The organism is Labrys sp. WJW (assembly GCF_001676615.1).
Taxonomy (GTDB): Bacteria; Pseudomonadota; Alphaproteobacteria; order Rhizobiales; family Labraceae; genus Labrys; species Labrys sedimenti.
In genome coordinates this window covers 164,740-218,216 of record NZ_LYXZ01000014.1, presented here as the reverse complement: position 1 = coordinate 218,216, position 53,477 = coordinate 164,740, and the positions used below count along the sequence as shown (strand labels likewise).

Here is a 53,477-nt window from a genome sequence, read left to right as displayed (position 1 = left end):
CGACCTCGACCGCGCCAATGGCGCCGCCACCATGGTGCTGTTGGGTAAGCTCCTCGAGCGTCGGCAGCTTGGCCGACTGCAGCGAACGATGCTTCGAATTGTCGGGGCTGTCGTCGCCGAGGAAGATGTTGGCGGCTTCCTGAATGATCAGGCTGGACATGGGCGTCTCCAAAGAAAAAGCCCCGCGGCTGGCGGGGCTTGGAATGGGAAGGACGAACGATGCTCGCCGGGCGCGCCGGCGCGCGTGATCAGGCGGCGATGAGCGTGGTTGACTGGGTCAGCAGCGTGTCGAGCATGCCGTCGAGGGCCGAAGCATCGCGGCGGGAATCGACCACGACCAGGATGAGGTCGGGCTGCTCCTCGGCGCTGAACCAGAAGCGGAAGGCGCCCTTACGAAGGTTCGCCGGCTCATTCTTGTCCCGCTCGAAGCCGACCTTACCGCCGAGGATGTAGCCGCGGTGCTTGGCCCATTGCAGCACGGCCATCATGTCGTTTTCGACGGCCTGGATGCCGGCCACCGAGATCTTGGAGGCCAGGCGCTTGCGGATCGACTTCAGCAAGGTGAGGTGCAGCCAGTCGCGGGTGCGCTTGGCCGAAATGAAGCGCCACAGCTCATCCGTGCCGCAGCCGGCAAAGGACACAATCGAGAAACCGGAATCGGCGATCGCCGTCTCGACGCCCTGCTGGCCGCGCACCACTACGCCCACCTGCTTGGCGAGCATCTGCTGGGCATCAGTGGCCCCATCCGTCAGTGAGAAGCCGTCATAGCGCTTGAGGCCGAGAATACCCTGCACCGGATTGTTGGCGACCGAGCGAACCGGCACGCCCTCGGTCAGGTGGTCGAGTTGCACCTGAATGCCGAGCGCTGCGCCCGAGCTCGAAACCTCGATCGTGTCAGTGCCCTTGGCGACGAGCAGCGTCTGGTCGATGAACTCGATGCGATCCGAGTTGATGGTCTCGCGCAGGTCGAGCGCGTCCTGGCGGGTCGTGCCAGGACCCATGACCTTGGCGGTGGCGAAAAGCGCCTCGAGCACAGCCGGCAGAGCAGCCAGGATCGGGTTGGCGAGAGCCTCGCCGCCGGCGTCGCGGCTGAAAATGCCGGTATAGCGGCCAAAGCCCAGCGAGCGCGGGATAAGACCAAGCAGCTGTCCGGCGCGAAGCAGAGCATACATGCCGGTGCCGGCAGCCTCGGTGCCGACGATATTGGCGACGGTCTCGGTGTCGGTGGCGCCCTTGGCGACCCGCACGGCGATGATGCGGGCGCTGATGCCCTTGAGCTGGTTGTTGATCAGCGCCACCTCGTCGGCGAGCTCGCCCGTGCCCAGGCCCGCGAGATAGGTCGCATCCTTCGAATTGAAGTTGACAGGCTTGTCGAGCGGAAACAGGGTCGCACTCGCGCCATCAGAGGGCAGCACGAGGCCGATCACCGACATTTCGGCCGGGCTCGGCGGCTGCGTTTCGTTGTTGTCGGGAATGAAGACGACGCCGAAGGTAGGATTCATGGCAGGCTCCAATGAAAAACCCCGCACCAGGCGGGGCGGGGTTGAAGAGAGTTGGCTTGAGCTCGGATGGTTGCGGCGACTAGACGATGAGGAACGCAGTGATCGTCGGGACTATGACCACGGCCGACGGATTGACCTCGGCAAATCCGGCAGGGACGTTTTCCAAGGCAGCCGCAGCGAATAGACCGGTTGCGACTTCACCCGGGCGCGTGACAGCCACTGCTGGATAGATGGCGCCTGAAAAGGCGATGTCGAACCCGCCGCTGCCGGTTGCAGGATCAGGCGATGTCCCGCCGAACCAGGCATCGTCGTTGGCGCGAAGCCAGAATTTGCGCAGCGCGGGGTCGACCGCGACCCAGGCCTTCATCCCGTTGGAACGGGCGGCCGGGGCCGTCGAAATCTTGCTGCCATTGAAATACAGCCCTTCATCGCCAGGCCAGAAGCCATAGCCATTGACGTCACCGCCGAGATAGCTGCTGGTGTAGACGTCGGCGTTGGCGATCCCCAGCGCGACCTGCCCGTTGCCGTCGGTGTCATCGAGGCGCAGGCCGAAGATGCTTTTCGTCGTGATCGGATCCACGGCGATGCCGCAGACCGAGTATCCCGTCGTCGCCGTGATCGTCAGGTTGTCGTTACTCAGCGCCATCTGGACATGCCAGTGGGCGGGATCCCAGGACGTCGCCATCAGGCAGCGGCCTTCAACAGGCTGAAGCTGACGGACAGTTTCTCGAAGTTGCTGACGCTGGTCAGGGCGATCGTGACGCGATCATTTTCGCCGAAGGTCGCCCCCGTCCAGTCGGACAAGTCGGTGCCGGTGTTCTGCGTCGCGGCCGAGATCGAGGGCCCGGCCCCGGACATCTTGTCAGCCGCAGTCGGCTCGCCGTCGGCGAAGGCCTTTCGCCAGACGGCGAACGTCGCGCTGCCTGATGTCTCGCCCGCCACTGGCTTGCCCCAGGCGCTCCACCCCGTGATACGCCCGGGGAAGTTCAGCTTGATCGTCTTCAGCAGGTTCGCCGGCAGCGCAGCGCCGTTACCATCGAAGTCGACCTGCAAAGCGCCCTTGGTGGCAGGTGCGACCTTGCCGTTGATCCACACCGCCGGCACCAGCTGGTTGCCGTCGGCATCCGAAGGGACGGGGGCAGTCACAACCATGTCCTTGGCCGAGATCGTGCCAGTATGGTCCAGGCCGTTCGCATGGAGTTGGAAGGGCACTGTCGTGGCAGCAGGCGGGTTCATGGCCAGCAGCGGCGCTGCGCCCTTGTCGACGAAGATCCAGGCCGTGCCGGCCTGCGGGCCGCTGACATTCTGGTCGACCGCACCGGCGCCAGGACCGAGGTAGTTGCCTGGGGTTTCGCTCCGGAACGTGATAATCCCCTGGATCTTGGATGCATCGTAGATCTGTGTCTGCCATTCGACGGTGTTGTTGCCGCCCATGGCCACCGCAACTTCCGGCTCGGTCCAATATTGCCCTTCGGCGGTCAGAACCAGGACCGTGAAGTAAAAGGTCTTCGCCCCGTCGAGTGCCCCGTCCGGCGTGGTCGACCGGATGAAAATCGGCTGCTGTACGTAAGCCGGCCGGGTGGCAGGCGAATAGATCAGTTGGGCTTGAAGCGCCGCGACCTGGGCTGATCCCGCCGGGTCGCGGCGGACCAGGGCGCCGCCGGTCGGCAAGACTGAACCAAGCCCCTTTATTTCCTGGGCAATGCGGGTCGCAAGTGCACCGATCTGGTCGATCAGGCTCATGCCAAGCCGGCCTCGAAGGTGGTGACGAAGTTGGTAGTCGGGTCACCGACACCGATGTTGGCGCAGGCCTGGGCCTGCTGCGGTGCGGTAAGCGTCTGGGCCGCGTCAAAGCGGACGCGGTTGCCCAGTGCAGCGGTCACGGTACCGGAGAAGTTGGCGTCGTTGCCAAGTGCAGTCGCCAGTTCCTGCAGGGTATCGAGCGCCGACGGGACACCGTTCAGGATCCCATCGATCGCTGCCGTGAGCGACTGCTGGATCTTCGACGACGACCAGGTCGACCCCGTGCTTGTTGCCCCGTCATCAATGCCGCTGGCGGCGGAGACCGCGGCCTTCACTTCGTTGATCGCGGCGACGAGGTTGGACTTAGCCGTCGTGGTCAAGGCGGACAGATCGGCGGCATTGCCGTTGGTCAGCGTGCGCAGCGCCTTGCACTCGGTCGCGATGCGGGTCGCGAGGTTCTGGATGTTGGTGGCGAATGACATCAGACGATCCCGTTGTTGAAAATCAGGGTCAGGTCGGGAAGGTCGTCGAGAGCGCCTTCGCCGTCCTGTCCTTTCGGACCAGGTTGGCCAGGGACCTGCACTTCGATCACAGCAGGCCCTGATGGGGTGGTGACCTCGATCACTTCCGGCTCGGCCGGAATGGGGATCTCGATCACCTCAATCGTCATTGGCCCATTCCTTCACCGTGACCGAGCCGTACAAGAGAGTGCCCTGCCAATCGCCGACGCGACGCTCGAGCTCATATTTGACGGCGTAGGAGCCCGTCGGCAGCAAACGCGTCTCGGCAGGTTTGACCACCAGGGCAAGGCGACCAGTCGCCGGATCGAGTGACAGGCCGTCACCAACGGTCTTGCGGAGTTCGCCACCCTGCCAAACAAGCCGGAAGACAAATTCGGAGCCGGCCATTTGGGCAGGGGTACGATCACCGTTCAGAAGGACGAAGACACGCTCGAAGGTGTTTCCCTTCCAGATTTCGATATTGCGCTGCGCCGGCATCGTTGGTCACTCAGGAAGCAATGAAGAGGGCCGCACCCCAAAGAGCGCCGGTGATCAATTCGCCGATCGGGATGCCGGGGTTTCTGAGCCGCCAGCCAATCTCGTAAGCGGCCACCTGCAGGGGCCCCAGCAGGAGCCATGGCCAGCCAAAACAGATGCCGGTCGGGATCAGGAACAAGGTCGTCCGATAGCCATAGGCGAGGTGCGGACTGCCGAATGACCAGCGAATGAAGAGAGCTTCGTACCAGCTAGGTTCACGGACATCGATCGGCCCGTGCCCGCGGCCGAGGCCTTGGAGAAATCCCCACGCAGGCGTCGACCATGCGAGCCAGCACAGCGCGAATAGGAGACAAGCGACCCAGGGCGGGAGGCCGAAAGCGGAAACGCCAGCCGCCCATGCCAACAGGGCGACGATCGGTGCGGCGGTGATATCACCGTTGCCCGGGATGCGCTGAAGGAGTGCGACCACTTGGGGGCCGAACAACCCGCCTCCGCCACGAATATGATTGGCGATCGCAAACGCCACAATCATGAACAGGCCTACCATTTTCCGATTTCCTTCGCCGTGCGCGCCCAGATCGGCGCATCGGGTTGGCGCGTGGCGCATGACGCGAGGGCGAGCGCCAGCAACCCGCAAAGCAGGATGCGCATCACGTTTCCCCTGTGATTGAGATCAGGCGCCGAGGGCTGCGCCGGCGCGCCAGATCGCGTCGGCCTGCTCGTCGGTCATTTGGTTCGCGGTGAGGAAGGCCTCGACGAACGGGTGATGTCGGTGAAAGATCTGGTTTCCTTTGAGCAGCATCCGCGCCCCGAACCGTTCGGCTTCCGGCAAGGTATCGATGAAAGCCACGAAGGGACCGGGTAGCGGCCCCGTAATGGCGTCCTCGGCCTCTTGCTGGGAGATGACCCCAGCCAGCGCCGCAGCGGCAAAGAACTGCCAGCGAGACAGATCCTCCGGCACGGGTGGCGGCGGAGCATCCTCGGTATCGTAGACGGTCTGAACCTGCCCATCGTCGGTTTCGAGATAACGCGGGCCTCCGACGGTCACCTGACCAGGCGGCACCTCGAAAGGCAACGGGATCGCCAGGTCTACGGCCGCCAATTCCTCGGCCGACCACAATTGCTCGATGATGGAGGGATGCAGGACATCATCGATCGGCTCGCCGCGCCAAGGCAGCAAGGTCGATATGCGGACAAGCATATGCGCGTTCCAATGTTGTGAGGCTAAGAGATGGTGATGCGAAGGCCGCCCGTTGCACCGGCGCCACCGGGATTGCCCGCAGTTCCGCCGGCACCGCCAATGCCCACCACGCTCGTAAGGGTGGTGCCGGGGATCGGCGCCCCCGCCTGACCGTAATAGTAGGTCTTCTTGAAGTACCCGCCGCCGCCGCCAGCCCCGCAATAGGCGCCGGAGGCATTCAAGCCGGATCCGCCGCCTCCGCCGTAGGGACTTCCCGCCTCGCCGCCGCCACTGTATCGGGCAGCACCACCGGTGCCGCCGCCAAATCCAATGCCGCCGCTATCGCCGCCCTTGCCGCCGGGATTCGATGACGCGTAGGCACCGCCGCCCCGTTGGCCGGTAATATTCACATCGCCGCCTGTGGCGATCCCGCCGAGGCCGCCGAGCGAACTGTTGCTGAGGGTACCTTGCGGCGGCTGGCCACCCTGGGCGTAAAGTGACAGCGAAGGCACAGTCGTGTCGCCGCCCGCCGTACCGCGGCCATAGCTACTCGCGGTGGTGCTGCATCCGCCGGCGGCCGCAGCAAAGCCCTCAATGACCATCACGTTGTATTGCGGAACAACGTCATTATAGGTTCCGGCCGTTTCGTGCTCGATTATCTGAGGCACAACGGCCCGAAGAAACCCGATCATACTTGCGGTATCGCCGGGCAGCATCAGGCAATCCCCTTGACGAGGTTCGCGTGAATCCGAACGGAACCCGGTGTCGGGTCTTCCACCTGATAGTAAAGCTTGTCCCACGCGTTGTTGCCGGTGGAAAGCGCCGGCACGACGCCGTTAGCGAACTTCCAACAGGAAGCGAACGACATAGTTTGTCCGCCGGTGCTCCCCTGGTAGATCGAGATATATCCGGTTTGCCCAGTTTTAACGTTGGTAGGAATGCCAAGCGTTGTGTTCCCCCCCATCACAAACCAATGGTTGATCTTGGAGAAATCCAGAACAAGGGAAGTTGCCCAGGTGGCAGGCTTGGGCGCCGCCGCCGACCAAACCGCCGAGGCTTCAAGGATCTTGTCGGCCGTACCGGAGGCGAAATCCGTCGCCGAGGCGATGTTCAGTCGCTTGTTTTCGAGAATATACCAATCCCAGCTCGCCGCCTTGATCAGGACAGCTTCATAGGGGGCCAGAGTATAAGTGCCCCCCGATGCCGAAATGCCGTTCCTAGTGTAGAGATAATTGCCCGCTGCGGCCGTGATGGTGATTGTGGAATTGGTCGCATTGAAAATCGCGTATTCGATCGATTTTGGAGACGAATTATTGTCCGGCAAGCTATAGGCACTGCCCCCCTCAAGCCGAATGATCGAGTGCGTATCGGCTGGCGAGAACGTGGCATTTGCCGAATAGGTCTTCAGCTTCGGCCGGCCATTGATCTCCCCTTGCACAAAGGCCGTGGTAGCGATGCTCGTATCGTTGTCACCGGTAGGGGGTGTCGGAGCGGTTGGATTGCCCGTTAGATTGGGGCTGTTCTGCGGAACGATCGCGCCATTGGCATTCAACCAGACAAAAAAATCATAGAGATACTTCGTACTTGCCGCCTGGTCGTCGCCCTGAATGTTCGCGCCCGCCGTGAGCGACTTGACCTTTGTGGTGGCACCCGTGAAATCCTGCGTTGCCGTCCACGCTTGTGAAGCATTGATCTTGGCAACTTTCGATGCCGTCAACCTCACATCCCAATCGGCGAGGTTGTTGGCGCTGACCACCCATGGCTGCCAACGCCCATTGATCGACGCGAGAACCATGAAGTTCGCCGCACCCGAAGCATCGACGTCCGTCAGGTCATCCAGTGCAAAGGTGCTACCGGCGTTGAGCTTAGCGTCGAGAGCCGCTTGCAGTCCGGGGACATCAGCAAAGGCATGCTGATGGCCCAACGGCGATTTGCCGGCAACCGCAGTGAAGAGATCCGAGATATCCCGCGCGATCATCTTGATGGCGTCGCGACTCCTGGGGAATTCCCCAGAGACCTTATTGCCTTCGTCCGGGATCGGATAATTGCGCAGCGGCTCGTAAGTATCAGCCATCAGTCAGGCCTCAATGCGTGAAGGCGCGGAGATCCGCGATAGCAAGACGAGCCGCTGGGCCGCCCTGCAGCCTGAGCCGCAGGCGGCCATTGAGGCCGGTGAAGGACGGGCGCTGGAAGGAAGGCTCTGTCCAACCTTCCCCGAGCTGCTGAGTGCCCCCAGGGACTTGCGGAATTGCCACCCAATTTCCGTCCGAATTGTCCATCTCGATCGAGACGCTGGCGTTGGCCGGGATGAGGCTGGCGAAAACGGCATCCAGGGCAACCGGGTTGCCGGCGGCCCAAGCCTTGGTGATGTAGTCGCCCGATTGCCTGATGCGGCCGCAGACGATCTGCACGCCGGGGTAAAGGATGGGCGAGATCTTCTCGTTTCCTTGCAACACGGCCCTCACCTTGACCGTTTCGCTGACATATTCGGCAAAGGACCAGGTCTGACCAGGCAGAAGCTTGATCACCTCCCCCGTTGCCCGCTCCAACTCGAAGTGGAAGCGGGCCACCTCGGTCGGAATATCGACGGTCGCACGGATGGCGATATCGCTGACCTGGTCGAGCTCGCCGGACCATATCTCGACCGAGAGGGTGAACGCCGTGTATTTCGCCGCTACCTCTTCAAAGAACTGATCCGTATCGGGCATCACCAACCAGCTCGCCCGATTGGACGAACTGAACAGGTCACCGACCGTATAGGGTTGCGCGGCGACGCGCTGCTGCGTCTCGGGGTCGAGGTCTCCAAGTTTCGCCACCGCGACGGCATGGTCGGCATCGTCGGTCAGCGTGACGTTGCAGAACAGGTCGCTGTCGTTGAGATAGACCGGCGCGCCGAAGCGCGGCCGCACCATCTCGCCGACCTGGGGCAAGTTCATGTTGATGAAGGCCTCGGCCATCACTTCCTGTGTCGGCAAGCCGTTGTCCATGGTCGCCAACTGGACACGCACGCCCTTGGCCCGGTTGCCGATCTCGGTGAACTTGAAGTTCACGCCGATGATCTGGCGCGGCTCCGGGACCGCGAAAGACTGTGCGAGCGGATCCTTGCTTCCCCCGCGTGTCGGCTCGCTGCCGGTGTTGATCGAGGTGCTCGGGGTGCGCACCACCGTCGTGGTCTGCACGACATTGGTCACGTTTGTAATGTTGTTGATCACGGTGACCGGCGGCGGCGCATCACGGCTGATCAGCGTGACCATGCGGGCCGTCACCACGTCGATATCGTGGTTGCCGACATAGAGTGCCTCGGCGAAGCTCTCGGCCGCTCCGGTCGCACGAACGCGAGAGGTGCCGACGGGGACGTTCGCCGGCACATTGAAGTTGACGACGATGATGCCGCTACCATCCGCGGTCTGCGTTCCAGCCGGCTTCACATCGACGCCCGCAAAGGTCAGGGTCGCGAGGTTCTCGCCGGCAGCAAAGCCGCTGACCGTGCATTTGACCGGGATCTGCCGGATGAAAGATCCGGTCTCCTGGCTGGTCCCCTCGACCACGGTCAAGGTCTGCTGGCCTGGGGGCTGGCCCGGCGCGGCAACGAATTCCTGCGTCACGGGCGACAGGTAGTTGGTCACCGTCTCTTTCCAATAGTCGACGTTCGGCTCGAGCTTCATCTCGGCGGGCATCGAGTTGAAATTGGCATGAGGATTGATCTTCATGCTGCTCGAGGCGATCGGCTGGCGGACCACGACCTCTTCTGTGTAGGGAAGGGTCAGGAGCGCGTTGCCGGCCGGGATGATCTCGATCAGGTCGACGGCAAGCTGCAAGACGCCGCGGTTGATGGCGGCCGTCTGCGGGGCGCCGGGATCCCGATAGAAATCGGTCGTGAAATTGTCCGTGAAGATGCCGCGCTTGGCGACCGGCGACGAGGCAGCGATCTTGTTCAGCGACGCCTGGCGATCGAGAACCGAGACCGCAGAGCGCAGCAGCTCGATCCAGCGCACCAACTCATCCTGCGGGACGCGCCTGGTGCCATTGTTGTTGACGACCGGCATGCCCATCCAAGTGTTGGTGACCTCGGCGAGCTTGAGCAGGCCATAGGGCGGCTGGGGTGCCATGAGACTTTGCCGGGTCGAAATGCCCTTGACGTAGACGGGCAGGCCGAAGCGATCGAGGCAGACGAGATCGATGCGGGGCAGCTTCGACGTATAGAAAACAAGGATGGGCTGCCCCTGCACGCCGCCAGACACCTTGATCGTCGTCTGCGTGACCTCGTCGGGCTGCACGCTGATATTGTAGAGATAGGTGACGTTGTACGTGCTCGAAGCCGAGGGTTCCGCTCCACCAGGAGCCCAGGAGATATTGCCACCGGTCAGAACATAATCGGTGCCTGCGGCATAGGTGGTACCGCCCTGCTTCACCTCTTCGATTGCCACGACGGAGGCGAACTGCAATGCATCCGTACCGCCAGGCACCGGTCCGCGCGTGACGACCTGGGTGGCACGCTTGACGATGACAACCGATGACACCGAGGCGATCGGAGCACGCTGAACCGTCACGGTGGTTTGCCCACCGGTCACGCCAGCCCAGGTCGACGGCTCGGCGGCGACTGCCTCGACATCGAATTCCTCGGGCACGATCAGGGGAAGCGCGCCATACCGGATTTTCTTGTAGCCGAGAATGTTGGCTTCGCCGGCGGCGATGGAGAAAACCTGCCCCTGGCCGCGATTGCCGACGGCCTGCACCTCGCAACCCGACACGATATAATGTCCGGCGAGGCCGAAATCGTAGCCAGCAATGAGGTTCTGGACGCCCGACAGGGTCGACGGCGGCGTCTGGTCGATAACCGTGCCGTTCTGCAGGAAATAGACCTGATAGAACGCGCCCATCTGGCTATCGTCAGCCAGCGCCCAAACAAGCGTGAGGATCTCGCGGGCGCCGATATCTTCTCCTTCCGCCTCCGTTCCCGGGCCGAGGCCCCTGAGCGCCTCGTCATCCTCGTGCGTGATGATGGTGGATTGCAGCCGCACACCGATGCGCACGTCGCCGGTCATCGGCACGCCATGAAAGATCGCAGCACCGACCGGCCGGACATCGCCCCGCACATAGATGGAGCCTGCGGCAAGAGTGACGGTTCCGGTGATCGAGTCGACGATGATGTCGCAGCCCGCCTGGCGATCACCATCATGCGCCGTCATGTTTCCGACGCGCTGATTGCGGCGCGTCTCCATGGTCACGGCTTCGTTGATGGTCGCGCCGTCGACAAAGGAACGTTCTACGACCCAGGGCCGTGACCAGTCCGGGCGGGACGGGGCACGATCATAGGTCATCGGCGGGGCGCCCGCGACTTCGAAAGCCATGGAGACGAACCTCAGAATGTCAGGAGAAAGGTGCAGCGCTCCCGCACGGTGAGACCGAACGGGATGGAAACGGGGGTGCCGGACAAGGCAAGGCCGCCGCTGAATTGGTCAGGCGAGAGCCAAAGCAGCCCCGGTTTGAGGCCGGCCACGGGCCCGCCACCAAAGACGATGGAAACGGATGCTGCCGTCTGGCCGGCCCCATCTCCGAATCCCGTGCGACCGCGCAAGATCATTGCGGTTGGCGCGCTTGTGAGCGTCGTCCACCTGACGCCGGCGACTTCGTATTCGCCGGTCGCGGAAACCGCGACAGGGTGGATGAAAGCACGGCGATAGCCGATCGGGTCCCCCTGGGCATTGTCGAACCGCAGCCAGGGCTTGTGGGCGACGACGGCAGCCGTAATTGCATCCCGGCGCGCTTGGACGCCCGGCACCGCCCAGAGGAAATCCTCCTCGACCCACAGATTGTCGTCGTCGACCCAGAGGCCGCCTTCCGGGACCGGTGGCACCCAGGCGTCCAAGGCGGTCAATTCCGTCTCGGTCAACTGGCGTTCGAAATCATAGGCTCGGCCAAAGGACCACTTGGCGCCGATGCCCGGCAGGGTAACGCCGGAATGGTCGGAGTAGATCGCGCCAGATGCCCGTGACTTCGAGGTGATGAAGGCCCGGATATCGTAGCCGGCATAACCACGGCTGAAGATCGACCGCACCGGTGGCGACAGACTGACAATGCCGTCGATGCGCTGGAGATCCGGCAGATCGCGATCGCGTACCCGGTCAAGCTCTACCTGGAACCTGTTCCAGCGCCGGCGCCAGGTCGGTTCCTCTTCGATCCGGCCGCTGTAGCCGAGCCAACCCAGGCCCATAAAGATGGAGGCGTGAGTGCCGCGGATGCGCTGCCAACGAACACCCTCGGCGATCAGATCATAGAGGTTCGGCAGATAGGGCGACAGTTCGCCGAGGCCATACTGCCAGACCAGCCAGGGGAGCATGCGCGGCGGTGGCGTGAAATCATAGATAGGGACCTGCTCGAAGACCGGGCCCAACCGATCGTTTTCATTGGTGGTCGCGGAGAACGCCAACTCCAGAGGCGTGGCGTTATCGGGCAGCAGCGTCTCAGACATCAGTATGCCCGCCCGGCCACGCTGAGAGCGACGTTTCCGATTCGCACGGCTTCGTACTGCTGCATGACGCGATCGGCGGCAGGCGCTGACATCGCCACGCTATAGACACCAGACACCATCAGCCTCGATCGGATCCAATCGCGCGTGAGATCACGGCCGCTGCCCCCTTCTGCCGCCCACTGACCAGGAAGACCCGCGGACAGGCTGGCCAGAATGCTCTCAGGGGTGTCGGGAAGCAGGGTCAATGCAGCCGTCACGTCGACGATCACCACGACCGCTGCCCGGACCTTGATGGTATCGTTCACCATCTTGACTTCCGGGGCATTCAAGGCCGCGGAGACAGCATCGAGCAGGGCTTGGGGTGCCACTCCATTATTGCTGACGGAGAAGACAGCCACCCATACCGTGGGATCAATGCCGTTGGTGTACACATTGACATCAGCGACATCGAGCGAGACGCCCATGGCCACAGACTTGTAGCGAGGGGCGGTTCCGCCGGGCGAGCGGCCCTGAATGGCGAGGATGATGCGCTGTTTGTACCGATCGTCTTTTTCGTCGACCAGGCGAAAGCAGTCATAGAAGGCGCCCATATGGTCGAGGCCAGGCCCCCGGGCAAAATAGAGATAGCGGTCTCTGGCAATGTCATTGCCCCGGGCACGAAGGACCAGCTCGCGATAGGACGATTCCTCAAGCAAAACGGCGCCGGGATCGGTCTCCAGGTCGATCACGTCATTCGCGAGGCCGTGCTCCGTCAGCTTCTCCAGGAACTTCGCCTTGCGAGCGCGCAGGATGGCCTCATAGTCCAGTGTCTCGATGATGTCCGGCTTGCCGAGGGCCGCCAGCGCGTCGATCGTGAGGTCAGCCATTGGCGGCTCCCATGGCAATCGTGGAGCCGAGCGTCACTGTCCGCGCTTCCTCTGCCGTGAAGTCGCCGAGATGGCCGCGCGGCCGATAGAACCCCTCGATCACGATCGAGACCTGGCCCTTGCGCGCGTCGTCGACGTTGTTCTGCGGCCGCGGAAAGGAAATGCGCGAGACGCGATAGCGCGGCTCCCAGAGGTCGACGGCCATGATCATGGCCGCGCAGAATTTGAGGACCGTCGAGGGCGTAAACTTCCGACCGAGCAGGCCAAGGCCGAGATAGCCGAAGCCACGGCGCATGACGCGCGCGCCTATCACCGTGGTGAAGATCACCTCGAGCGATTGGCGCACATGATCGAAGTCGCGCAACACCTTGCCGGTGCGGCGATCAATGCCTGTTGAAGCCATTGAACCCTCAGGGGATCTTGAAAAAAGACTGGCCGGTCGTGGCATGACCGCATGAGGCGTGATCGCCCTCGCGGCAGATGCGCAGACCGCCAAATCGGAACTTGGAGGAGGCCTCGACCATCACAGGATCGGGCGCGTGGGGCGGCTCGCCATGGGCCATGACATGATCACCGAGGGCAACGGGTGCCGCGCCGCGGATCTTCACCTTCGAGACCTGTTGACCGAGTTGCAGGCCGCCGGCGCTATCGCGACCGACAAGGGCGATACCTGGCATTGGCTCACCCGAAGTCGTAATCGCTCGCGACCATCTTCAGACCCCCGCCACTGAGTTCGAAGGTCGAGCCGCCGCATTTGATGCGAAAGCTGGAAGCCTCGATCGACATCACCCCGCCCTGCTCGCTGAAGCGGACGCCGTTGCGCTGATAGAAGACGGTCTCGTCGCCAGACTTGGCGGGATTGCCACGGGCGTCGGTATGATCCCAGGGGATCGCCATGGCCTGCTCAAGGTCGCCGTTCGGGGCCAAAACCATCATCTGGGCGCCTTTGCCGACCGGAATGCTGGTCACACCCGACAGGTTGCCGGACTTGATCCATGGGCTGAGGAAGGGCTCGTCGTCGGACCCGCCGAGATTGATGCGAACGCCCTTGCCGGCCTCTTCCTCGGCCACGGCGCCAGGCGTGAACATATTGGCGAGACGGCGCTCCGCCGTGTTCAGGCGGCGCTCCATCTCCTCCATGCGGCGCAGGAATTCGATGATCATGGCTGTGCCAGAGGGCTGGTCTGCACGGGAGCCAAGCCGATCGCGTCGGCCGCCTCGTTGGTGAGGCCGAGCAAGGCCTGCTCGCGCTTCCAATCGGGAAGGTCGGGGGAGGCGGTCAGCCGCTGTTCGATCGAGGCGGCAATCGGCATCAAACCGGGCACGGCACCGATCAGGTCGATGATGGCACGCCAATCGTCGCTGATCTCGGCCGCAGGCATGGGCTCGTCGCAAGCATCCATCGACAGGCAGATCTCGCGAGCCGCGAAGCGCACGCCCTTGTCGGCCCCGGCGCCGCGGCGAACATGCACATTGATCACCGTGCCGGCCAGAAGCCGGAATGCCTCGGCGTAGGGCGACGTATCCGCCTGCAACACGCGCATGATGTCGCTTTTCAGGATATCGATCGCCGCCTCGCGCGTACCGTCGGTCTCGCCTAGGGTGTAGACGCTGCCGCCATCCTCGACATCGACCTTTTCGGCGATGCCCATGTCGATGGTGAGGTCGAGCTTGCGCTTGCCGGAGGAGAGCGCATTGCCGAAACCCTCGAGGGTCGATTCGTCCTCGTCAGTATAGACAACCGCGAAGGCGCCCGATTTTCGCTCGCCGGCGAGTTCGTCGATCGCGGCGATCGAGGAATCTGCGATGTTGGGGCCGGCCAGGGTCCTGCCTTTGAGAGCCTGGACAGCGCAGAGCCGCAGGCAGAGGGCGACGATGCTCATGCCGAACGGACCTCATTGCAGAAAAGCACGATGCGCCCTGCCCTGATGTCGCCGACACGGCCGACCTCGATAAGAGAAGGCTGGCCGTCAGGGGGTGCTTTCCGCAGAATGCGGTCCCCCTCAGCCGGGCGCCCTGCGCCAAGTTCATCGGCAGGGAGCCAGGCGGTGATGGGGAAGACCGCGACGTTGGGGCCCCATTTATCGCCGGGTCGCTCTCCCATCAGACGCTCGACATCGGCCTTGCGGAGCACAATGCCAGTGCAATCGACGGATGAGCGCGTGGGGTCGAGACCGGCGACATAGTCGCCGATGGCCATGGGCTGGAAGGTGACCTCCTCACCATACCATCGCTGCAGGGCCGCGAAGGCGGCCCTACCGGCGGTCTCGAAGGGCGAGGCCATCGCCGATCAGGCCAGCTTGAGCCGGCGCAGCGTCTTGGGCTGCGTGATGACGTGCAGCGGGTTGGTCTGCACCTCGAAGCGCGCCGACTTGGCGGTGCGATCCTCGGTCATTTCGCGGGCATAGCGCGGCAGGCCAATGGTATTGACCGTGTCCCAATAGTCCGCCGGGGCGAAATAGGACTTGTAGAGATCGGGAACACCCTTGAAGCAGACGCGAGCCTCATCCTCGGGAATGAAAGAGCCGCCGACAGCAGCACGGGCCCGGCGACCTGCCTTGAGGCGGATCCAGTGGATGCCGCCATAGGAGAAGTCGTCAGGAAGGCTGTTGCGCAACTCCACCGCCGCGGCGGTGTTGAGATAGGTCTCGCGCACCTCCTTGTGCTCGATCAGCTTCCGCCATAGCTCGTTGCCGCAGAAGGCGATCACTTCGCCATAAGCGGTGGCGTCGAGATCCTGCTCCATGCCGTAGCGCAGTTCGTCGGCGGCAAGGCGCACCTTGGCGGCCTGGTCGTTAAGCACGAAATCGACCGGGTCCGGCTGGACGAGGCCGAACTCCTTGTAGATATCGATCACGACCACGCCCTTACCCGACACGACCTTGCCATTGAGCACCCCCATCTTGAGGTACTCATTGGTGAGGTCGAAGTCGCGGGCATGCCTGGCGAGCTTGATGTCGGTCATTTGCTGCACGGTCAGCAAGCCATTCTGGCCGCCGAAGCCGTCATTGCGCACGCCCTGGACTTCATCGGCATACATGTGCTCGTCGCGCTGGAAATGCGCGGTGTCGAGGCGGCGATAGGTGCGCTTGTCGTGATCGATGGTCTCGCCCGGGCCGCCGCGGGCGGAGGGCTCGACCAGCTGCAGGGTCCCGTTGATCTCGATCATGGCGATCGAGGTGGTGGGGACGCCGCGCTCCTCGAAATCGAGGGTGTCGCCGATCTGGCCCGGCACGGGCGGCTGGCGGTTGATGCGGTCGGTGAGTTCGACGAACGAAAAGGCGTCGTTGTCGAAAATGTCCATTTCGGGCATGACGCCCTCCTTGTTGGGATAAAGAAAAAGGGCCGCACAAGGCGACCCCGGCGGGTCTCAGCGAGAGAAAGAGTGGGCGTCAGCGCCCGATGATGCCGTGCGCCGCCAGCTGGGCGATGACCGCGTCCTTTTCGGGCTGGGTGTCGGTCGCGGCGGCGAACGTGAGCGCGGCGACCTTGACCTCGGCCTGGCGCGTGATGCCCGCAACCGTCAGGTCGGCGTCAGCCGGCACGTTGGCGTTATCGAGCAGGATGGCGCTGGCATCCTGGCTGCCGTCGCTGGCGGCCGGATCGTGCGGCTTGAACTTGCCGGTAGCGGTGACCTTGCCGAGAATGCGGCCGGAGGGAAGGCTGCCAGAGCCGGCCAGCAGCTTGATGTTGTCGCGCGAATAGGCGCCATCGGCCTCCGACAGGAGGAATTCGCCGGCATGCCGGCCTTCGGTCTTTACAGGCATTGGGTGGTGTCCTGGTTGTGGGAGGGGATGTACGCCGTACCTGGCAGGATCAGCCCTTGCGGCGGGCGGCGTAGACGGCCTGGGGGTCGATGACCTTGGTGGCCTTCTCGACCGAGTTTCCGCCGGAGACCTTGGGATCGGGCACGTTGCCGTCGAGGCGCGAGCCAGCCTTCTCCTCGGCCGAGGCGGCCAGCGTGGCGATGGCGTCGTCGGCGCTCATGCTGGTTTTGAAGGCCAGATGATTGGCGAGGGCTGGCCGGGACTTGGCGGCAGGGGCGTTGAGGATAGTGGCGATACGGGCGGTCGCGGCATCGGCGCCGGCCTGCTCACCTTCCCGACGGCTCGACGCCTGGGCGGTGGCGAGCTGCTCCTGGGTGATGCCGGCATTGTCGCCGCCGGACTGCGTGGTCTGGGTGCTCATTTGCGATCCCTTGGGTTGAGCCCGGCTACGGGCGGGTGGATTGGCGAAAAGCTGGGCGCGCGTGGCGAGCCGATCGGCGAGGCCAGCGGCGATGGCGGTGATCCGCCCCTGGGTGGCGACACGGCCGCGATACATCTTGGCCTCGGTGGCAAGGGCCTGGTCGGCCGTGAGGCGCTCCCCCCTCCCCGTCGCCACCTCGTTGGCGAACATCAGGCGCAGATCCTCGACATGCTCCTGAATGGCCGCCCGTGCCTCTGGCGGCAGGGCCTCGAAAGGGTTGCCTTCGACCTTGTGCCGGCCGGCAGCGATCAGGCTGACCTTGATGCCGATCGTGTCGAGCAGCTTCGAGAAGTCGATGTGCGTGGTGTAAACGCCGATCGAGCCGACCTGGCTCATGGGCGTCATCACGATCTCCCCGGCCTGGGCCGCCAGCCAGTAGGCGGCGGATGCGGCCATGCCGTCGACATGGGCAATCACGGGCTTGGCGGAGGCCAGGGCCCGCAGGGCATCGGTGGCCGCCTCGATTCCGGAGACAGTGCCGCCCGGACTGTCGAGGGCAAGCACCGCCTCACGGACCGATGAATCAGCCGCGGCAGCTTCGAAGGCCGCGGCGAGCCAGCCATAGGACGTGAAGCCGTATTTTGAGCCGTCGACATCGCCCTTGTTAAGCAGCGAACCGACGACCGGAATGACAGCCCGGCCGGCGTCGACCTGATAGCGGGGCGCCGATCCCGAACCGAGCGCGCCTGCACGCTGCGCGGCCTCGGCCGCATACCAGGCGGCGCGGACATCATCGGCGCGGGTATCGAGCACCATGAGGGCCTCGGCCGTGAGCGCCGTCGGCCAGGTCGCGGCATTTGCCGGCGCTATAATCGCAGCGAGGGCCTCGGGCAGAGCCGAGGCGAGGGTAGCGAGAGGGTTGTTCACTTGGCCGTCTCCGGCGTAGTCGTGTTGGTTTCGTCGGCCGTTGGCTTGGGAGCAGCAGGCGCGCGCACGACACCCGCCCGTTTCATCACCTCCTGCTCATAGGCCGCCTGCTCGATGGTCTCTTCCCAGTCGAGCCCCTGCTCGGCGTTTTCCGATTCGAGCGTCGATGTGAGGCCCGAGACGCGCATGTCGGCGGCCTCGGCCTCCTTCGTCGGATCGACATAGCCGCGGGGCGAGCCGATCCAGCGGGCTGCGGCCCAAGCCGCCGGCATATCCCAGAAGGTGGGAGCGCCGGCGGGCAGCGTGATGTAGCGATCGAAGGCCTCCTCGAGGAACGCGAGATAGATCGGCGTCACCACCTGCTCGCAGAAGGCCGCGAAATCGCGCCGGATGCCGCGCCAGACCTCATTGAGCGCCGCACGGGCCGATGAATAGTTGGTCTGCGACCAATCCATCGACAATTGCTCGTAGGAAATGCCGAGAGCGGCGGCGATCGAGCGCAGGAAGGCGGTCTGGAAGGCCGGAAAGGCCGTGGTTGCCCGGGGTTGGGCATTGATCTTCAGTTCATCGCCGATCGGCAGCACCGGAATGCGAACGCCGCCCAGGGTCGGCGGATGCGCCTCCCAATAGGAGTCGCGCGCGTCGACATAGGCCTCGTTGGCAACGTTCAGCTTCGCCGTCGCGTCCTGCAGCGACATGTTCGACGAAACGAAGGCGGCGAACAGGGCATTGACCGCGGCGTTTGCAAGCTCGGTATCGGCATATTTGCCGATCATGCGCAGGCGCTGCACCAGTGCCGCGAACGGCGTGATGGCGCGGGACTGCCCCTCCTGCTCCGGCTCGAAGCCATGGATGAAGATCGGCCGGCCCCAGGCGGTCTCGCGCGGAATCCGCGTCCACGTCCACGCACTGATGCCGGAATAGTAATCCGACGGATGAGCGTCGCGGACATGATAGGCGATCGGCGTGAGCCCGGCCGCATCATACTCGATGCCCTGGCGCATCGAGATGTTCTCAAGCCGGCCTGCTGGGGTGGAGAGCCTGTCGGGGCTGATCGCGAGCAGGTTAGTGCGATAGCGCGCGCCGGGGATATTCTCCTCGCGCCATTTCAGCACGCAGGTGACTTCGCCACCGATCGACCAGGTGCGGGCAAGCTGGCGCAGACGACCGTTGAGCGAGACCTTGCGTTCCGCGTCGAACAGGAAGCGCGGATCCTGCGTGGCGAGACGCCATTCCGCCTCGATCTGGGATCGGACCTCGCGGGCCTGGTCGGCGGTGATGCCGAGGGCCCGATAGTCGGGCTTGGCCACCAGGCGAATACCGGCGCCGACCAGCATATCGACCAGCCGTTGCACGCCAGCCTTGGCGTGGGGGTCGTTCCGATAGAGATCCCGGGCACGTGAGAGCGCGAGGTCGCGGGCGGGACGGATGGCGGCGTCGGCCGAGAGCAGGCCGGGGCGATAGCCGAACATCTCCTGGTTCATGGTCGCGCCGGCGCGATAGGGCGAATTCGGAGCCTGATCCGCGATGCCGGCCTGTTCGCCGCGGCGGAATAGAGCCTTGACGCGATCGCGCAGCATTACCACACCACACCGATGGCGCCGCGAGCATCGCCGCCGGTAAGCCTCGCCAGTTCGGCCTCGAGCTGGCGGATATAGGCCAGCAACTTGTCGGGATTGGCTTTCCAAAACTTGGTCGACTGGTCGCCGATGCGAAGCTCCTCGACCCCTTCGCCGATCATGAACTGATGATAGGCCGCCCACGCCTTCGCGATGAGCGACCGCAGCTCTGCTTCGGTGCGCATGGGCTAGACTCCGGCGTTGATCTTCGAGAGGCGGGCGAACATGCCGCCCAGCTTCTTGGCCGGGGGCGTTTCGACAGGGGGGCTGTCGGGCGGCGGATCTGCCTGCACCTTGAGAGGCGCCGGCGCGAACAGGTCGGGTGTGATCTCGGCTTCGGGCACCCCCCGCATTTCAGCGAGTTTGCGCCACTCGGCTTCGGTCATACGGGTGAGGCCGAGATATTCGGCCAGCGCCATGTTGCCGATGCGGCAATCGAGATAGTGGTTGTCTCCCCGGGCCACCCATTTGCGGCCCGTCACCACGCCGCGCACCTTGATGTCGTCAAGGTATTCGGACGTGATCTGCTTGAAATAGGCCTCGTCCTGCCACCGCCCGAAATGGCAATAGCCGGGGTTGACCTGCCCTTCCTCGTCGAGACGAGGCTTGCGCAGATTGTCGTAGAACTCGCGCTTGAGCGACCAGGTGCCGGTCTTCCAGAGCTTGGCGCCATGCTTCTGCACGCGGCCCTGCATATCGATGTCGACCAGCTTGGGCTGGGCCGAGATGGCCGGGTGCGCCCAGCCGTCCTCGCCTTTCAGCGCCATGGCGTTGAGATGAGCCGCCGTCCAGGCATAGACCTGGTTCGCGCGACCGCCGTCGCCAGCGTCCACCCCCATCACGTCGATGGTGCGCAGCCGTCCCCAAGGATCGGCATAGGCGCGCTCATAGACTTCCTCGAGGCTGACCCAGGCGCCGGCGGCAATGTTGGTGGTGTCACCGACCAGGAAACCATGATCGACGACATAGGAGCGACGGCTGGCCGTCCATGCCACGACCTCGAAAAACAGGCCATTGTGCTGCACGTCGACCATGGCGGTGAGCAAGAGCCCGTCCGCCGGCACACGGCGCTGGATCAGGGCGTCCTCGCGGCGCTCCATGAGCAGCTTGTGATCCGGGGCGTCGCCGCGGAACTTGTAGGCGCGGCCAAGGAAGAGGTTGTGAAAGTCCTTGTTGTCCTTTTCGGACTTGAGGCTCTTCAGATACTCCTCGGCCATGTCCTCATAGGACACCATCAACGACATGAAGCCGTCGACATGGAAGCCCGGATGGTTGGGCACAGGCTCGGTCGCCACATATCGGCCGTCTCGGACGGCCGGAACCCGTTCAGCCTCCGAAATCCGGTGCCCGCAATGAGGACACAGCATGGTGGACCGGTGCGGGCTCTTGCGATCGACCTGAAAAAGCTCGATCACCTGGACGAACTCGCCGCCGCATTCGACGCACGCTATGTTCCAGAAGCGCTGGTCCGACCGGCGGAAGGACCTGTCGATGCGGCAATGGCCTGGCGTCTCCAGCGTCTCGTCGCCCAGGTCGATTTCCGGGGTCGAAAGCTCAAGGATCTTGTACGACTTCGTGCGCCGGAAGGCGGTGAAACGGCCAAAGAAGAAGGTCTCGGGGTCACCCTTGCCGGGGATATCCTCCCATTTGGAGACCTCGTCCTTGACGCCCTTCTTCATGGTGACGGCCGAAAGGTCCATCACCGCATTGGCGTTGGCGAGAGCCAGGACACCGCCCGGGAATTTCTTCTCGTTCGTGGTCGAACCCTTGCCGGAGCGCTGCGTCTGCGGGGCAAAAACGGCCCGCCCTGCCCGCTTCTCAAAGGCCTCGATCAGCGGCTGCAGCTTCTGCGAGTTCAGCTTGCGCAGCGCTTCGATGCCTGGCGCGCCATAGAGGAAGTTCGCCGGCTCGCGATCGGCGCAGAAGATCGCCCACCCCATTGCAAGGATGGAGACGCCGGTCTGCTGCGCCTTGCGCACCGTGATCAGAGGCGCCGGATGCCATTCATTGAGGCAATCGGCGATCTCGACGAGGTAGGGCGCGCCGGCTGGGCTCCAGAGCTCGCCGGCATACTCGCCATCGACCAGCACGAGGTTCTCGCACAGCCATTTGCTCACCGAGATGCGCGGGCGCGGGCGTATTGCGCCTGAGAGCACCCGCCGCACCAGGGCATTCGCGTCTGGATGCGACATCAGGCAGTCTCACTTGGCGGCTTGAGCGCCTTGTCGAGGGCATCAGCAATGCCGGTACGAAGGCGCTCGACCTCCGCCTTGAGGATAGTGCGAGCGCCGTGCGAGCCCTCCCGCGCGATGGCAGCAGCGAGATCGTCGGCCAAGGCCGGCAGGCGATCGAGCACCTGGATAATATCGCCGGCGACCTCGCCGAGGGCGACCGTGATATCAGCCAAAGGCACAAGCGCACCCTTGAGCGATTCAAGCTCGAGGCGGCGGCGTTCGGCTTCATGCCAGGTCTTCTGGCGCAGCGCCTCCTCATAGCTTTCGCTCTGCGACAGTTCGCGGCCCGGTGTCGAGGGACGCTGGTTTTTCGACGGGTTGTCCGTCCGCCCGCGAAGGTGGTCGTACTCGGCCACGTTCACGCGGGAGACACGGCCGCGCTCATCTCTCTCGACTGATAGGCCCTGCCGCTCGATGAGATCGGCGACCTTTTTGCTGACCGACTGCTTCGAGACGCCGTCGCGAGAGGCGATTTCCGAGATCGACCACATGACAGTGCGCGGCGTGTCAACCGCCGTTGTCGCTTCTGTCACCTCAGTCAACCCTGATTTTCGACCTGCCTAACTGGCAAAATTCCGGGCCATTTAATGCCGCGGGGGGTGGGGGCCCCGGGGAAGGACCCGTGAAACACCTGTTTCACGGGGGCGGGGGCGGGTCGTGAAACAGGGTGTTTCACGCCCGGGGCTGGTCACCCCCCAAGCATCCGAAGGAGTTCATGGCCGACGCGGTCAGGCAGGTCGCGGGCAATCACATTGTTGAAGGCATCGAGCGTCTCACCCCGCACCATCTCCTGGGGGATGTAGACACCAGACTTGCGCTTATGGATCGGCGTACGCCTTGCCCCTGCTGCACGCTCGAAGACATGCCCGCCCATACTCAGCGGCACGCGGTTCGGGAACAGGCCGCCCTTGAGGAAGGTATGGGCGAAGATCTGTCGATTGCCACGTGGCGCGGCGCTGACACCGCTACGGGTCTCGCGCGGATCGAAGTACTTGAGCGAGACATCCCCGCCCCGCGTCGTCATGCTGTATTCGAGCAGCCGAAATGAAGGCTTTTTGACCTTCACCGCCCGCACGATCACCTTGCGCTTGAGCCCGGTCTGGACAGTCAGGGCGCGGATGACCTGCGTTTTGGCCTTGTCACCGGTTCGGCTCAAGGCCCGTTGCAGCGCTTTCTCCGGGTGCTGGGCCGCCGCCAACATGTTGGCGTAGCGATCGAGCACACCATCCGTGCGCGCAACGAAGAGCGCCATTACATGACCCCCTCCAACGAAAAACCCCGACGCGGGGAGCATCGGGGTTTTGGATTTCTTTCTTACCGTGTTCGAAGCTATGTCAAATCGCCGTCGCACGTCAAGCACAAAGAGAGAACAAAATTCGGCGACCTTCGCGCGGTCCGGTTTCCCAAGGCCGAGCAGCCCGCTCCAGAGGCAGAAGGCGGATGCTTTGCAGCCGACCCGCCAACTCCTCGGCGAGGAAGGACAAGGCCGAATGCCACAACTCGTATTCCGCCCGGGCGATCGCTACCGGGAAGGCATCGGGATCGAGGTAGAAGCGCTGATAGGCGTCATGGTAGGGGCGGCGGCGCTTGGCGTCGAAACCATCGACCTCGACCTCCATGGCTTCCCGCCCCTCGCCACGCAGCACGCGCCGGAACCAGGCAGGCTGGCCGTAGGTATTGCGCTCGACCTTCACCTCGAAGGCCTCGCCCTGCCAATCCGGCTCCGTCCCCATGATGGCGTGGCGCAGGATCAGCTTCTGGACGGGCCTGCGCAGCCGTTGGCGGCCCGCGTCATCAATGATGGTCAGATGACGAATGGCTCGCACGGCCGCCGCCATGGCCAGCGGGCGCGCCTCCCCCGCCACATCCGCAAACGGATCCCAGTCTTCGGGCAGAGCCAGTTCAAGATCCGCCAGCGCATCGACCATGTCGCCGACCTCATAGGCGTCAGGATGCGGGAGGCGCTGCGAAGCGATATCGGGCACCACGCCATAGGCATTGCAGTCGATCACCGTCAGAAGCTGGGCGTAGCTCTCCACATTGGCCCATCCCCTGCCAAACGTTGCAGGACCGCGCTGCGCCACCTTGGCATGGGGCAATTCGTCCACATAGGCCCACCTCAAAACCCGCTCGATATCCATGCTGCGCATCGGCTTTGCCCTCAAAGAACCAAGCCTGATGGCTTGGTGATAGTTGGTGATAGTTGGTGAGGGTTTTAAACAAACCCTCAGGGTTAAATTCGTTTGTCTTTTCCGTTGGTTAGATGGTTATGGCGAGGGTTGGCGATAGTTTTTCACGCATATCAATGTTTTTGCTTTGCTTGGGGATTGCTGCCCCGCACCCCGAATATTTCCGATATACGCGCGCGAACCGTCGCCAACCCTCGCCAAACCATCTCAACTTATTGATATCGTTACAGAACCCCGCACCCCGAACCCTCGCCACAACCCTCCAGAACCCTCGCCAACCCTCGCCATTGCCTCACGCGCGCGAGGGTTGGGCCGCTCAATCTCCATCGTGCGGAGCGGGGGTGCGGGGGTCGTCAGGCCGCGAAGGCACGTCGTGCAGTTCGATATCGGTGTAGTAGAACCGCCCGCCGATTTGCTCTTTCTTGAAGCGTTGCCCGAGCACACGCCCAAACTTGGTCGTGGTTCGCGCTCGCTTGGCATTGGCCAGCGACCAGCTGACATAGGCCTGGTACATGTCGTTGGCCTGGACACGGATGCCACTGGAGGGCCGCACGCAGGCGGCAAGGAAGTCCCCGATCGGGTCCATTTCCTCCCGATACCCTGCCGTGCTGGCCCGAACTGCCTCGGCAATGACGAGGCCGTTGGCGAGATAGTCCATGGCACCGGCCGCCAGCCAGGCGAGAATGCCGGCCGACTCCTCGCGCACCAGTTCCGATACCATCTCCTCGAAGTCGCGGCGCTCTTCCTCCGGCACGGTCTGGTCCCAATGCATCACGAGCAGGCGCCGCCAGATGCCGTTATCCGTCCCGTCGATCGTCGGGAAACCGTTGCCCGACATATGGGGCGTCGCAAAGCTCTGGAACTCGAAATAGCCCTTGAACAGGGAGCGCACCGGAAAGGCCTCGCCACCCGTCAAGCGCTTGATGAGATCCTCCTGCAGGGGCACGTCGCCTTTGACCTCGAGGATACGAACCATGCGCTTGCCATAGAGCCGCACCAGGTCCGGCGACGCCGAGCCGGTGCCGCGTTCCGTGCCGCCCACCACCGATTCGCGAGGCAGGCCGACGGCCAGCCCCTGCCCCAGCACGCGGGTGAGCGTTTCCAGGAAGACCGATTTGCCGTTCGCGCCAGCGCCATAGTGGAACATCACGAACTGCGGGGCGAGCCCGAGCAGGCCCGTGCCGGCGAATTGCTGCATGGTGCGTCGGCGATCGAGGTCCGGCATCATGCGATCGAGAAAGGCCCGCCATTTGGGCGCCGGCGCATCCTTCCCTGCCCAGGCGAAGGGAATGCAGGCCGTGATCCAGTCCCGCCGCTCATGCCGCTCAACGGCATTCACCGTGCCCTGGTAGCGCACGATTTCGGGATCCGGGCATTCCATGTCCTGCTCGCGCCCGAAGACCAGCGTATGGCTGCTGCAGGCCACCTTGTGCTGATCGACATTGAAGGCGTGAGCCGGCCTGCGCAGCTTGGGCGCCGCACAGTCGAGCATGGCGGCAATCTTCGCCTTGTTCTTGGACGAGACGCCGAAGCGCCGGCGCCCGACCTTGCGCTTGTCCAGCGCCGCCCGGGCCTCCTCGCCAGCGTCTATCTCCGCCCGCAGCTTGGCACGCCGCCGCACCAGATCGGGATCGGCATCCTTGGCCTTCTCCATGGCCTTTTCGAGTTCCTCGAGCTCGGCTTCCGCCATGGCGGCCCGCTCGATCGCACGGCGCTCCTGCGGCGTCTGCTCCATGACATCTGCCTCGAGGCCGATCAGGTCGCCGATCTTGGAAGCCTTGAGCCAGGCGAGCGCAGCGCCCTCGGCCGCGTCCCAATGCGTGCCGGTCCACACCAGCCAGTCACCGGTCGCGACGCCCTCCTGGGCAATGACGGTGAGATCCTCGCCATGGTGGCAGATCAGGCGCGTGGCATTGTCGGTGTCCGAATGATCGAGCACCTTGCACACATCGATCGCGCCCATGTCGACGGAACCGACATCACGGCCGGAGGGGGCCTCATTCTCGTCAAACCCTGCCTCATTCGAAAATTCGGCTGATGAGTGGGGTACGGGGCTCTGGCGGCCTTCGCTGATCAGGCGGCCCATGTCACTCCCGCCGATTACGGGGGCGTGCTCTACGCGGTCAACGATACGGCCGAAATTGTTCCCGGATTCAGCCACGGAAGACCTCTAAATTTGGACATGCAAGCAAAGATATGCTGATTATTGGTATTGATTCTGGCGTCTTATTGAGTTCCACCAAACGAACTTGAATGTTGGCGGCGACATGCAAAGCAACGAGCAGCTGCAAGCGCGAAATGATCGACATTTTTTTCTTGTCGTAGGCATTGCCATTGGATGCGCTATTGGCTTCGGGCTGGCGACCCTTGCAGGCGCGATATCCAGTCTGAAAGACTGGCAACCGCTTATGGCCAGCCTGGTTGCTGTCTTCGCCGCCCTTATCGCCCTCTACAATGTTCGCGTGCAGATTACAGCCGGATTCAAGAAGGATGCGATCGCTAGGGCAGCTGATCGCGAAGCCAGGGTTGAAGAAGCGCGTCGAAATGACAAACCATATCGCGATTGCGCCCATCTCGTTGGGCAACTCACGTCCGACGCGTTCAAACAGTGTCAGTTTGTGTTGAATACGCGGGTTAATCTTCTGGCAAACAGCGATGATTGGCTCCGGCCGGTCACCCCACTGAACCTCGCTCAATACAAGGGCTGGCGCCCATCCTGGGACGACATCTATCGCCCATTGGCTCACGAAACGGCAAGCGGCCTCACCAAGATGGGCAACGGCATTGCGACAACTATCCTCAAACTCGTCGATAGAGTGGTCGTAATTTCCGACGCGCATGAAAAGCTGGTGTCCATGCCGTATTTGACGGCACCACCAGACTACAGCCAAAGCACGGAAGCGTTGGCCATCATCGAGCAATTTCTCCCGATGGCAGAAGAGCTCAAACGAGGAGCGATCTATTGAGTTGAAGTCCACGACCTTCATCTCTCCGGCCCCATAAGCATGTCGTTGAAATCTTCGTCCGCATCCGCCATGGCGCAGCGGATAGCCTTGAGGCTGGGGCAAAGTTGCCCGTGCCGCGCACCCGCGCGGATCAACGCCTGTTGCGTCATGTAGGCCTCGCTGTCGCCGTCACCGAGCAGGAACAACTCCTCGATTCCGGCCGGCACGACGAAGGCCTGGCTGTTGAGATCCGGCACCGGCCCAGGCACCTTCACCGCACGCGTGCGCCCCTTAGCGTCGGTGGTCGTGGCCGTCGGGTGGCGCACGGTCTCGGTAGCCCGCCCAGCGAGATTGCCAAGGTCGACCGAGGATAAGAACATATCGCCATCGCCAAGCCGCCTGGCGCGCGCCATCGCGTACCAGACCGATAGGCCTGTCTCGATCCCCTCCCCTACGAATAGACGCCGGGGCTCGGGCACTGAGCGCAGCACAATGTGATTGCCCTTCTTAGTGCCCCGCACCTTTTTTTCGGGCCAAGGCTCGCCATCAGGGTCGAGCCCAGGAGAGAACTTGCGCCAGAAGCCGTTTTCCCGGGTGAGATAGGTGGTGTGCAATCCGCGAAAGCGGCCGTCTGGCCCGACGATCGCCGCGTTGAGGGCAGGACCGGTATGCACCATCTTCCAGCCATTGCTCTCTGGCACGTAATAGCGCATCTGCGGATGGAAGCGCAGGGCGGCCGTTGCCGGCACCTGGGGAATACCCCGCGCCTCCAGGTAATAGGCCGCCGGCGTGCCCGCGAGAGCGCGGCCGGCGCACCAGATTTCATAGAGCCGCTTGCGCTCCTTCTCGCGGTACGCGTCGGCTTGCCTATCCTTTTCGGCCTGCGCATCGGCGGCCTCTTTGTCCCGCTTGGCCTCGCGCTCGGCAATTTCCGCCTTTTCTTCGGGCGTCAGAGCGCGACCGTGCGGAGGCGGACCGGCGAGCAATTCACAGGCCGCCAGGAAATCGATCCCCGAAGCCATCATCACGAGCTTGATCACGTCCCCGCCGGTACCGCAGCCCCGGCACGACCAGAGTTTCTTGCGCACATTGACGGCGAAGCGATCCCGGCCCTGGCGCTCGATCGGGCACGGCCCGGCGCGCTCATGCCCCTTGCCGAGCTTAATGCCACGCCGCTCGACTTCGCTGACGAGATCGACATCCCTGGCACGCGCAACCCAGTCCTTGAAGGCGGCATCATCGATCATGCCACTTTCCTTCCGCCCCAAAAGTGTGTATGTGAATACACATTATCTCTTGACGCCACACCGCTTAGTGTGTATAACCATACACATCGAAACGGGAGGCGCGATGGAAAGAGACCTGATGAAGATCCGGCGGCAGCTCGAAAGAGAAGGCTGGATCCCCCGGGAAGGAGCGGACCACATGGTCTACACCCACCCCGAAAAGCCCGGCAGGGTGATCGTCCCGAAAGGGAGGGGAGACGTAGCCAGCGGGACCGCCCGCTCCATAGCGAAACAGGCCGGGTGGTAAGCCACCCGGTCTCTTCCCGATACGCACGCCCACAACCAAGGTACTCAGAATGACCATGTATATCGCGGTGCTCGAAAAGGAGCCCGGCACGCTCTGGAGCGTCTATTTTCCAGATCTTCCCGGCTGCACCACGGCCGGCGAAACCATGCAGGAGGCGGCGAGCAAGGCCCAGGAAGCCTTGCGCCTTTGGGCCGAGGATGCGCTCGACCGCGGCGAAGCCTTGCCGCAGCCCAGCCCTGCCGATGCAATCGCGTTTGAGTTGGATGCGAATGGCGAAAAGGGAACGCTGTTTGCCGTTCCCTTGCTCACCAATGCGGCGCGCCCGGTGCGCGTCAACATCACCATTCCGGCCGACACTCTCGAGGCGATCGACGAGGCCGCCAAGCGCCAGGGCATGAACCGCAGCGCCTTCCTGACGAATGCTGCCCTTGAGAAGATCAAGCAGGTTGCGTGAAGTATGGGAGGTCGCGGTCACTCTGCGGCCTCCCGCATATGAGCAAGGTCGGGACAGTTGGCGCGCACCAAAGCTGCGGCAAGAACCGGCGAGACCGAGTTGCCGCAGCATTTAACGGCAACCGTCGATGTGAACGGCTTACCCTCAGCATCCCGCTCGATCTGGTAGGAATCGGGAAAGCCCTGGGCACGGAAAAGCTCGCGCGGAGTCAGCATCCGCATCCCGATGTCGACAATCTCATGGGGTTCGCCATTCACCATGACCAGGCCGAGCCTGTCTTCGGCCGTCACGGTATGCATCGGGTCCGTCAGGGCCTGCCCCACGGTCGTGCGATAATATTTGATGAGGAACGCCCGAACCTCGGCCAAATGCCCGCCGCCGGCACAGATCGTTGGCGCAGGCTTATCGGCAGCCTGGTCTCGGCGATCGCTGCCGTGAAGCGACATCAGATGCGCAGCAGTCACGGCCTGCGTACAGCCCTTGCCGACGATCGTGGAAACGGGTTCGCGAGCATCGTGTCCGACCATGCCGCTATTGTGCTGGTTGAGGAAGGCGGCCACGACTGCGTGGCGGTTCTCAGTGACTACCGTGCGGAGCGGCTCGTCAGCGCTCGCCGACCGATCATGCGACCCGGAACCTGGCCCGTAATAGGCTGAGAGATGCGCCGCCACAACGCCGTGGCGAGGAGCCCCAGCCATCACGGTATGCAAGGGCTCCTCAGGCATCAAACCCGTCGAGTTTTCCGAGAACTTCGTGAGATGGGCCGCCACCAATGAACCACCATTGCCGGTCGGAACCACGGTCGGCATCGGCCGATCGATCGGCAATGCCCTCGGCTCCTGCCCCGCGCGCTCGCCATAGCGAGGCACCAGATAGGGCGCGACCAGCGCGTGCTCACCCCTCGGCGCGCAGGTGATAGTGCGAAGGGGCTCGTCGACGTCGTTCACTCGGGCATCGCCCGTATGCGTCACAGGAACGATGAAGGGCTTTGCGGCATCGATCACGTAGCGCCACACACCCTTGCCGATGCGCGCCATGGTATTCTCGACTAGAGGTCGGTTGCAGCCAAGCGCCCTGCCCTCCTCGCGAGTGAGAAAGATCGAGGGGCACGGCCGCCACCAATCGATACAGTCGGCGGCCGTGCGCCAGGTAAGGCGGCGGCCTTGGATCACCTCCTCACTATCCGGCGCACCATGGGAGGCGTCGGGCCAGATGATCTTGCCGCCATCGCGCCTGGCGATCAGGAAAAGGCGCTTGCGGATCGTCGGCGCGCCATAGTCGCAGGCTCGCAATTCGCGATGCTCGACCTTGTAGCCCAGCCGGCGCAGTTCCTCCGTCCATTGCTGGAACGTCTGTCCCTTTCGATCAGGACAAGGCCGTCCCTCGGGCGTCAGCGGCCCCCAGTCGCGGAACTCCTCGACATTCTCCAACATGATCACGCGAGGACGGGCGCGCTTAGCCCACAGCACCACCACCCAGGCGAGGTCGCGGATATTCCGCTTCAAGGGCTTGCCGCCCTTGGCCTTGGAATGGTGCTTGCAGTCCGGCGAGGCCCAAAGCAGGCCGACACGCCTATGCCCGACATGCTCAAGCGGATTCACGTGCCAGACGTTGCGCTGCAGATGCAGCGTCAACGGGTGATTGACGGCATGCATGCGGATGGCATCAGCATCGTGATTCACCGCGATGTCGGGTGAGCGGCCGAGGGCCATCTCGATGCCAAGGGAGGCGCCACCGCCGCCGGCAAAGAGGTCGACGATCAACTCGTCGGCTTCGAAAATCATAGGCGCGGCCGGACCAAGGCCGGGCAAGAATTCGAGGGAATGCATCGGACGCATCAGGCCACGCTCCCAAATTTGTTGAGTTCATTGCCCCAGCCATCCCAGCCAGGGCGCAGCTGGCGCGCGAAGATGTCGGCCCGTCGGGCGCCTGGTGTGGCAGCCTCAACGCGGGCATAAAATTCGTCCGGCTTACGGGAGTGCTCGCGGGCCAAGCCGTCGAAGCTGTCTTCCGCCAGTGTCTCGACGAGGTTTGGGAAGCGGCTTCCGATGAAATCCGGGCCTGCCAGCGTGCCGATCAGATAGGGTTCGCAGACGCTGCGCTGGATATAGCCAGGCCCCCAGCGCAGCTTTCCGCTGGCCGTGCGTTTTGCCCAGACCCCGCCCGTTTTGTATTTCACGCCCCATCGCGCGAAGAGGTCGATCTGCCTGTGCAGCAGCGGCCATGTACCCCACAGGATGAGCACGCCGCCCGGCGCCAGCGTATCGCCCAGGCGCAATGCCTCGATGTCCGCCATCGACATGGTTGGGTACTGCGCCTCCGGCGACTTCGCGTAGCCACGTTCGGTGCGCGCCTCCCATTCCCATGGCGGATCGGCCATCGCGAGGTCATACGCGAACAGAGGGAGGCCGAGATCGGCCCGGGCGAGGTTCATGCCTTCCTCCGCCAGGCGGGAAGGCGTCGCTCGATCTGCCATAGTGCGAAGTCGATCGCCCATGCGATCGCAGGCGCGCACCAGACCAGGAGCACGATCAGAAGGGGATCGCTCATCACAACGCCCTTTCGTCGCAGAGCAGCCCCGGCGAACCGGTCAGGCTCAAGCGCGGATTGAAGGGGATGCGCAGACGGATGCCGCCGTCCTTGGTCGGCACCGAGACAATCGGCTCGCCATAGGCCCTGCGCAGATCGTCGAGATGCGCATCGCAGGCTTCTTGCTGCAGCGTTCGCACGCGTTCTAGGTGCCAAGCTTCCATTGCCGTGAGCCCATCATTTTCCGGCATGGCCGATCTCCTTCATCAGCTTGAGGTCGGCCGCGCTCCACAGGCCATTCGTTGTGTCGGCGAGCACCACCTCGAGGCGCTTTGCGCCGAGGCCGGTAGCCCTTCGGATCTGCCAGGCGACAAGGCCGGCCGCGGCCATGTTGCGCGCCGCCCGGGCCAGCCTCCGCGCGCGTTTCTCAACGCGAACCCGCAGGGGCGGTTGGCGCAGGTGCCGTCGCGAGACGATCAACGTCGTCACCCGGCTGCTCTGATGTTCGAAGCCTTCACCGCAGCCAGATTTCGTCGCATCGAAAGGACGTTGGTGCCGAGTTCCCCTGCCACTCGGTCGATCGCCTCTGCCTCGGCAGCGGTCACGACCCCGTCCGCGATCGCCGAGGCATAGGCAGTCATCACCTCGGCCGATTTTCGCAGCGTCTCGGAGATGTCACTGGCGAGGCAGGCTTGTTGCCGCTCCTCCGCTTCGGGGTCCGTAAGACGGCGGCCGCTCATGTCCGCCATCACCTGCGTCACCAGTGGCAGCCCGCAATCGGCCTCGAGCGCTAAGGCGGCCGGGATGGTGATCAGGTCGGGCGAGCCAGGCGCTTGGAAGCGGCTGATTTCGGACTTGGACAGCAAGGCGATTTCGCCGGCGCGAACCACGCCGCCGCACACTTTGACCAGGTCGCGGGTCGCGGCCTTGATGCGCAGTATGGAAGTTTCAGGGATGGACACGGGGCAAGGCTCCGCTGTTCGGGAAAACGCCGCGCGCTTTCCCGTATCGGGAAGAAAAGGGATCAGGCAGAAATCAGCCCATCAGATCACGGGCCGAAACGGTCAGGAGCTATCGACATGGACAGGTCTTTCGCAAACGTCGCCCACACAAAAGGCCGCCGCTGGCGGGGGATCGCCAGCGGCGGCAGGCCCAACCGTCGCGTCAACAACAGGCAGGGTGGGTCGGGGGATATCAGACGGCCAGGCGAGGCCTTCCGGCCAGTTGGCGGAGAACCAAATGATAGCCCGGTCAACGCGACGGGCACCCATATCGCCACCCTGGCGAAGGTGCTTCAGGCGCGTGCCGTCACCAAAGACGATAGTCGACACGCGCGACTCGGAAAGCTTGCGCTGGTCCGCGAAGGCTGACGCCAGCGCCAGAAGGGTATCAATCGGGTTCATATCCCAACCGTGCGATAAAAATAGCGCTGGGTCAAGGCTAATTTTATCGCAAGCGTGCGAAATTCAAGTGCGATAAGATTATCCCATGAGCGACGACAGCACCCTTGCCGGCCGGATTCAGATTCGGCTCAATGATCTCCACCTGGACGCGACGCCTACCTCGCTCGAGGCCGGTCTTTCCGCGAGTGCCATCCGCAACATATTGGAAGGCAAGTCGAAATCCCCGCGCAACGATACGCTTGTGCGCCTCGCTCGTGTTCTGAAAACCAGTGTGGATTGGCTCGGTGAAAACCGCGGCCCCAAGGAACTCGATAGCCCTGCGGCCGAGACAGCATTGCCGCCAAGGCAGATCCTGCCGCCGCCGAATGCATCTATTTCTATGGTTCCCGCCCCAAGAATGCTGGATGACCACATCAACGTCCTCGGCCTGGCAAAGGGCGGCGCGGACGGGCGCTTTCAGTTCAATGGCGACGTCGTCGAGACCATCCCTCGCCCGGACTTCCTGCGAGGCGTCGTTGGCGCGTACGGGCTGTACGTCGAAGGAGACAGTATGTTTCCACGATACAAGGCCGGCGAGCTGGTCTGGATCCATCCCGGAAAATCGCCCAAGCGCGAAGATGATGTGGTGGTACAGCTCCACCCCGATGTCGAGGGCGATCCGCCGGAAGGATACATCAAGGAGTTTAGGGGCTGGTCTCCTAGCAAACTATTGCTATGGCAGTGGAATCCAGCCGAAGAATTCAACATTGACCGCCCTCTGGTCAAAGCCGTTCATGTAATCGTCGGCAGGCGCTAAGCCGCATAGGCCTGCGCACCTGCCGCAGGAATACGTCCGAACTCGGCAATAATTTCCGCGTCAGCGAACTCGCCCAGATCCGCGTCACCAGTACGCGAAAATGCGATTGCACCAACAACCCCATTCAGGCCCGCCGCCAGCTTGACGGCATGATCACGATCGCGGGCCGGACGCGGTTGACCAGGCACCAGACGACCGCGCATGCCCTCCACAAAGGGCAAAACGACGAAGTACGTTACTTTGGCCATGACACCCCCAGACGCCTTTACAACGAGAACAATTCAAGAACATGCCTAACGATGAGTCAACGGAGGCACGACAAATTTCTTTGCTGCGCCGCCAAATAGCGCGGAAGGGATAAATTTAGCGTAATTCTTGTTGACACGCTAAAAATATCGCGCATTATCGCATCCATTCCACCAATGGAGGCGGCCATGCTGCTCAATTCCCCTCTTCGTGATGAAATGACCGACATCTCCGCCGTCCGAGCGCTGATGGCCAAGGACATGATCGAGATCCTGGTTGAGCGCGGCCTCGATGCCGGCATCACCGAACGCGACCTGCGCGAGCGCGGCTGGTCCGAGAGCCAGATCCGCAACCATGGCGGCAATGCCCGCGAGCGCATGGAGATTCAGCGCAGCAAGCGCCGCGCCCAGGCCGGTCGCCACCTCGCTTTCGCCTGAGGTCTTCGCATGATCTGGATGCAGACCAGTTCCGGCCGGGCCTTCGACCTGCTCGATCCCAAGGTCGCCGATGTCGACCTCGTCAACGATGTCGGCCCGGCCCTGGCCCGCAGCGGCCGCTATGCCGGCGCGGTGCCTGGCGGCACCTTCTCCATCGCCCAGCATTGCGTCGTCGGCTGCGACGCGCTGATGCAGGAGACGGGCCGGGCGGATCTGGCCGCATGGTTCCTGCTTCACGATGCGCACGAGGCCTATATCGGCGATATCACCTCGCCGATGGCCATGGCGCTCGACGCTCTGGTTTCCCGGAGCCTAGAGCACATCACCGGCGCCAAGAACAGCGACCGCAAGGTGCTGGGCCGCAGCCAGTTCAGACAAGCGCTCGGCTACCTCAAGCTGCGCTGCGATCTCGCCATCCATGCCGCTGCCGGCATCAACCGGCCCAGCGATGCCGACAGCGAGATCATTCACGCCATGGATCTGCGCATGCTCAAGGTCGAGCGCGACCAACTTTGCGCCCGTCCGCCGCGTCCATGGCATCCCTCGATCGAGAGCGCCAAGCCCGTGCCCATGCGCGGCCGGCTCTCCATCTGGGGTTGGCCCCGAGCCACCGACGAGTGGCTGCTGCGCCTGCGTACCTACTGCCCCAACGCCAACGGACTCTGAGGAGAGCCCCATGAAACGCATCCGTGATGCGCAGACCATCATCGGCGCCCTGGAAGGCGGCGATGCCGCCGCCGCCCTGGGCAAGGAGATCACCGAAACCCTTGCCGCCCTGAAGGAAATCAGCGGCGGCCGGCCCAAGAACAAGGTGAAGGGCAAGGTGATCCTCACCCTGGATATCGAGGTCGAGGGCTCCTCGGCCGAGATCACGGCCGACATCCAGTCGAAGAGGCCCAAGCCCGTGCGCGGCGCCTCCTTCTATTGGGTGCTCGACGACGGCTCGCTCTCCACCGAGCATCCCCAACAAACCAACATGTTCGACGGGCCCCGCTCGCTCGACCGCAACGAGGCGGCCGGCGGCTGACGCCGGCGCCATCCCTCCCCTCAACCAGGAAACCGCCCCATGGCCCCCGTCTCTACGCCGGCAAGCGTCACGCTGCCGTCCGACACCGCCGTCAAGGATATCGCTCAGCTCGGCCGCGAAGCCGCCGGGATCGACATCGTCACCATCAAGGCCCCGGCCGGGATGGTCGGCGTGCCTGCCGAGATCCCCGTCGGCATTATTCACGGCGCCCAGCCCGAGATCGATTCGGTCGATAACCTGTTCGAACGGTACCGCACGGCCCCAACGGACAAGCGCGGCATTGCCCGCGCGCTGACCCTCGACAGCTTCATCGCCCTCACGAACCGTCATAAGACTAAGGATAGCGTGGTCTTTGCCGACACGACCTGGACCAATCCGAGCTTTACGGCTGTTATCGACTACCACGAGGACAAGTCCGCCGGCGCCGCCAACAATCTCAAGCATCGCATCGCCTACAGCTTCCCCCTCTCCGACGAATGGAAAGCCTGGACCAAACTCAACGGCCAGCCGATGGCGCAGGGCGATTTCGCCGCCTTCATCGAGGACCGCATCGCCGACCTCTCCAGCCCGTCCGACTTCGAGCGGTCCAACCTCGAGCGGGATTTCGGCACCACGATCGCCACGCCGAGCGACCTCATCCGCCTATCGCGCGGCCTGCAGGTGAATGTGGAATCGCGCCTCAAGCGGGCGGTCAACCTGCAGACCGGCGAGGCCGAGATTTCCTTCGAGGAGAGCCATAAGGACGCCGACGGCAAGCCGATCAAGGTGCCCGGCCTGTTCATCCTGGCGATCTCGCCCTTCTTCATGGGTGAAAAGGTCCGTATTCCCGTACGCCTGCGCTACCGGACCAGCGGCGAAAAGCTGATCTGGCTCTACCAAATCTACCGCCCCGACCAGTTCGTGACCGAGCGTGTCCGCGAGGACCTGGCCACCGTGGGCGCGCAGACCAGCCTGCCAACGTTCGAAGGCGGCCCCGAAGCCTAAGCCAGCCCTGCCAAGCACGACCCGGCGGCTCTGCCGCCGGGCATCCCCAGCCCGAACCGAGGCAACCCATGGAAATCATCATCGAACGCGCGGCCCTGGTGAAGGCCCTCGGCACGGCACAGAAGATCGTCGAGCGCCGCAACACCATCCCGATCCTGTCCAATGTCGCGCTCTACGCCGATGCCGGCACGCTGCGCATCGTCGCCACGGATCTGGACCTCGAGGCCTCGATCACCGTACCGGCCGAGACGCCGACACCCGGCCAAACGACAGTGCCGGCGCATACCTTCGCCGACATCGTGCGCAAGCTGCCCGACGGCGCCCAGATCAAACTCGCGGAGCCAACGCCAGGCACCATCCAGATCACCTCCGGCCGCTCGCGCTTCAAGCTGCAGACGCTGCCGATCGAGGACTATCCGGACCTCGCCGCCGGCGAGATGGCGACCAGCTTCGCTTTGCCGGCAAAGACGCTGGCCGAGATGCTGGAGAAAACGTCCTTCGCCATCTCGACCGAGGAGACGCGCTATTACCTCAACGGCATCTATCTCCATGCCGTTGCGGGTCAGGATAGCCCCGCCCTTCGTACGGTGGCGACGGACGGCCATCGCCTCGCCCGCTTCGAAGTGCAGGCGCCAGCCGGCAGCGAAGGCCTGCCCGGCATCATCGTGCCCCGCAAGACGGTCGGCGAACTGGCGCGCCTCGCCAAGGAGGTCGAGGGCGATATCACCTTCGAGGTGTCGAACGCCAAGATCCGCGTTCAGGCCGGCAATACCCGCCTCACCTCCAAGCTGATCGACGGCACTTTCCCCGATTATTCCCGGGTCATTCCCACGGGCAACGACAAGATCGCCACCCTTGATCTCGCCAGCTTCGCCCGCGCCGTCGACCTGGTCGCTTCGATCTCCTCGGAGCGCGGCCGGGCGGTGAAGCTCTCCTTTGGCGAAGGCCGGTTGGATCTGGCCGTCACCAATCCCGACGCCGGCGATGCGCGCCAGGACCTCGACGTCGAGTATGCCAGCACGCCCATCGAGATCGGCTTCAACTCGCGCTATCTCAACGATGCGCTGTCGACCATCACCGGCGACACCGTGCAGGTCGCCCTCTCCGAACCCGGCAGCCCGGCGCTCTTCCGCACCCGTGAAGGTGCGCAGCTGCTCATCGTTCTCATGCCGATGAGGGTCTGACCAATGCTGATCGCTCTCTTCAACAACCTGCCCGAACTCGTGATGGGCATCGCCTGGTCCGGCCTATGCGGCTGGTCCGGCTATCGCCTCGGCCGCTGGCGCCGGCGCTGATTTCTGACCCAGGCGGCGGGGTTCGCCGCCATCCCCAACCGGAGAACCGGACTATGTTTGCCTCCCTCAAGCGCGCCTTCAAGGGCGCAACCCGCGAAGTCGCTGCCGAGTACGGCCAGAACAAGGATTTCCTCGAAGCAGTCTGCGCCGCCGCCGCCCTGGTGGCCGCCGCCGATGGCGACATCGAGGACAGCGAGCGCCGCAAGCTCGTCTCCCTCGTGCAGAACCATTCGACCCTGTCGAAGCTCTACCAGTCTAACGTCATCGAGCAGACCGCCGAGACCATGTTCAAGCGCGCCAAGGAGGCCAGCGGCCGCCAGCAGTTGGCCCGCGAGCTCGACGACATCAAGAGCCTGCCCAACGGCGCCCAGATGGCCGAGGACGTCTATCTGCTCGCCCAGGACATCGCCAACGCCGATGGCGAAGTCGAGCCCGAGGAAGATGTGGTGCTCAAGAAGATCGCCAGCCGCCTCGGCGTCGACACCAGCAAATTCGACTTCTGAGCCGATCCCCTCGGCCTGCCCAGCCGCGTGTTGGGCAGAGCGAGAGGATTTCCCAACCGACGATACCAGCGTGCCGAGGCCTTCGGCGCGAACGGGAAAGCCTTGCCGGAAGGAACCGCCATGGCCCGCAAGCCGTCAATACCGAGGTCTCAGATGAGCAGCTACGACAGGATGTTTTCGAAACGGAGCGGCATGGGATGGGTCGACATCCCTCGCGAAATGCTCCGCGCCCCCGAGCAACGATGCGACACCGTCAAAGGGTGTGGCGATCCAAGGTGCCCCCTTTGTTTGCCGCAAGATGGTCGTCGTGGCGATACTCGCCTCGGCGGCGCCGAGCCCTCCATTGAAGACTTTGTGAGTATGACCTTCAGCAAGTTCGCCCTGGCTATCGGCGACAAGGAAGTCAAACTCAGCCAATCAGATAGGGCATATGAGGAAGCGAAGAAGAAAGTCGAGAAATATTTGCTAGCCGAGGCGCATTCGACCACCTGGGATGATGTCGTCGGCAACGAGGCTGCCCGCACGGCTCTGATCGAGGCGATCGAGCACCCGATCACGCACGCCGATCTCTACAAGCACTATGGCCAGCGACCCTTGAAGGGCGTGCTGCTGTACGGTCCGCCCGGTTGCGGCAAGACCATGTTCGGCAAGGCGGCGGCCCACGTCGTGGGCAAGCTGCACGGCAAGGACGCCATGCTCCTCCGCATCAATGGCCCGGAGATTCAGTCGCCCTATGTCGGCAAGACCGAGGAGATCATCCGCAATATCTTTGCCTTCGCCCGCGAGTACCGGCGGGTGAACGGCCATCCTCTGGTGATCTTCATTGACGAGGCCGACGCCATCCTGCCGGCCCGAGACGGCCGCTCGGCGCCTTGGGATGCGTCGAACGTCGCCACCTTCCTCACGGAAATGGATGGCCTCACCACGTCCGGCGCCTTCGTCATTCTGGCGACGAACCGTCCTGACACCATCGACGCGGCCTTGCTTCGTGACGGTCGTTGCGATCGCAAGATCAAGGTCGAGCGCCCGGACCAGCAGGCAGCGGTCAAGATCCTCGGCAATGCCTTGGCCGGCGCTCCCCTGAGCAGCGAGAGCGGAGCCCCGGACGCTGCCGCCCTGGCAGAGACCGCGGCCGAGGCGATCTTCTCGCCCTACCATGTCGTGCGCAGCCTCACCCGCGTCATTGCCAAAGGCAAGAATGCGCAGGAGGATTTCCTGCCTCTGACCCTGGCGCACATCGTCAATGGCGCCATGCTGGTGGGCATAGTCGATCGCGCCAAGGGCATCGCCTTCCGCAGGGATCTGGCTGACGGCACCATTACCGGGTTGCGACCGGCCGATCTCCATAAGGCCATCGGTGAGGTGCTCGAGGAGAACCGCGGCCTCAACCACGACTATGCCCTCGGCGAGCTGCTCGAAAACGCTCCGCTGCCGAAGGAGTTCGGGAGGTCGCTGCAATGAGCATCCAGACCTCTCCCGCGGCGAAGGCGCTGGTCGACCACCTGCATGATTGCGACCGGCAGGCCGGCTATCGCATGGAAAGTCTGGTCGCGCCCCTGCCCGGCATGCCGCCCAAGGACGTTACACTTTTCGTTCCTATCCGGCTGATGCGGGATCTTGAAGCCGAGTTCCTTGGCGTCAACGGGCCTGACCTTGTCACTACGTGGACGTCAGACCGGCAGACCGCCAGCCAGAACGCCCGTGCTCAAGGCTTCACCGGCGACGCCTGTCCCAACTGCGGCAACTTCGCCATGCGCCAGGCCGGCACTTGCGCCACCTGCACGGCCTGCGGTGAAACGACGGGGTGCTCGTGATGGCTGTTTTCACCGTATCGAGCCCGATCACGCACCGATCGCTCATGAACAAGACCAAGCATGAACTCGCGAGCGAAGTGTTGCGGCTCATGCGCATCACCTCCGAGCTCTACGCCCTTGAGAACCCCAGGCCAGAGGCCGAATGGCACGAGGACCTCGGCGACGTTCTCTGGTGGAAATTCCCGATCGAAGAGCCGCCTTACGTCGGTTCGCCACTCTGTCTCGGATTCAACATCGGCGGCGGCCAGTTCGTCGGCGGCTGGCCCGGATACCACACCCACTTCACTCCGCTACCCTCCTGCAAGGCCATCACGGCCAATCACCGGGCCAATGAGATCGAGACCAAGCCATGAAGGTCATCACCGTTTGGCAACCCTGGGCGACGCTGATCGCCCTCGGCTTCAAGCCCTACGAATTCCGGGGCTGGGCCGCGCCGCGATCGCTCCAGGGCGAGCGTATCGGCATCCACGCCGGCAAGCGCCCTGTTCGCCGCCCCGAGATCGCCGACCTGATCCAGCGCCTGCGCTCCGATCAGGCCTGGACAACCTGCCTCAAGCCGGAAGCCCTGCCGGTGCTCGAGCGCGCCCTTACCTCCCCTGGCATCCTGCCCTTGAGCCATGTCGTCTGCACCGCCGTGCTCGGCAAACCCATTCGCGCATGGCAGATCGTCGGTGAGTTCGGCGGCGCGATCAACGACAGCGACCGTGACGAGCACTGCAACTTCGCATGGCCGCTCACCGACGTTGCGGAACTCCAGCCGCCCCAGCCCGCAACAGGCGCCCAGGGCTTCTGGGATTGGAAGGGAGGCGAAAATGGCTGAGAGGCCAATCCGCGTCCAACTATCCCGCGCGAAAGGCTGGCGGATGCCGGACGGCACCGTAAAGGTCGATCGTTCAGGCCCCTTCGGCAACCCCTTCACCATCGCGGAATGCCGCGAGGGGGGCTTCAAGGGCAACGATTTCGAGATTGCCGCCCGCTGCGTTGAGGCCTTCCGCGTCTGGATCGATACGCCCTATTGGCAGAACAACTGGGCCGGCGAGGAATCCGAGCGGCAACGCACGGCGATGCTCAAGTCCATCCCCGCCCTCCGCGGCCAGAATCTCGCCTGCTGGTGCAAGCCCGGATGGCCCTGCCACGCCGACGTGCTCCTCGAAATCGCCAACCGCCCGCTTTGTGAAGAGGCTTCCAATGGCTGACCATACCGGCATCGAATGGACCGACGCGACTTGGAATCCGATCGTGGGATGCTCGATCGTCTCGCCCGGCTGCACCAATTGCTATGCCATGAAGCAGGCCGCCCGCCTGCTTGACGGCAGCCCGAAGGCCCCGCATTACGCCGGCACCACTCGTAAGGCGAACGGCCACGCGGTCTGGACGGGCAAGGTCGCGCTCGCCCCCGAGCACATCCTCACCCAGCCGCTACGCTGGAAACGGCCGCGGCGTATCTTCGTCAACTCAATGGGCGACCTCTTTCATGAAGGCGTGCCGGATGAGTGGATCGACAAGGTCTTTGCTGTCATGGCCCTGTCGCCGCACCACACCTTTCAGATTCTGACAAAGCGCTCGGGCCGGATGCGGAGCTACCTGAAAGATTGCCGTATGACGCTTGGCCGTCAGCATGAAATCCGGCTCGCTACCGTTGAATTGGCGGGCGGGCGGGATGCGCCAGGAGTCACCGAAGCATGGCTACGGGTATCCGGTTCGATCGAGGCGCAGTCTTGGAAGCCGCTGCCCAACGTCTGGCTGGGCGTCTCGGCAGAGGATCAGAAACGAGCCGAGGAGCGCATTCCGGACCTGATCGAAACGCCGGCGGCGATACGTTTTGTTTCGGCCGAGCCGTTGCTTGGCCCACTGGATCTTAGCGAGATCGATATCAATGGCGATGGCGAAATGAATGCCCTCGCCATGCGATCATGGGCAGAAATATGGGCCGACGCCTTCGACCCCGCCGTGACTGGCACGACGCTCGAGGAGGCGATCGAGAGCTTCGAAGACTGGGGTGGCACCTATCCGCCGACCGACATACGGCCCCGCGGCCTCGATTGGGTAATCGCCGGCGGCGAAAGCGGCCCAGGCGCGCGTCCGATGCATCCACAATGGGCCCGAGACCTGCGCGACCAATGCGCGGCGGCTGGCGTTGCCTTCCACTTCAAGCAATGGGGCGAGTGGACACCTCGCGGCCCTGAGGCTTGGGGCTATCCGCTTGTCGACAATGTGCCGCAGATGAGAGTGACGGATACCGGCGACAACGGCCAGAGCCTTGCTGCGACCGGTGGAAGTCACTCCTGGATGCAACGCGTCGGCAAGCACACCGCCGGCCGCCTGCTCGACGGCATCGAACACAACGCTTTCCCCAAGGTGCCAGCATGATCCGCGTAACCTTCGACCTCCTGCCAGGCGGAGACGAGAGCCGCGCCCGTACCATTGGCATCATGGAAATCGCCAATGTCCAGACGCGACTCGACGGCACGGCCGACTATGCCGTCACCCTGAAGAAGACACCACCCTTCGAGGGAGCCCTGCGTCTGGCATGGAAGCGCGCGCGGCTGACCAGCAACGACACCGCCATCAACGGCGCGATCGCCGGCGAGGATGAGGAACTCATAACCGCCCTGGCGACCGGCCACCATCGCACTCGCCGCGGCGTCTACGACCTGCTCTATCGCGCCCTCCGCGCTTGCGGTCTTGACGCCAGGAATCCGGACAAGACGATATGAGCAGCCTTCGCATTCCTCCCAACATCGATGTGGCCGACATGCCCAAGACGGTCGGCTTCCTGGACAATGGGAACGCCCGATGACAAAGCGCACGCTCCGCATTTCCGACCGCGACCTGATCGCGATCGAGGCCCTTCTGACCCGGCTCGACGCTGAATTCAGCGAGCTTAATCGGCACGAAGATCCAGGCACGGACGATCGGACCGGCGCAGTCCTTTCACGCATTTCGGATCTTGAAGAGCGAGCGCTCGGCAGGATACCGGCCTCCATGCTCGGCTTGGCCGTGCAGGCCCGCGTCGTCGCCCGGTATGTCTCCTGCGACAGCATGGTGGAAAAGCTCATTCGCAACATCGAGACGATGGCGGCGGCGCCACTGCTGGAACCTGGATTACGGATCCAGGCTGGAAAGCGGTACCGGAATGGTGCCGGCCGGGTTACGACGCCTCTTTATCGGGTCGATAGTCGCGGTCTCCTTTTCGCTGATGACCGTAGCGGAGACATGTACGAGGTCGATGGCCGGCGTATCGGCGGCCACAGGGGCTGTGCCGAGGATCTCGTCGAAGAGGTCGCGCCCCAGCCCCGCGTCGTAAAACGCCAGCCCGTCTATGCCGAAGCCTCACAACTGGACGCTGCAGAATGATCAAGCCCGTAACCATCCTGCTGCTCGCCGCAACTGCCCTGGTCGCGCCCAGTTGGGCGAAGGTGCGCACGATGCCGCCTCGCACCGACGTGGTCGAAGGCTTCGAGCTGCGCGTCATCGACGGCGACACCGTGGCGCTGGGCGACGTTCGGCTGCGCATCGAGAACATCGACGCGCCGGAGACCGGCCACGCGTCGTGCTGGTATGAGAAGCAGCTCGGCCAAGCCTCGGCCGACATTCTGGCCGAGTTCCTCGTCGGCCAGCGCGTCACCATTCGCTACATCGGCCGTATCGATCGCTACGATAGACCCCTGGTCCGCATTGCGAACCGTGTCGGCGATGTCGGCGAGCAGATGGTGAAGGCCCGCGCTGCGTTGCCCTGGGCCTATGGCGCAAAGGCCAAGGCCTGGCGCAAGGCCCAATGGTGCGGAGGCAAATGATGCCACGCAATGCAATGAAGTTCACCCAGGCCGCCATCGAGCGGGCCGCGAAAGGCGTCAAGCGGGCCGGACTGGACATTCGTCGCGTCGAGGTGGATCAATCTGGCAAGATTGTTATTTTCACCGGTGCCGACGACGCCAGCCAGCCAGCCGACGACGCCGACGCCGCCCTAGAGCAGTGGCAGGCCAAGAATGCGCGTTCAACTTAAGGGCATCAATCGGTCCACCAAGCGCCTCGCCAACGGTACCAGCGTCACCTATTGGTACGCATGGCGGGGCGGCCCACGCCTGACGGGGGAACCCGGGACACCGGAATTCATGGCGTCCTACCAACAGGCTTGCAGCGAGAGGCAGCAGGAACGCAGTGCCGGCACCCTTCAATCGCTGGTTAACGCCTACCAACGCAGCACTGACTTTCTCGACCGCGCGCCACGCACCCGCGCTGACTACATTAAGCAGATAAAAAAAATCGAGGCCAAATTCGGCACCTTCCCGATCGCCGCCCTCCCCTCTCCCAAAACGCGCGGAATCTTCAAGGACTGGCGGGACGAACTGGCGGCGACCTCGCGGCGTCAAGCGGATTATGCGTGGACTGTGCTCGCGCTGATCCTCGCCTGGGCCAAGGATAGGGGCAAATGCGCTGCTAATCCCTGCGAGCGCGGCGGACGCGTGTATTCGGCCGAGCGCAACGACAAGATCTGGACGGATGAAATCGAGAAGACCTTCCGAGAGGCAGCGCCAGCCCATTTGCATCTCGCACTGACCCTGGCTCTCTGGACTGGCCAGCGGCAGGGCGATCTACTGCGCCTGACCTGGAGTAACTACGACGGCGAATGGATACGCTTGCGCCAAAGCAAGACAGGCACGCGTGTTGCGATTCCTGTCGGCGCGCCCCTCAAGGAAGCCTTGGACGCCGAGAAGGCCAGGAAACGTGGTGCCCTGATCCTCTTGACGGCCGCTGGCAACAAATGGACCAGCGACGGTTTCCGGACCTCCTGGCATAAGGCCGCAAAAAAGGCCGGAATATCCGGCCTGACCTTCCACGATTTACGGGGTTCCGCTGTTACTCGCCTCGGCATTGCCGGCGCTTCAGTTCAAGAGATCGCCACCCTCACCGGCTTGAGCCTTAAGGACGTGCAGGAGATGCTCGATTCACACTACCTGGCGCGCGATCCGACAATGGCCAAGAATGCAGTCCGCAAGCTCGAAACGAGAACGAAATCTGCAAACTGACCTGCAAACCGGCTCTGGTGTGTCGTCGGAAAAATCGGGCAAAAGCCCAACAAAATCAAATGGTAGCGAGGGAGGGACTCGAACCCCCGACACGCGGATTATGATTCCGCTGCTCTAACCAGCTGAGCTACCCCGCCACGCGGCCCGGCGCTGCCGGACGGGCGGCTTATGCAAGGCTGGGCCGAAACTGTCAAGCGGGTGGGAGAGGAAATCTTCTCCCCTCCCCGTTTTTGCCGCGGCTCCGGCCCCGCAGCCGCGATGTCAGGCCCGCTATCAGGCCTTGGCGAAGAGGCCGAGCAGGCCCTTGTGGACGGCCTCGTTGCCGGCCACGATGTCGCCGGTGTCCAGCATGGTGTCGCCGCCGCGGATGTCGGTGACGAAGCCGCCGGCTTCGCGCACCAGCACGATGCCGGCCGCCAGGTCCCAGGAAGAGAGCCAGCGCGAGGCGAGGCCGTCGAGGCGGCCGGAAGCCACATAGGCCAGGTCCAAGGCGGCAGCGCCGAAATTGCGCACGCCGGCGACCTTGCCCATCACGGCGCCGAGATCGGCGAGGTTGGTCTGGTGCTGGCCGCGGCCGAGGCGCGCCAGGCTCATGCCCACCATGGAATCTTCCATCAGGCGGCGGCCGGAGACGCGGATGCGGCGTTCGTTGTGGAAGGCGCCCTTGCCGCGCTCGGCCACGAACAGGTCCTCGGTGGCGGGATTGTAGACGACGCCGGCGACCAGCAGGCCCTCGCGCTCCAGCGCCACCGAAACCGCGAAGAAGGGCACGCCATGCAGGAAATTGGTGGTGCCGTCGAGCGGATCGATATGCCAGCGATGGGTCTTGTCCGCGCCTTCGACGACGCCGGTCTCCTCCATCACGAAGCCATAGCCCGGGCGGGCCCGCCCCAGTTCCTGATGCAGCGTGCGCTCGGCCTTCTTGTCGGCGATGGAGACGAAGTCGCCCGGCCCCTTGGCCGAGACCTGCAGGTTCTCGAGCTCGCCGAAATCGCGCTTGAGACCCTTGCCGGCCTTGAGCACGGCAGCAACCATCACATTCATCAAAGGTGAACGCAGCATCATGGAACTTTCAAATAACGGTCGCCCCGCAGATCGGGGCGCGAGAATGGGAAGCGGCCTGTCTAATGGAAAATGCCGCCGATATGAACGGGAAAATGCGACCGGCGCGAAAATTCGAATCGCGGCAGCCTGCGGCGCTCACAGGCCCTGATAGTAGGCCTTCCAATGGCTGCGCAGCGCCTCTTCCTCGGCGCCGATGTCATAAGCGGGCGAGGAGATCGGCTTCACGGCCTCGACGCGCACCTTTACGAAATGGCGGATGCGGTCGGCCAGCGCGCCCCAGCGGTCGAAAGCAGGGCGCAGGGCCGCGAAGGCCACATCCTCGCGCGAGATGATCTCGCAGCGACCGCGAATGCGCGCGCCCTTGCGGGCGAGCACATCGACGAAATTGATCTCCACCACCGGGCGCTCGCGGATGTTGCGCAGGGTGCCGGGGGAGCGTGCCTCCCCGAAAACGACATGGTGGTCGTCCGGCACCAGAGCAAAGCGCGTTTTAGTAGAAACGCCCTTTTGCTCTCACCCTTTGGCTCGACGCGTCTTTGCGATTCGAGGTGAGGCCTCAAATCGCAAAACGCTTGGCATCATGCCCTTGGGCGACAGATTGGGCGTGCCGTCGGGATTGACGCTTGCCACATAGCCGAGCGAATGGCTCTCGATCACTGCCCTCGCCGCTGCATCCAGCACCGCCGGCCTCCCCTTGTCGATCCCCTGGCCACCCCGCGGAAAATACCGGTTGGCATCACATGCCGTAGAAGCGGGCCCCCTGAATGGCTGCCGCCCGCACTTCCGGCGTTTGCCGCGCGACATATTCGTCGAGCTGCTTGTCCTCGAGCCCGGCCGCCTTGGCCAGCAGATGCCACATGCAGGCCAGAACCGGATTGGGCGCCAAGCCCATGCCGGCCGCATACATGCGCGCCAGGCGGTTGCGGGCGATCGGCGAACCGCGCAGGGCGGCACGTTCGAACCAGTCGGCCGCCATTTCCTGGTCGCGCGGCACGCCCTCGCCGTTGAAGAGGGCGATGGCATATTCCACCATTCCGTCGACATTGTTGGTATTGGCCGAGGCGAGGAAATAGTCGGCCGCCTTCTTCTTGTCGGCCGGTACGCCCTTGCCTTCCTTGGTCAGCACGCCAAGCGAATAGAGCGCATCGCCATTGTTGGCGAGCGCCGCCTGGCTGAAGCGCTTATAGGCGGTGGCATAATCGGGCGGGCCATTGGTGGTGCGCAGGGCGATGATGCCGAGATTATAGGCGGCCTCCGGCACACCCAATTCGGCGGCGCGGTTGAGCAACAGCATGCCGCCCGGCTCGTCCTTGGGCACGGTCTTGCCCAGGAGCTTGGTCATGCCATAGGCGAACATGGCATTGCGGTCACCGCGCTCGGCCGCCTCGGAATACCATTGCGCCGCCTTTGCCGGATCGGGCGGCACGCCCAGGCCATTGGCATAGAGCTGCGCGATCAGGGTCATCGCCGCGGGGTCCTTGTCGGACACCACGCGCTTGGTGGCTTCCTCCAGCGCCTTGAGATAGTAGCCGCGCTGGAAGGCGCCATAGGCCAGGTCCGGCGGCGGGCCAGCCGGTGCAGCGGGAGCCGCGGCCTCCGCGGGCTTGGCTGCATCGGCCGGGGCGGCGGCTTCGCCAGGCGTACTCTCCACCGGCTTGGCCGCGTCAGGCGCAGGCTGTGCCGGCGTGCCCGTCTCCACCGGCTTGGCCGCCTCGCCGCCGTCGGGTTGCGCGACATCGGCCGGCGCCGATGGTTCCGCCCGGCCCGGCAGCGAGATAAGAAGGACCGGCAGCGCCAGCGCGGCCGCAACAGCGATGCGCTTCATGCGAGACTCCCTCTCTGCTTCAGCAGCCGGTCCGCCAGCGCAACCGCTTCGGCAGGCCCCTGCTCGTGATTCCAGACGGCATTGCCGAGCGCCACGAAATCGGCTCCGGCGTCGGCGAACAGCGGCACCGCCGCCAGATCCGGCGCGAAGGCGACGCAGGGCACCTCGAAGAGCTCGGCCCACCAGGCGGTGCGCTCCACCACCCCCTCCAGTGGCGGCAGGCGCCCGTCGCGCGCCGGCTCGCCGAACATGACATAGTCGACCCCGCTTTCGGCGACGATCATAGCCTCGTCGCGCGTCCGGATGCCGCCCGCCCCGACGATGCGCTCCGGCTTGAAGCTGTCGAGCGCCTCGGCGAGGCCCTTGCGGCCGTCATTGAGATGCACGCCGTCGGCCCCTGCCCGCGCCACCACCGCGCTCCAGCCGCTGACGAGCAGCGCCGCGCCGGCGCCCTGCACCACAGGCGCGATCTCCTTGATCAGTTTCTTGGCGCTGTTGTCGTCGCCGGCCACAGGGGTGAACAGCACGCAGGCAACGTCGCCGGCCGACAGCGCGGCCCGCAGGGCCGGCAGGAAGGCGGCGACATCGTCGATGGCGGGGGTGACCAGATAGATCTGGACGGGCGGATGGGATGGAACTTCAGCCATGGCGGGAATCCCGGGAATCCTTCTTCTCGCTACGGCATCGGGGCCGATCCCGGAATCGGCGCCGATGCTGTAAGGTTTCGTCATCGCTTCGCATCGACGGGAGACCGCGAAGCTTTTTTCCGGAGCCGCTCAAGCGAATTTCGGCTCGAACTTGCCGGCCTTGTAGCCCTTGGCCATCTCGTGAAGCGGAATGACCTTGATCTTGGCAGCCTGGCCGGCCGTGCCGAATTCCTCGTAACGCTGCTTGCACAGCTTGATCATCGCATCCTGGGCGGGTTTCAGATATTTGCGCGGATCAAATTCGCCCGGATTTTCGGCAAAGATGCGGCGGACCTGGCCGGTGATCGCCATGCGGCAATCGGTATCGATATTCACCTTGCGCACGCCATGCTTGATGCCGAGCTGGATTTCCTCCACCGGTACGCCCCAGGTCTGCGGCATCTCGCCGCCATATTTGTTGATGATGTCCTGGAGTTCCTGCGGCACCGAGGAGGAGCCGTGCATGACCAGGTGCATCTCGGGCATGCGCTGGTTGATCTCCTTGATGACGTTCATCGCCAGGATGGCGCCATCGGGCTTGCGCGAGAACTTGTAGGCGCCGTGCGAGGTGCCCATGGCGATGGCAAGCGCATCAACCTTGGTGTCCATGACGAATCTCACCGCCTCGTCGGGATCGGTGAGCAGCAGGTCATGCGAGAGCTCGCCTTCGGCACCATGGCCGTCCTCGGCCTCGCTCATGCCGCTTTCCAGGCTGCCGAGCACGCCGAGTTCGCCCTCCACCGAGGCGCCGACCCAATGGGCCATGTCGACGACGCGGCGGGTGATGCCGGCATTATAGGCATAGTCGGCCGGCGTCTTGCCGTCCTCCTTGAGCGAGCCGTCCATCATCACCGAGGTGAAACCGGCCTGGATGGCGGTCAGGCAGGTCGCTTCGTTGTTGCCATGGTCCTGATGCACGCAGACCGGGATGTCGGGATAGATCTCGACCGCCGCATCCATCATCTTGGTCAGCATGATGTCGTTGGCATATTGGCGCGCCCCGCGGGAGGCCTGCATGATCACCGGCGAGCCGGTGGCCTTGGCGGCCTCCATGATGGCGATTACCTGCTCCATATTGTTGATGTTGAAGGCAGGGACGCCATAGCCGTGCTCGGCGGCATGGTCGAGCAGCTGGCGAAGAGTGATGCGTGCCATTGCGAGATCTCCGAGACGGTCGGCGTGGGTGGCGAGCCGTACGACGCCGTTCAGGCACGCAGGATCTCCACGCCCGGCAACGGCTTGCCCTCCAGCCATTCGAGGAAGGCACCGCCCGCCGTCGAGACATAGGAGAACTGGTCGGCCACCTTGGCATGGTTGAGCGCCGCCACCGTGTCACCGCCGCCGGCAACCGAAAGCAGCTTGCCGGCTTTGGTGCGCGCGGCGACATGCTTGGCGGCGGCCACCGTGCCGTGGTCGAAGGGATGCAGCTCGAAAGCGCCCAGCGGGCCGTTCCACACCAGCGTCTCAGCCTCGTCGATGGCGCCCTTGATGCGCTCCACCGATTGTGGGCCGGCATCGAGGATCATGCCGTCGAGCGGGATCGAATCGAGGCCATAGGCATGGTTCGGCGCATCGGCGGCGAAATGATAGGCCACCACGGCGTCGACGGGCAGGATGATGGCGCAATTGGCTTTCTCAGCCTTGGCGAGGATGGAGCGTGCAGTATCGGCAAGGTCACGCTCGGCCAGCGATTTGCCCACGCCGACGCCCTGGGCGTGCAGGAAGGTGTTGGCCATGCCGCCGCCGATGATGAGGGCATCGACCTTGGCGACGAGATTGCCGAGAAGCTCGAGCTTGGTGGAGACCTTGGCGCCGCCGACCACGGCGACGACCGGGCGCTTGGGCTGTTCGAGCGCGCGCGACAGCGCCTCGATCTCAGCCTGCATGGTGCGGCCGGCATAGGCGGGCAGAACGTGCCCGAGACCCTCGGTGGAGGCATGGGCGCGGTGGGCGGCCGAGAAGGCGTCATTCACCCAGATGTCGCCGTTGGCCGCCAGCGCCTTGACGAAGTCGGGATCGTTCTTTTCTTCGCCAGGATGGAAACGCGTGTTCTCCAGGCAGAGGATGTCGCCCGGCTGCATCGCCGCGACCGCCTTGGCCGCGGCCTCGCCGATGCAATCCTCGGCAAAGGCGACGGGCCGCTTGGCGATCTCGGCGAGCTTGGCGGCAACCGGCTTCAGGCTCTCCTTGGGGTCCACGCCCTTGGGCCGGCCGAAATGGGCGAGCAGAATGACCTTGGCCTTGGCACGGGCGAGTTCCAGGATGGTGGGGATGATGCGCTCGATGCGGGTGGCGTCGCCGACGACGCCATTCTCCATCGGGACGTTCAGGTCGACGCGGACCAGAACGCGCTTGTTTTCCACATTCACGTCGTCGAGGGTGCGAAAAGCGCTCATGCCTGTCCTGTCCATCTGTTTTCGGCAAGGTGCCCAGGGCGTCAGCATGGATTACCAACCCATACCGAACACACGCCCTAGCACACCCCGCCCGCCTCACAAAATCACCGGCGAGCAATAGAGCAAGCCGACGGATCGATAAAGCGGTGAACGCGAAGGACAGGCTGAAATTGCTGCGCCCGGCCAGGCAGCGCGATACAGGCAGATCGGCTGGTCAAGGCGGGCGCATGGGGCAACGCGCTCCTCACCCCTTCCTGCGTTCGAGCAATACGGGCAGGTCTTCAGCCGTGAAGGACGGATGGGCCCTGAGATCGATACTCACGACCCGCCATCCCAGTGCCGCATATTCGTTGAGGCGCTCGACGATGGTGGCGAACCGGTCCGCCTGGCCATCGATGTGAATCTTTTCAAGACGATATTCCATCAGGATATCCTTCCCTGCGTCCGCGGCCGGCATGAGGTCCGGCTCGTCTCAATTCGTCTTCGCATGACGAAAACGCCACTCCGCCGCCAGCGAGATCACCACCACCAGCCCGCCGGCCAGCCAATGGGTGCGCTCGGCACCCATGTTCGATGCGAAGCCCAGGGCCCATGGCGCCAGGATGAGCCAGGCCCCCAGGGCCATCGTGACCCATTCCTCCCATTGCCTGAACTCGCTCAAGGCGGCGAAGGCCAGATAGGCGAGCAGGAAGGCCATGGTCCAGGCATGCCAGGTCGGCACCGGCATCGTCCGGAACCCGGCCAGCCAGGGCGCGCCGAACAAGGCGAGCGCCACCAGCACCAGCAGCCAGTCTTGAACTCGTTTTCCTGAAAACAGGATCGAAACCATCGTCGCCTCCATGACCATTGCACCAGCGTTTGGAAATGATAATTATATCGTATTACGATATAATTTCCAATGCGAAGCCGATGGCTCGCGAGGCTGTGAAGGGAGCCGACCATGGCTGCAGATCTCAACTCCGACCTATCCTCCCCATTCATCCCGATGAAGAGCAATGACGATTCGATCGCCTGCGCCCGGCACTTGCTGCGCGCCGCCCGAAGGAAGTTCTTCACCAGGCCCTACGACGCCGTGAGCTTGGAGGAGATCGCCGCGAGTGCCGGCATTACCGAGGCGAAGGCGCTCGGCCTGTTCGCCAGCAAGGAGGAATTGTTCGCATCGCTCGTCGTCCAGGAGATGGCTGCCGCCGCGGTCGAAATCTGGTGCAGGACGATCGGATCGACCGACATGGAAGCGGTCCTGCTGCAAGTGGCGCGCAACTATGTCGGCTTGTTCGGTTCGAACCGCGCAAGGGAGATCTATCGCTCGCTGATCTGCGTGTCGGCACGCTTTCCCCATCTCGGCCGCATCATCTATGAACATGGCGCCAGGGTCCTGCTGGAAAGACTGTCGGGCTACATTGCGGCCCGAAGCGCGCAAGGCTGCCTGGCCGTCCCCGATCCCGACCTCGCCGCACAGCAATTCCTGAGCCTGGTCCACGGCAATTTGCACCTGCGCGAAGTGCTCGCCGCCCAGCCCGTCAGCGATGCCGAGATCGACCGCGTGATCGAAAGCGGTGTTCGTCTCTTTCTGACCGGATATCGGAGGGATCAGCGCGATGATTCGCACGCGACGCCCTCCGAACGCCTGGCGAAAACAACCGAGATCCACCGTCCGGCCAACGGCTCGGTCCGTCACTGATCGAGGCGCGCCGCCAATGAGAATTCCGGTTTCCAGCTTGGGCTTGGATGCCTGAGCCTGAGCGAGCATCTATGGCTCGACCTTCGGGGGAGGCGTCACCGGTCGGCGGCGACGCATGGGGTCTTCGTGAACGTGCGCTCTCACATCGGCAAAACGCCCTCAGGACTGACCTTTCCCGTCGATCTTCGGCGAAGCATTGGTATTCCGGCGCCGGCCGATCTCTTCATGCAGGAAACCGACGGGTCGAGATAGATCGGGCACCCGGTCCTCCTCCTTCAGCGGCACGCCAACCTGACGGAAGAAGGTTTCCAGACCGCCATCTCCGCCCGGCGCCAGCATGCCCAGGATCTTGCCCGGCATCCCGGTGTGATTCTCATAGGCATGGCGGACATGCGGCGGCACGCTGAGGAAAGCGCCCTTGCCGCAGATCACCGGCGGCCCGTCGCCGATCCGGAAGGTGAACTCACCATCCAGAACGTAGAAGATCTCCGCCTCGGGATGCTGATGCGGCTCGACATTTGCGCCAGGGGGCAGAATTGTCTCGATGAAGGCAAAATGCCCGTCCGTTTCGGAGGAAGCGGCCTTGAAGGTCATCAGCCCAACCTTGAATAGGATCCGTTCTCCCTCGCCCTCCTGGCGAATGACAGGCTTCCAGGTCATTCCGATCTCCTCCGTCTGCGGTCTTTCTTCCGATTCCGCCGACATCCGAGCGTAATGCCCAGCCGGCACGCTGCTATGTCACTCATGGTGTTCATGGCATGTCTACGCCCAGTACATCTCAACTTGAGGAGGAACCACGCACCGGCCTTCAACGCCGTGCCGAATTCTGCAGGAACACGACATAGCCCCTAAACCAGGGATTGTCGGTGAGGCCAGGTGGCTCCTGCCAGTCGCCGGCCTGCACCAGACC

The 53,477-nt window shown here is 63.8% G+C and carries 67 protein-coding genes, 1 tRNA gene and 1 pseudogene (2 of these 69 only partly in view); 22 read left to right on the top strand and 47 right to left on the bottom strand.

Going from position 1 to position 53,477, the window contains the following annotated elements; all coding sequences use genetic code 11:
- The 29 genes from BA190_RS10235 to BA190_RS10095 all read right to left on the bottom strand — a co-directional run.
- Positions 1–160 carry the beginning of a phage major tail tube protein gene (locus tag BA190_RS10235; protein WP_068285826.1) on the bottom strand. 371 nt of this gene lie to the left of the window's left edge, so only the first 160 of its 531 coding nucleotides appear in the window; it begins with the start codon at positions 158–160; the stop codon falls past the left edge of the window.
- A gap of 88 nt (positions 161–248) precedes the next feature.
- Positions 249–1,502, bottom strand: a complete 1,254-nt coding sequence (locus BA190_RS10230) for a phage tail protein (protein WP_068285824.1) — start codon at positions 1,500–1,502, stop codon at positions 249–251.
- A gap of 79 nt (positions 1,503–1,581) precedes the next feature.
- A complete protein-coding gene (locus tag BA190_RS10225; protein WP_068285822.1) occupies positions 1,582–2,187 on the bottom strand; it encodes a hypothetical protein in 606 nt (201 codons plus the stop codon).
- On the bottom strand, positions 2,187–3,245 hold the full coding sequence (locus tag BA190_RS10220) for a hypothetical protein (RefSeq protein WP_068285820.1): 1,059 nt from the start codon (positions 3,243–3,245) through the stop codon (positions 2,187–2,189). Before BA190_RS10220 ends, BA190_RS10225 begins: the two co-directional genes overlap by 1 nt.
- Positions 3,242–3,727, bottom strand: a complete 486-nt coding sequence (locus tag BA190_RS10215) for a hypothetical protein (RefSeq protein ID WP_068285818.1) — start codon at positions 3,725–3,727, stop codon at positions 3,242–3,244. The genes BA190_RS10220 and BA190_RS10215 overlap by 4 nt, the downstream gene beginning before the upstream one ends.
- On the bottom strand, positions 3,727–3,915 hold the full coding sequence (locus BA190_RS10210; protein ID WP_068285817.1) for a hypothetical protein: 189 nt from the start codon (positions 3,913–3,915) through the stop codon (positions 3,727–3,729). Before BA190_RS10210 ends, BA190_RS10215 begins: the two co-directional genes overlap by 1 nt.
- Entirely contained in the window at positions 3,905–4,243 is a 339-nt protein-coding gene (locus BA190_RS10205; protein ID WP_068285815.1) for a hypothetical protein, read from the bottom strand. The genes BA190_RS10210 and BA190_RS10205 overlap by 11 nt, the downstream gene beginning before the upstream one ends.
- Positions 4,244–4,253: 10 nt before the next feature.
- Complete coding sequence (locus BA190_RS10200) at positions 4,254–4,790, bottom strand: hypothetical protein (protein ID WP_068285813.1); 537 nt, start codon at positions 4,788–4,790, stop codon at positions 4,254–4,256.
- A gap of 126 nt (positions 4,791–4,916) precedes the next feature.
- Complete coding sequence (locus tag BA190_RS10195; protein ID WP_068285811.1) at positions 4,917–5,444, bottom strand: hypothetical protein; 528 nt, start codon at positions 5,442–5,444, stop codon at positions 4,917–4,919.
- A gap of 23 nt (positions 5,445–5,467) precedes the next feature.
- Positions 5,468–6,028: a hypothetical protein gene (locus BA190_RS10190; RefSeq protein WP_156771459.1), complete on the bottom strand. Its 561-nt coding sequence runs from the start codon at positions 6,026–6,028 to the stop codon at positions 5,468–5,470.
- Between the two features lie 110 nt (positions 6,029–6,138).
- On the bottom strand, positions 6,139–7,497 hold the full coding sequence (locus BA190_RS10185) for a hypothetical protein (protein ID WP_068285806.1): 1,359 nt from the start codon (positions 7,495–7,497) through the stop codon (positions 6,139–6,141).
- A 10-nt stretch (positions 7,498–7,507) separates the two neighbouring features.
- Entirely contained in the window at positions 7,508–10,774 is a 3,267-nt protein-coding gene (locus tag BA190_RS10180; RefSeq protein ID WP_068285804.1) for a DUF4815 domain-containing protein, read from the bottom strand.
- Between the two features lie 11 nt (positions 10,775–10,785).
- The gene (locus tag BA190_RS10175; RefSeq protein ID WP_068285802.1) at positions 10,786–11,895 is read right to left on the bottom strand and encodes a phage tail protein; all 1,110 of its coding nucleotides are present in this window, start codon (positions 11,893–11,895) and stop codon (positions 10,786–10,788) included.
- Positions 11,895–12,761 (bottom strand): baseplate J/gp47 family protein, encoded by an 867-nt coding sequence (locus tag BA190_RS10170; protein WP_068285800.1) that lies wholly within the window; start codon positions 12,759–12,761, stop codon positions 11,895–11,897. Before BA190_RS10170 ends, BA190_RS10175 begins: the two co-directional genes overlap by 1 nt.
- A complete protein-coding gene (locus BA190_RS10165) occupies positions 12,754–13,164 on the bottom strand; it encodes a GPW/gp25 family protein (protein WP_068285798.1) in 411 nt (136 codons plus the stop codon). The genes BA190_RS10170 and BA190_RS10165 overlap by 8 nt, the downstream gene beginning before the upstream one ends.
- 7 nt (positions 13,165–13,171) lie before the next feature.
- Positions 13,172–13,438: a hypothetical protein gene (locus BA190_RS10160; RefSeq protein WP_068285796.1), complete on the bottom strand. Its 267-nt coding sequence runs from the start codon at positions 13,436–13,438 to the stop codon at positions 13,172–13,174.
- Positions 13,439–13,442: 4 nt separating this feature from the next.
- Positions 13,443–13,925 carry a phage baseplate assembly protein V gene (locus tag BA190_RS10155; RefSeq protein WP_068285794.1) on the bottom strand — a complete coding sequence of 161 codons (483 nt, stop codon included), beginning with the start codon at positions 13,923–13,925 and terminating at the stop codon, positions 13,443–13,445.
- Complete coding sequence (locus tag BA190_RS10150; protein WP_068285792.1) at positions 13,922–14,644, bottom strand: hypothetical protein; 723 nt, start codon at positions 14,642–14,644, stop codon at positions 13,922–13,924. The genes BA190_RS10155 and BA190_RS10150 overlap by 4 nt, the downstream gene beginning before the upstream one ends.
- Complete coding sequence (locus tag BA190_RS10145; RefSeq protein ID WP_068285790.1) at positions 14,641–15,045, bottom strand: hypothetical protein; 405 nt, start codon at positions 15,043–15,045, stop codon at positions 14,641–14,643. Before BA190_RS10145 ends, BA190_RS10150 begins: the two co-directional genes overlap by 4 nt.
- A gap of 6 nt (positions 15,046–15,051) precedes the next feature.
- Positions 15,052–16,074 (bottom strand): major capsid protein, encoded by a 1,023-nt coding sequence (locus BA190_RS10140; protein ID WP_068285787.1) that lies wholly within the window; start codon positions 16,072–16,074, stop codon positions 15,052–15,054.
- A 79-nt stretch (positions 16,075–16,153) separates the two neighbouring features.
- On the bottom strand, positions 16,154–16,528 hold the full coding sequence (locus BA190_RS10135) for a head decoration protein (protein WP_068285781.1): 375 nt from the start codon (positions 16,526–16,528) through the stop codon (positions 16,154–16,156).
- Positions 16,529–16,577: 49 nt separating this feature from the next.
- Positions 16,578–17,876, bottom strand: coding sequence for a S49 family peptidase (locus BA190_RS10130; RefSeq protein WP_068285777.1), 1,299 nt, complete (start codon positions 17,874–17,876; stop codon positions 16,578–16,580).
- Complete coding sequence (locus BA190_RS10125; protein ID WP_068285776.1) at positions 17,873–19,456, bottom strand: phage portal protein; 1,584 nt, start codon at positions 19,454–19,456, stop codon at positions 17,873–17,875. Before BA190_RS10125 ends, BA190_RS10130 begins: the two co-directional genes overlap by 4 nt.
- On the bottom strand, positions 19,456–19,680 hold the full coding sequence (gpW, locus tag BA190_RS10120; RefSeq protein ID WP_068285775.1) for a gpW family head-tail joining protein: 225 nt from the start codon (positions 19,678–19,680) through the stop codon (positions 19,456–19,458). Before gpW ends, BA190_RS10125 begins: the two co-directional genes overlap by 1 nt.
- A gap of 3 nt (positions 19,681–19,683) precedes the next feature.
- The gene (locus BA190_RS10115) at positions 19,684–21,687 is read right to left on the bottom strand and encodes a terminase gpA endonuclease subunit (RefSeq protein WP_068285773.1); all 2,004 of its coding nucleotides are present in this window, start codon (positions 21,685–21,687) and stop codon (positions 19,684–19,686) included.
- Entirely contained in the window at positions 21,687–22,262 is a 576-nt protein-coding gene (locus BA190_RS10110) for an ArsR family transcriptional regulator (RefSeq protein ID WP_156771458.1), read from the bottom strand. The genes BA190_RS10115 and BA190_RS10110 overlap by 1 nt, the downstream gene beginning before the upstream one ends.
- A 155-nt stretch (positions 22,263–22,417) precedes the next feature.
- Positions 22,418–22,981: a hypothetical protein gene (locus BA190_RS10105; RefSeq protein WP_068285770.1), complete on the bottom strand. Its 564-nt coding sequence runs from the start codon at positions 22,979–22,981 to the stop codon at positions 22,418–22,420.
- A 100-nt stretch (positions 22,982–23,081) separates the two neighbouring features.
- Complete coding sequence (locus BA190_RS10100) at positions 23,082–23,879, bottom strand: hypothetical protein (protein WP_068285768.1); 798 nt, start codon at positions 23,877–23,879, stop codon at positions 23,082–23,084.
- 355 nt (positions 23,880–24,234) lie between these two features.
- A complete protein-coding gene (locus BA190_RS10095) occupies positions 24,235–26,004 on the bottom strand; it encodes a phage/plasmid primase, P4 family (RefSeq protein ID WP_068285767.1) in 1,770 nt (589 codons plus the stop codon).
- Positions 26,005–26,185: 181 nt separating this feature from the next.
- Between BA190_RS10095 and BA190_RS10090 the strand changes: the two genes are divergently transcribed.
- Positions 26,186–26,884, top strand: coding sequence for a hypothetical protein (locus BA190_RS10090; protein WP_068285765.1), 699 nt, complete (start codon positions 26,186–26,188; stop codon positions 26,882–26,884).
- A 17-nt stretch (positions 26,885–26,901) separates the two neighbouring features.
- On the opposite strand, the gene BA190_RS10085 is transcribed toward BA190_RS10090, so the two are convergent.
- Positions 26,902–28,110 (bottom strand): CHC2 zinc finger domain-containing protein, encoded by a 1,209-nt coding sequence (locus BA190_RS10085; RefSeq protein WP_068285763.1) that lies wholly within the window; start codon positions 28,108–28,110, stop codon positions 26,902–26,904.
- On the opposite strand from BA190_RS10085, the gene BA190_RS37200 reads away from it, so the two are divergent.
- Together BA190_RS37200 and BA190_RS10075 are read left to right on the top strand one after the other, a co-directional pair.
- Positions 28,028–28,396, top strand: coding sequence for a type II toxin-antitoxin system HicA family toxin (locus tag BA190_RS37200; RefSeq protein ID WP_371260310.1), 369 nt, complete (start codon positions 28,028–28,030; stop codon positions 28,394–28,396). The genes BA190_RS10085 and BA190_RS37200 overlap by 83 nt on opposite strands.
- A 49-nt stretch (positions 28,397–28,445) precedes the next feature.
- The gene (locus BA190_RS10075) at positions 28,446–28,850 is read left to right on the top strand and encodes a type II toxin-antitoxin system HicB family antitoxin (RefSeq protein ID WP_068285759.1); all 405 of its coding nucleotides are present in this window, start codon (positions 28,446–28,448) and stop codon (positions 28,848–28,850) included.
- A gap of 17 nt (positions 28,851–28,867) precedes the next feature.
- Here the strand turns inward: BA190_RS10075 and BA190_RS10070 are convergent, their stop codons facing one another.
- The 5 genes from BA190_RS10070 to BA190_RS10055 form a co-directional block, all read right to left on the bottom strand.
- Positions 28,868–30,634 carry a DNA cytosine methyltransferase gene (locus BA190_RS10070; protein ID WP_068285936.1) on the bottom strand — a complete coding sequence of 589 codons (1,767 nt, stop codon included), beginning with the start codon at positions 30,632–30,634 and terminating at the stop codon, positions 28,868–28,870.
- Positions 30,635–30,687: 53 nt separating this feature from the next.
- Complete coding sequence (locus tag BA190_RS10065; protein ID WP_068285758.1) at positions 30,688–31,284, bottom strand: MT-A70 family methyltransferase; 597 nt, start codon at positions 31,282–31,284, stop codon at positions 30,688–30,690.
- Positions 31,285–31,399: 115 nt separating this feature from the next.
- A complete protein-coding gene (locus BA190_RS10060) occupies positions 31,400–31,630 on the bottom strand; it encodes a hypothetical protein (RefSeq protein ID WP_156771457.1) in 231 nt (76 codons plus the stop codon).
- On the bottom strand, positions 31,617–31,868 hold the full coding sequence (locus BA190_RS35865; protein WP_156771456.1) for a hypothetical protein: 252 nt from the start codon (positions 31,866–31,868) through the stop codon (positions 31,617–31,619). The genes BA190_RS10060 and BA190_RS35865 overlap by 14 nt, the downstream gene beginning before the upstream one ends.
- A complete protein-coding gene (locus BA190_RS10055; RefSeq protein WP_068285753.1) occupies positions 31,865–32,341 on the bottom strand; it encodes a hypothetical protein in 477 nt (158 codons plus the stop codon). Before BA190_RS10055 ends, BA190_RS35865 begins: the two co-directional genes overlap by 4 nt.
- Before the next feature lie 526 nt (positions 32,342–32,867).
- On the opposite strand from BA190_RS10055, the gene BA190_RS10050 reads away from it, so the two are divergent.
- Entirely contained in the window at positions 32,868–33,578 is a 711-nt protein-coding gene (locus BA190_RS10050; protein ID WP_068285751.1) for a S24 family peptidase, read from the top strand.
- On the opposite strand, the gene BA190_RS10045 is transcribed toward BA190_RS10050, so the two are convergent.
- The gene (locus tag BA190_RS10045; RefSeq protein ID WP_068285749.1) at positions 33,575–33,826 is read right to left on the bottom strand and encodes a hypothetical protein; all 252 of its coding nucleotides are present in this window, start codon (positions 33,824–33,826) and stop codon (positions 33,575–33,577) included. The genes BA190_RS10050 and BA190_RS10045 overlap by 4 nt on opposite strands.
- Before the next feature lie 186 nt (positions 33,827–34,012).
- Here BA190_RS10045 and BA190_RS10040 point away from each other — a divergent pair, with 186 nt between their 5' ends.
- The 17 genes from BA190_RS10040 (at position 34,013) to BA190_RS09960 (ending at position 44,914) form a co-directional block, all read left to right on the top strand.
- Positions 34,013–34,261: a hypothetical protein gene (locus BA190_RS10040; RefSeq protein WP_068285747.1), complete on the top strand. Its 249-nt coding sequence runs from the start codon at positions 34,013–34,015 to the stop codon at positions 34,259–34,261.
- 9 nt (positions 34,262–34,270) lie between these two features.
- Complete coding sequence (locus tag BA190_RS10035; protein ID WP_068285745.1) at positions 34,271–34,927, top strand: hypothetical protein; 657 nt, start codon at positions 34,271–34,273, stop codon at positions 34,925–34,927.
- A gap of 10 nt (positions 34,928–34,937) precedes the next feature.
- A complete protein-coding gene (locus tag BA190_RS10030; RefSeq protein WP_068285743.1) occupies positions 34,938–35,288 on the top strand; it encodes a hypothetical protein in 351 nt (116 codons plus the stop codon).
- A 39-nt stretch (positions 35,289–35,327) separates the two neighbouring features.
- Entirely contained in the window at positions 35,328–36,272 is a 945-nt protein-coding gene (locus BA190_RS10025; RefSeq protein ID WP_068285741.1) for a DUF2303 family protein, read from the top strand.
- A 68-nt stretch (positions 36,273–36,340) separates the two neighbouring features.
- The gene (gene dnaN / locus BA190_RS10020) at positions 36,341–37,456 is read left to right on the top strand and encodes a DNA polymerase III subunit beta (RefSeq protein WP_068285739.1); all 1,116 of its coding nucleotides are present in this window, start codon (positions 36,341–36,343) and stop codon (positions 37,454–37,456) included.
- Positions 37,457–37,620: 164 nt separating this feature from the next.
- Complete coding sequence (locus BA190_RS10015) at positions 37,621–38,070, top strand: tellurite resistance TerB family protein (protein WP_068285737.1); 450 nt, start codon at positions 37,621–37,623, stop codon at positions 38,068–38,070.
- 153 nt (positions 38,071–38,223) lie between these two features.
- On the top strand, positions 38,224–39,531 hold the full coding sequence (locus BA190_RS10010; protein WP_162275081.1) for a 26S protease regulatory subunit: 1,308 nt from the start codon (positions 38,224–38,226) through the stop codon (positions 39,529–39,531).
- Complete coding sequence (locus BA190_RS10005) at positions 39,528–39,884, top strand: hypothetical protein (RefSeq protein WP_068285734.1); 357 nt, start codon at positions 39,528–39,530, stop codon at positions 39,882–39,884. The genes BA190_RS10010 and BA190_RS10005 overlap by 4 nt, the downstream gene beginning before the upstream one ends.
- On the top strand, positions 39,884–40,237 hold the full coding sequence (locus BA190_RS10000) for a hypothetical protein (RefSeq protein ID WP_156771455.1): 354 nt from the start codon (positions 39,884–39,886) through the stop codon (positions 40,235–40,237). The genes BA190_RS10005 and BA190_RS10000 overlap by 1 nt, the downstream gene beginning before the upstream one ends.
- Positions 40,234–40,704, top strand: a complete 471-nt coding sequence (locus BA190_RS35860) for a hypothetical protein (protein ID WP_068285730.1) — start codon at positions 40,234–40,236, stop codon at positions 40,702–40,704. The genes BA190_RS10000 and BA190_RS35860 overlap by 4 nt, the downstream gene beginning before the upstream one ends.
- Positions 40,697–41,080, top strand: coding sequence for a DUF4326 domain-containing protein (locus BA190_RS09990; protein ID WP_068285728.1), 384 nt, complete (start codon positions 40,697–40,699; stop codon positions 41,078–41,080). The genes BA190_RS35860 and BA190_RS09990 overlap by 8 nt, the downstream gene beginning before the upstream one ends.
- Positions 41,073–42,254, top strand: a complete 1,182-nt coding sequence (locus BA190_RS09985; RefSeq protein ID WP_068285726.1) for a phage Gp37/Gp68 family protein — start codon at positions 41,073–41,075, stop codon at positions 42,252–42,254. The genes BA190_RS09990 and BA190_RS09985 overlap by 8 nt, the downstream gene beginning before the upstream one ends.
- Positions 42,251–42,601: a hypothetical protein gene (locus BA190_RS09980; protein WP_068285724.1), complete on the top strand. Its 351-nt coding sequence runs from the start codon at positions 42,251–42,253 to the stop codon at positions 42,599–42,601. The genes BA190_RS09985 and BA190_RS09980 overlap by 4 nt, the downstream gene beginning before the upstream one ends.
- Before the next feature lie 79 nt (positions 42,602–42,680).
- A complete protein-coding gene (locus BA190_RS09975) occupies positions 42,681–43,241 on the top strand; it encodes a hypothetical protein (RefSeq protein ID WP_068285722.1) in 561 nt (186 codons plus the stop codon).
- Complete coding sequence (locus tag BA190_RS09970; RefSeq protein ID WP_068285720.1) at positions 43,238–43,681, top strand: thermonuclease family protein; 444 nt, start codon at positions 43,238–43,240, stop codon at positions 43,679–43,681. The genes BA190_RS09975 and BA190_RS09970 overlap by 4 nt, the downstream gene beginning before the upstream one ends.
- Complete coding sequence (locus tag BA190_RS09965) at positions 43,678–43,890, top strand: hypothetical protein (RefSeq protein WP_156771454.1); 213 nt, start codon at positions 43,678–43,680, stop codon at positions 43,888–43,890. The genes BA190_RS09970 and BA190_RS09965 overlap by 4 nt, the downstream gene beginning before the upstream one ends.
- Positions 43,874–44,914 (top strand): tyrosine-type recombinase/integrase, encoded by a 1,041-nt coding sequence (locus tag BA190_RS09960; RefSeq protein ID WP_068285716.1) that lies wholly within the window; start codon positions 43,874–43,876, stop codon positions 44,912–44,914. Before BA190_RS09965 ends, BA190_RS09960 begins: the two co-directional genes overlap by 17 nt.
- Positions 44,915–44,974: 60 nt before the next feature.
- On the opposite strand, the gene BA190_RS09955 is transcribed toward BA190_RS09960, so the two are convergent.
- From BA190_RS09955 to BA190_RS09915, 9 genes and pseudogenes are all read right to left on the bottom strand, one after another.
- A tRNA-Met gene (locus tag BA190_RS09955) sits at positions 44,975–45,051 on the bottom strand.
- A gap of 136 nt (positions 45,052–45,187) precedes the next feature.
- A complete protein-coding gene (locus BA190_RS09950) occupies positions 45,188–45,976 on the bottom strand; it encodes an inositol monophosphatase family protein (RefSeq protein WP_068285934.1) in 789 nt (262 codons plus the stop codon).
- 138 nt (positions 45,977–46,114) lie between these two features.
- Positions 46,115–46,783: pseudogene (locus BA190_RS36805) on the bottom strand (pyridoxamine 5'-phosphate oxidase family protein).
- A complete protein-coding gene (locus BA190_RS09940) occupies positions 46,716–47,804 on the bottom strand; it encodes a tetratricopeptide repeat protein (RefSeq protein ID WP_068285712.1) in 1,089 nt (362 codons plus the stop codon). The pseudogene BA190_RS36805 and the gene BA190_RS09940 overlap by 68 nt, the downstream one beginning before the upstream one ends.
- Positions 47,801–48,451 (bottom strand): thiamine phosphate synthase, encoded by a 651-nt coding sequence (locus BA190_RS09935; protein ID WP_068285710.1) that lies wholly within the window; start codon positions 48,449–48,451, stop codon positions 47,801–47,803. Before BA190_RS09935 ends, BA190_RS09940 begins: the two co-directional genes overlap by 4 nt.
- Positions 48,452–48,580: 129 nt before the next feature.
- Entirely contained in the window at positions 48,581–49,645 is a 1,065-nt protein-coding gene (gene fba, locus BA190_RS09930; RefSeq protein WP_068285708.1) for a class II fructose-bisphosphate aldolase, read from the bottom strand.
- Positions 49,646–49,695: 50 nt separating this feature from the next.
- Positions 49,696–50,886: a phosphoglycerate kinase gene (pgk, locus tag BA190_RS09925; protein ID WP_068285932.1), complete on the bottom strand. Its 1,191-nt coding sequence runs from the start codon at positions 50,884–50,886 to the stop codon at positions 49,696–49,698.
- A 244-nt stretch (positions 50,887–51,130) separates the two neighbouring features.
- Positions 51,131–51,310 carry a hypothetical protein gene (locus tag BA190_RS09920; protein ID WP_156771452.1) on the bottom strand — a complete coding sequence of 60 codons (180 nt, stop codon included), beginning with the start codon at positions 51,308–51,310 and terminating at the stop codon, positions 51,131–51,133.
- A 48-nt stretch (positions 51,311–51,358) separates the two neighbouring features.
- A complete protein-coding gene (locus BA190_RS09915) occupies positions 51,359–51,715 on the bottom strand; it encodes an SPW repeat protein (protein WP_068285930.1) in 357 nt (118 codons plus the stop codon).
- Between the two features lie 111 nt (positions 51,716–51,826).
- Between BA190_RS09915 and BA190_RS09910 the strand changes: the two genes are divergently transcribed.
- Entirely contained in the window at positions 51,827–52,567 is a 741-nt protein-coding gene (locus tag BA190_RS09910) for a TetR/AcrR family transcriptional regulator (protein ID WP_082979616.1), read from the top strand.
- 159 nt (positions 52,568–52,726) lie between these two features.
- Here BA190_RS09910 and BA190_RS09905 read toward each other — a convergent pair whose 3' ends face one another.
- Together BA190_RS09905 and BA190_RS09900 are read right to left on the bottom strand one after the other, a co-directional pair.
- A complete protein-coding gene (locus BA190_RS09905) occupies positions 52,727–53,227 on the bottom strand; it encodes a cupin domain-containing protein (RefSeq protein ID WP_068285702.1) in 501 nt (166 codons plus the stop codon).
- Positions 53,228–53,375: 148 nt separating this feature from the next.
- Positions 53,376–53,477, bottom strand: partial view of a DUF3142 domain-containing protein gene (locus BA190_RS09900; RefSeq protein ID WP_068285700.1) — the end only. It continues 615 nt past the right edge of the window; only the last 102 of its 717 coding nucleotides appear in the window; its start codon lies beyond the right edge, outside the window; the stop codon is at positions 53,376–53,378.

Excerpts from the sequence above, each read along its gene's own strand:
- dnaN (WP_068285739.1), top strand. The coding sequence starts at position 36,341 with ATGGAAATCATCATCGAACGCGCGGCCCTGGTGAAGGCCCTCGGCACG.
- BA190_RS10115 (WP_068285773.1), bottom strand. The coding sequence starts at position 21,687 with ATGTCGCATCCAGACGCGAATGCCCTGGTGCGGCGGGTGCTCTCAGGC.
- BA190_RS09975 (WP_068285722.1), top strand. The coding sequence starts at position 42,681 with ATGACAAAGCGCACGCTCCGCATTTCCGACCGCGACCTGATCGCGATC.
- fba (WP_068285708.1), bottom strand. The coding sequence starts at position 49,645 with ATGGCACGCATCACTCTTCGCCAGCTGCTCGACCATGCCGCCGAGCAC.
- BA190_RS10005 (WP_068285734.1), top strand. The coding sequence starts at position 39,528 with ATGAGCATCCAGACCTCTCCCGCGGCGAAGGCGCTGGTCGACCACCTG.
- gpW (WP_068285775.1), bottom strand. The coding sequence starts at position 19,680 with ATGCGCACCGAAGCAGAGCTGCGGTCGCTCATCGCGAAGGCGTGGGCG.
- BA190_RS10230 (WP_068285824.1), bottom strand. The coding sequence starts at position 1,502 with ATGAATCCTACCTTCGGCGTCGTCTTCATTCCCGACAACAACGAAACG.
- BA190_RS10160 (WP_068285796.1), bottom strand. The coding sequence starts at position 13,438 with ATGCCAGGTATCGCCCTTGTCGGTCGCGATAGCGCCGGCGGCCTGCAA.
- BA190_RS10050 (WP_068285751.1), top strand. The coding sequence starts at position 32,868 with ATGAGCGACGACAGCACCCTTGCCGGCCGGATTCAGATTCGGCTCAAT.
- BA190_RS10210 (WP_068285817.1), bottom strand. The coding sequence starts at position 3,915 with ATGACGATTGAGGTGATCGAGATCCCCATTCCGGCCGAGCCGGAAGTG.
- BA190_RS35860 (WP_068285730.1), top strand. The coding sequence starts at position 40,234 with ATGAAGGTCATCACCGTTTGGCAACCCTGGGCGACGCTGATCGCCCTC.
- BA190_RS10220 (WP_068285820.1), bottom strand. The coding sequence starts at position 3,245 with ATGAGCCTGATCGACCAGATCGGTGCACTTGCGACCCGCATTGCCCAG.
- BA190_RS10200 (WP_068285813.1), bottom strand. The coding sequence starts at position 4,790 with ATGGTAGGCCTGTTCATGATTGTGGCGTTTGCGATCGCCAATCATATT.
- BA190_RS09915 (WP_068285930.1), bottom strand. The coding sequence starts at position 51,715 with ATGGTTTCGATCCTGTTTTCAGGAAAACGAGTTCAAGACTGGCTGCTG.
- BA190_RS10010 (WP_162275081.1), top strand. The coding sequence starts at position 38,224 with ATGAGCAGCTACGACAGGATGTTTTCGAAACGGAGCGGCATGGGATGG.
- BA190_RS10100 (WP_068285768.1), bottom strand. The coding sequence starts at position 23,879 with ATGCGCAGCATGGATATCGAGCGGGTTTTGAGGTGGGCCTATGTGGAC.
- BA190_RS10165 (WP_068285798.1), bottom strand. The coding sequence starts at position 13,164 with ATGGCTTCAACAGGCATTGATCGCCGCACCGGCAAGGTGTTGCGCGAC.
- BA190_RS10125 (WP_068285776.1), bottom strand. The coding sequence starts at position 19,456 with ATGCTGCGCGATCGCGTCAAGGCTCTATTCCGCCGCGGCGAACAGGCC.
- BA190_RS09950 (WP_068285934.1), bottom strand. The coding sequence starts at position 45,976 with ATGCTGCGTTCACCTTTGATGAATGTGATGGTTGCTGCCGTGCTCAAG.
- BA190_RS10175 (WP_068285802.1), bottom strand. The coding sequence starts at position 11,895 with ATGTCTGAGACGCTGCTGCCCGATAACGCCACGCCTCTGGAGTTGGCG.
- BA190_RS10045 (WP_068285749.1), bottom strand. The coding sequence starts at position 33,826 with ATGGCCAAAGTAACGTACTTCGTCGTTTTGCCCTTTGTGGAGGGCATG.
- BA190_RS10070 (WP_068285936.1), bottom strand. The coding sequence starts at position 30,634 with ATGATTTTCGAAGCCGACGAGTTGATCGTCGACCTCTTTGCCGGCGGC.
- BA190_RS10040 (WP_068285747.1), top strand. The coding sequence starts at position 34,013 with ATGCTGCTCAATTCCCCTCTTCGTGATGAAATGACCGACATCTCCGCC.
- BA190_RS10185 (WP_068285806.1), bottom strand. The coding sequence starts at position 7,497 with ATGGCTGATACTTACGAGCCGCTGCGCAATTATCCGATCCCGGACGAA.
- BA190_RS10195 (WP_068285811.1), bottom strand. The coding sequence starts at position 5,444 with ATGCTTGTCCGCATATCGACCTTGCTGCCTTGGCGCGGCGAGCCGATC.
- BA190_RS09960 (WP_068285716.1), top strand. The coding sequence starts at position 43,874 with ATGCGCGTTCAACTTAAGGGCATCAATCGGTCCACCAAGCGCCTCGCC.
- BA190_RS10075 (WP_068285759.1), top strand. The coding sequence starts at position 28,446 with ATGACCATGTATATCGCGGTGCTCGAAAAGGAGCCCGGCACGCTCTGG.
- BA190_RS10030 (WP_068285743.1), top strand. The coding sequence starts at position 34,938 with ATGAAACGCATCCGTGATGCGCAGACCATCATCGGCGCCCTGGAAGGC.
- BA190_RS09910 (WP_082979616.1), top strand. The coding sequence starts at position 51,827 with ATGGCTGCAGATCTCAACTCCGACCTATCCTCCCCATTCATCCCGATG.
- BA190_RS10000 (WP_156771455.1), top strand. The coding sequence starts at position 39,884 with ATGGCTGTTTTCACCGTATCGAGCCCGATCACGCACCGATCGCTCATG.
- BA190_RS09965 (WP_156771454.1), top strand. The coding sequence starts at position 43,678 with ATGATGCCACGCAATGCAATGAAGTTCACCCAGGCCGCCATCGAGCGG.
- BA190_RS10015 (WP_068285737.1), top strand. The coding sequence starts at position 37,621 with ATGTTTGCCTCCCTCAAGCGCGCCTTCAAGGGCGCAACCCGCGAAGTC.
- BA190_RS09920 (WP_156771452.1), bottom strand. The coding sequence starts at position 51,310 with ATGGAATATCGTCTTGAAAAGATTCACATCGATGGCCAGGCGGACCGG.
- BA190_RS10180 (WP_068285804.1), bottom strand. The coding sequence starts at position 10,774 with ATGGCTTTCGAAGTCGCGGGCGCCCCGCCGATGACCTATGATCGTGCC.
- BA190_RS09985 (WP_068285726.1), top strand. The coding sequence starts at position 41,073 with ATGGCTGACCATACCGGCATCGAATGGACCGACGCGACTTGGAATCCG.
- BA190_RS10140 (WP_068285787.1), bottom strand. The coding sequence starts at position 16,074 with ATGCCCGAAATGGACATTTTCGACAACGACGCCTTTTCGTTCGTCGAA.
- BA190_RS10085 (WP_068285763.1), bottom strand. The coding sequence starts at position 28,110 with ATGATCGATGATGCCGCCTTCAAGGACTGGGTTGCGCGTGCCAGGGAT.
- pgk (WP_068285932.1), bottom strand. The coding sequence starts at position 50,886 with ATGAGCGCTTTTCGCACCCTCGACGACGTGAATGTGGAAAACAAGCGC.
- BA190_RS10090 (WP_068285765.1), top strand. The coding sequence starts at position 26,186 with ATGCAAAGCAACGAGCAGCTGCAAGCGCGAAATGATCGACATTTTTTT.
- BA190_RS10095 (WP_068285767.1), bottom strand. The coding sequence starts at position 26,004 with ATGGGCCGCCTGATCAGCGAAGGCCGCCAGAGCCCCGTACCCCACTCA.
- BA190_RS09935 (WP_068285710.1), bottom strand. The coding sequence starts at position 48,451 with ATGGCTGAAGTTCCATCCCATCCGCCCGTCCAGATCTATCTGGTCACC.
- BA190_RS10150 (WP_068285792.1), bottom strand. The coding sequence starts at position 14,644 with ATGAGCATCGTCGCCCTCTGCCTGCGGCTCTGCGCTGTCCAGGCTCTC.
- BA190_RS10145 (WP_068285790.1), bottom strand. The coding sequence starts at position 15,045 with ATGGCCTCGCCCTTCGAGACCGCCGGTAGGGCCGCCTTCGCGGCCCTG.
- BA190_RS09980 (WP_068285724.1), top strand. The coding sequence starts at position 42,251 with ATGATCCGCGTAACCTTCGACCTCCTGCCAGGCGGAGACGAGAGCCGC.
- BA190_RS10135 (WP_068285781.1), bottom strand. The coding sequence starts at position 16,528 with ATGCCTGTAAAGACCGAAGGCCGGCATGCCGGCGAATTCCTCCTGTCG.
- BA190_RS09940 (WP_068285712.1), bottom strand. The coding sequence starts at position 47,804 with ATGAAGCGCATCGCTGTTGCGGCCGCGCTGGCGCTGCCGGTCCTTCTT.
- BA190_RS10215 (WP_068285818.1), bottom strand. The coding sequence starts at position 3,727 with ATGTCATTCGCCACCAACATCCAGAACCTCGCGACCCGCATCGCGACC.
- BA190_RS37200 (WP_371260310.1), top strand. The coding sequence starts at position 28,028 with ATGCCACGCCGCTCGACTTCGCTGACGAGATCGACATCCCTGGCACGC.
- BA190_RS09905 (WP_068285702.1), bottom strand. The coding sequence starts at position 53,227 with ATGACCTGGAAGCCTGTCATTCGCCAGGAGGGCGAGGGAGAACGGATC.
- BA190_RS10035 (WP_068285745.1), top strand. The coding sequence starts at position 34,271 with ATGATCTGGATGCAGACCAGTTCCGGCCGGGCCTTCGACCTGCTCGAT.
- BA190_RS10205 (WP_068285815.1), bottom strand. The coding sequence starts at position 4,243 with ATGCCGGCGCAGCGCAATATCGAAATCTGGAAGGGAAACACCTTCGAG.
- BA190_RS09990 (WP_068285728.1), top strand. The coding sequence starts at position 40,697 with ATGGCTGAGAGGCCAATCCGCGTCCAACTATCCCGCGCGAAAGGCTGG.
- BA190_RS10060 (WP_156771457.1), bottom strand. The coding sequence starts at position 31,630 with ATGCCGGAAAATGATGGGCTCACGGCAATGGAAGCTTGGCACCTAGAA.
- BA190_RS09970 (WP_068285720.1), top strand. The coding sequence starts at position 43,238 with ATGATCAAGCCCGTAACCATCCTGCTGCTCGCCGCAACTGCCCTGGTC.
- BA190_RS10065 (WP_068285758.1), bottom strand. The coding sequence starts at position 31,284 with ATGAACCTCGCCCGGGCCGATCTCGGCCTCCCTCTGTTCGCGTATGAC.
- BA190_RS10170 (WP_068285800.1), bottom strand. The coding sequence starts at position 12,761 with ATGGCTGACCTCACGATCGACGCGCTGGCGGCCCTCGGCAAGCCGGAC.
- BA190_RS10225 (WP_068285822.1), bottom strand. The coding sequence starts at position 2,187 with ATGGCGACGTCCTGGGATCCCGCCCACTGGCATGTCCAGATGGCGCTG.
- BA190_RS10155 (WP_068285794.1), bottom strand. The coding sequence starts at position 13,925 with ATGATCATCGAATTCCTGCGCCGCATGGAGGAGATGGAGCGCCGCCTG.
- BA190_RS10025 (WP_068285741.1), top strand. The coding sequence starts at position 35,328 with ATGGCCCCCGTCTCTACGCCGGCAAGCGTCACGCTGCCGTCCGACACC.
- BA190_RS10105 (WP_068285770.1), bottom strand. The coding sequence starts at position 22,981 with ATGGCGCTCTTCGTTGCGCGCACGGATGGTGTGCTCGATCGCTACGCC.